A 57,671-nucleotide genomic window follows, 5' to 3' on the forward strand; every position below is an offset into this window, starting at 1 on the left:
CAAGTGAGCTATGGCGGGAATATTGATCAAGCGCGCTCTACCCAACTGTTAAACAACACCACAAACACTTTGGCTAAAGTTGCCGCTTTGAATAACGAGCTTAAAGCTAACCCATGGCTTGGGAATTTCGCTGCCGGTAACAGCTCTCAAGTGAATGCGTTTAACGGGTTTATCACTAAAATCGGTTATAAGCAATTCTTTGGGGAAAACAAGAATGTGGGCTTACGCTACTACGGCTTCTTCAGCTATAATGGTGCTGGCGTGGGTAATGGCCCTACTTACAATCAAGTCAATTTGCTCACTTATGGGGTGGGGACTGACGTGCTTTACAATGTGTTTAGCCGCTCTTTTGGCAGTAGGAGTCTTAATGCAGGCTTCTTTGGGGGGATCCAACTCGCAGGGGACACTTACATCAGCACGCTAAGAAACAGCCCTCAGCTTGCGAGCAGACCTACAGCGACGAAATTCCAATTTTTGTTTGATGTGGGGTTACGCATGAACTTTGGTATCTTGAAAAAAGACCTAAAAAGCCATAACCAGCATTCTATAGAAATCGGTGTGCAAATCCCTACGATTTACAACACTTACTATAAAGCTGGCGGTGCTGAAGTGAAATACTTCCGCCCTTATAGCGTGTATTGGGTCTATGGCTACGCCTTCTAAAAAAGCTCAAGGCCTTTTATAGGCTTTGATTGAACCCTTTAACCCCCACGCTTTAAAAACAACCCCAAAACCCTTATCCAATAGTCAAATAATGGAATTGACCCCCTAAGAACGCTTTAATGGTAAAGGTGATCAAACGCTAAAGATATTTAGGATTTCTGTGGTTTAAAAACTTTGTTTTGTGGTTCTAAATTTTATGGTAAAACCCATTTTTTAAGGGGATAGGAAGTATTTTCCCCCACAACACCAAAACTAAATCCCCCCTAACCCAAGAAAACCGTTTTTAAAACCCCCAAGCAGAAATCCTAAACATCTTTAGTGTTTGGGGTGAATGCCGCTAATTTGCAGTATAACACCCCCATACATTTGCATCTAGCGTAGGAAGCGCGCAAAGTTACGCCTTTATAGATATGATGCGTGAGAGCTGTAAGGAATGCGTTGGAGCTCAAACTCTGTAAAATCCATTAGGCACACAGAACAAGAACCAAACTCTCCCCCAACATCAGGAAGCCCAATCGTCTTTAGCGTTTGATCACTTCACAAAACTAGCTTTGCACAAAGTCTTTTATACTCAGATTTTAAAAAATACCTTGGAGTGTTTTTAACTTGCTGCGATTGGAAATCAAAACTTCAGCGTGAGGTTGGTCATCATGTAACTTCTGTCTTGGTAATTAGCGCTAAAATCGCCATCAGGGTTATTGAACTTGGGCGCTCCAAAATACCCTGCTTGATACCCTTTATTGATCCTAGCCCCATAATAAGTGATCCTAAAGTTAAGAAGAACCGATTCAGTGAACGCATAGCTCGCGTTGAATTGCACGGAATATTCATTAGCCCTCCCCACTTGCCCTAACGCATTCTTATTCGCATGAGAGACGCGCCCAAAAACATGCCATGCAAAACGCTTATGAATCCCTCCAACCGAAGTGTAAAAAGTGAAAGTGTTAGCGTTAGTGATCGCATCAGCCAGCCCATCATAAGCCGTATTATCCCAAAAATCATAGCCAATCATTCCGGCATGCTTAGTCGTTATGGAGATTTCACTACCGATATAGGAAGTGTTATTCCCCCTTGGCATCGTGTGAGAGCCTAAAAAAGCGTCCGAATTGCCAAAGGTGTTATAAAAGCCAATGGACCAGTTGAAATTATCCCACCAAAAAACCTGGCGGATATTTAAAGTAACGCCATTCCTCCCCAACAACGAGCCATGGGGCGTGCTGTCTTCTAAACTATAAGTGTTTGTCTCTGGGTTATACCACCCCCTATAGTATAAAGGAAAGGTTGTCATGATCATGCTTTGAGAGCGAAAGCCCACATTTTCAAAATTCCTATTCGTGTCATAGACTAGCTTAAAACCGGGAGCGTTATAAGTCTTAGGCGCAAAATAATAAAAAAATTGAGCGTCTAAACCTTTATAAGAATAGGTTGTGGTGATCCCATGCCAGCCGTAATTGATGAAATCGTTGCTGTTATTAGGATTGCCTCCCTTTTTCAAATAGGGCACCGTCGCAAAAAACTCATAAATCCAAGAGTTAAACGCTAAACCTCTCCCAAAAGAACTCCACCACCAAAACCTTAACCTTTGTGTCTCAGTCTTATAGGGCTGATAATACACTTCCCACCCCTGATTCGAACCGCTCATAAAATCAATATTCGCTTCATAACGCCCCGCCTTAAACCCAAAAACATCTTTGTAATCGTATCGTAAAAAAGCGGTATCCACCACATAAGGCCTTGCATGATAGCTCGCTGATTGGGAAGTCCCCGCATAAGCAGGGCCAAGATATTTATTGAAAAAGTATCCATGATAGCCCCCAATGAAATTCTCTACAATTGAGCCAAAAACTTTCCCGTTAGCCTGGTTAATATCATACTTAGTCTTATCATAAGGAATGGCTGCAATCGCCCCACCCAAAGAGACAGAGAGCCTGTGGTTTTCGATGCCTTTAGGGAGTAAATTGACTTTGACTTGCGCTAAAGTTACAATATCTATAAAACTTTCAGTAGGATAAATCCCTTTTTTAGTATTGATTTGAGAATTGTTAAAACCAATCTTAGAAAAGTTCTCCACACGACCACTAAACCGATAATCAAAAGCTTCTACAGGACACAATAAAAACGATAAAAGCGATAAAGAAGAAGTCAGAAAATACTTCTCTTGTCTCATTAAATTCTCCCTAATCTTAATGGTATGATCTTTTTTGTTGAGATTATAATTATAATCAAAAAAAAAAAAAAACAGCATAAAGTTAAAATGTTAATTAAAATCCACAACCTTATTTTACAAAAAATAACCATTTATTGTAAATTGGTTTAAAATTAAAGGATTAAAATCATATATTTGTTACTTTTAAAGAATGCGTTATTTTTGATTGGGCTTATTACGCATGAAATTCTCGCTTCTTTTAACCCTCCTTTTTTGTTTTTGCGCGGGCGTTTTTATTTCTTCACTTTTTTAACCGCTTCAAAGAAAAATAGCCCCCACGCGCTCAAATTTTAAAACTTATAAGAAATTTCAAATCTAGCGTTAAAGCCAGGCTCTGCCATGCCCCTTGCGTATTTGTCTTGATTGGGCTCATCAGGGCTCATCACCGGGCTTGCTTGATCAATATATTGTTGGTTAAAAACATTGTTAAACACCGCATTCAGGCTCAACCCTTTGAGTTTTTTATAAGTGGGCTTGTAAGTGATAAAAAAACTGCTCACCCCATAACCCGGCTTATGCACATGAAAAATCCCGGGCGTTTTAGGGCAATCGCTAGGCCGTCTGTCAATATCCGTAGGGCCGTTACGATAAGGGCTATAAGAGCAATAACTCAAATCCGTAACAAAGCGTGAAAGCCAAGTGATGCTAAGACCGGTGCGTGGGATTGTATAGCTTGCCGTTAAAATAAACACATTGCCTGTCGTGGCCGCCAATTCATACACATCAGCGATCAAACGCCCTTTTAAAGAAGGCCATGATCGCGCCACGCTCAAGCCTAAAGAAAAACCCTTGTATTTAGCTGTCCCTGAAACTTCATAACCCGGCACATAAATAATATCTTGTGCGGGCAAGTTGGTTACAAAAAGCGTTGAAGAAAATTGATTGATGTAATTAGAAATCAATTGGACAAAACCGGCAGCTCTGAAATCAAAATACTGACTGCTGTATTCGGTGTTAAATTCCACATTTTGCCCGATTTCTGGCTTTAAATTGCGGTTATAGCGCAAATTATCTTGACGCATCCACACCAAACCTCCAGGCATAGGGCCTCTAGTTACATACGCGTAAGAAAGCCTGAAATTCAAATTTTCTAAAGGCGAGACGTTTAAAGCCGCGCTAGGGCTAAACCCTTGAGTTACGTGCAATTGCCAGTCTTTATCCACTAAAGTATAGACATCATAACGAGTCCCTGCCCCCAAAGTTACCATAGGATGCAAGGTGTAATTCGCTTGCGCATACACCCCAACCACATTCGCGGTAGCGCCATTTCGTTGGCAACGCCCGTTCATGTTGGAATCATTAGGGCTTGTAACCCTTAAGCATGCATCAGGGGCATCGCCGGGTCTAACTAATTCGCTATTGGGGATCGCTTTATCAAAAGTGGTTAAGTTTTGGTAATTCAACCCATATTCCAAAAGATTGTCATTTTTATGATCTATGGTGTGGATCACGTTCGCATTAAACCCAGAATTGATGATGAATAAATTTTTATTAGCCACCACAGATCCCCCTCCAAGGCTTTTAAAAGTGATGGAGCAAGTTTGTTTAGTAGCGTCATAAATGCCCCCTTGCGCCACGCATTGATTTTCTTCATTTTGAGAGAGTTGTGGGTTTGGGGTGAAAGGAATGATAGCCGCTATATCGTTAGGCTTAAAAAGCGGATCAATTTGGACATTCCTGATGCTCGTATAACCATTGATTTTTAATTTAGGATCGCCAAAGCGACTCCCCCCTTCCCTTTCATAATTCAAGCTCACGTTATGCACTAAATTGACGCTATAAGTTTTAAACAAACTAGCGTCATTTTCAAACAAACAATCGCTAGGGTTTTTCTCGTTAGGGAAAGCGTTGAAATCACCACAAGAATAGGGTAAAAAAGTGCCGGTAAAATTCGCTCTTAAAGGGCGATTGGCGTTATCTCTAGTCATGTTATAACTGAGCGTTAAAATATCCCTTTCGCTCAAATAACCATTGATCTTAGCCATCACATTGTTTTGCTCGCTAGGGCTTGCTGTAACTTTATTATCCGCTTTAGGGTCAAAAAGATTTTTCATCGCATTATCCCCATCACGATAATAAAAAATATTTTGGTGCGTGTAATACAAAAGCGCATCAAAATGATGGTTACGATAAGCGCCCATCACGGTTTCTCGATCCCCAAAGTTGGTTAAAAAAGTTGCAGCCCCACTTATGGCGTAGTCTTTACCTTTAGGGATAAAATCGCTCGCACTCCTAGTCTCCATTTTGATCGCGCCAATCAAAGCCATAGGCCCCGCACTCGCTTGAGCCGCCCCCTTAGTAACCACCACGCTTTTGAGCATTCCAGGATCAATAATCGTATTGCCTTGATGCCCATAGCTTGCACCCATTTGCGCCGCGCCATCCACCGTAACCCGAGCCAATCTGTCTTCAATACCGCGCACATAAATTTTTTGTGCTATCACTGCGCCACCGCCCACATTGATATTAGGGTTTCTTCTAAACATGTCGCTGATCTGGTTGGCTTGCCTTCTTTCTAATTCCTTACTTGAAATGGTTGTCTGGTTGTTGTAATTAAAGATTTTAGCCGCTTGAGTGGTAACCTTACCTAGAGTGTGTTGGGCGTTCTTTTCTTTTTTCCTTTCTGTCTTTTTTTCTTCTTTTTGTTCTTCTTTAGCCTCTAATTCAAACATGCCTAATAAGGACAAAAAAATAGAAAAACTCCAATACTTCCTAAAACGCTTGTCATTCATTCTTAAAATCCTAAATATAGCAATTATTGTTTTTGAAAAATAAGATTGTTATTATAACTAAAAAAGTATTATTTTTAGAGAAAGATTTTTCTCGGTTACTTTATTTTATGATATAAAAACTCATTTCCTTAAGGGGATAGGGGGGCATTTTGCGATAATGTCCCCCTTAACCCCCTTAAGAAACCTCCTAACCCAAGAAGACCGCTTTTTTCAAGAGATTATCGCTTGATTAAAATCAAGCTCTTTTATTGATCTTTTTTATCTTATTCTCACTTTTTTATCTTTATAGAGTTTGAATATTTTAGAACTAGCGCTTTCAAACAAACCCCTTTCATCGCTCACAATGACATCAGCGAGATTGGAAGCGATTTCTTCATCATAGGCGCATTGGGTGAGGTTGGCTGAGGTGCTATAGAGCGTTTTAAAACGCTTTAAAAAATCCCCATGCCTGCCCCTAACCACACGAACGGCCTTAGAGTTAGGATAAATAAAAGTGGTTTTAGCGCTTCTTCTGATGAGGTTTTTAAAAGCGTTGGGCGCGCGCACTAGGCTTTTTAAGGTGGTAAAATCAGCGCTTTCTATTAAAACGCTTTGGTTTTTAGGGCGCTTTTTTAAAGCGTTGAGTTTTTCGCTGTCTTTAGAAAGCAGTCCTATAGTGGTATCGCTTTGAACGAGATACACTAACGCCATCAAATTACTTCAAATAATCTTGTAAGGCTAACAACTCGTCTTTTTGAGAACTTTCTTCTAACGCTAAAAGTAAGACTTCTATCGCACTTAAAGTCGTGAAATAACTCACATGGTTTTTAAGCACAGAAGCGCGGATGAGTTTGGCGTCATCTTGAGATTTGTGATCGCTGGTGTTGATAGCCATGCTGATTTCCCCATTCATCATCAAATCCATGATATTGGGACGGCCCTCAGAGATTTTAAGCACTTTTAAAGACTTCACCCCGGCTTTTTCCAAAGCCTTATGCGTGCCCTCTGTGGCGCACAATTCAAAACCTAACTGAACCAAGCGTTTCATTAAAACGCACGCTTCTTCTTTATCCTTATCTTTAATAGAAACAAAAATAAGCCCCTTGTTTTTAATGGGGTTAAAGCAAGCCGTTTGAGCCTTGAAAAATGCAAGCCCTAAAGATCTAGCAATCCCCATCACTTCGCCGGTGCTTTTCATCTCAGGCCCTAAAATCAAATCCGATCCATAAAGTTTATTAAAAGGGAAAACCGCTTCTTTTAAAGCCACAAAATGGGGCATTTTAGGCTTATAAACGCCTTTAGAATATTCTACGATATTTTTTTTATCATAAAACTTCAAGGCTTCTTTTAAATCTTCTAACACCATAACCCTAGTCGCCACTTTGGCTAAAGGAACGCCTAAAGCCTTGCTTAAAAAAGGCACGGTTCGGCTGGCTCTGGGATTGACTTCAATCAAATACAGCGAATTTTCATAAACAGCAAATTGGATATTCAATAGCCCCACTACGCCTAAATGCAGAGCGATTTTCGCGCTCACTCGCTCAATTTCATCTAAAATTTCAGGGTTTAAATTGGAAGGGATAAAGCATGCCGAATCGCCTGAATGGATACCCGCCTCTTCAATATGCTGTAAAATGCCGGCAATATAAACCTCTTTTTTATCGCAAATAACATCCACATCTAATTCCACCGCTTTTTCTAAAAACTTATCAATGAGGAGCGGGTTTTTAGGGCTAATTTCTAAAGAATGCGTAACGCTTTCTAAATAATGGTGCAGTTCTTCAATGTTTTCTAAAATTTGCATGTGTTGGCCGCCTAGCACATAACTAGGGCGCACGATAATAGGGAAACCAATCACATTAGCAATACTATAAGCTTCATCAACGCTCTTAGCCATGCCGTTTTTGGGCTGCTTGATGTCAAGCTCTTTTAAAAAGAGGGAAAATTTCTCCCTGTCTTCTGCAATATCAATCACCTTAAAAGGCGTGCCAATAATGGGGGCTTGCATTTTAGCTAAATCTTTAGCGAGTTTTAAGGGGGTTTGTCCCCCAAAATGCACGATAATGCCATCCACTCGCTCCCTTTGAATGATGCTCTTCACGCACTCAAAATGAATGGGTTCAAAATAGAGCGTGTCGCTCGTGTCATAATCCGTGCTAACCGTTTCTGGATTGCAATTGAGCATGACGCTTTTAATGTTTAAATCTTTCAAAGCAAAGCTCGCATGCACGCAACAATAATCAAATTCAATGCCTTGACCGATGCGGTTAGGCCCAGAGCCTATGATTAGGATTTTCTTTTCTTGTTTTTCTTGTTTGTTTCCAATAGGGGGCAAAGGATTGGGGGCATAGGTGGAATACAAATACGGCGTGAGCGATAAAAACTCCGCCGCGCAAGTGTCCACTTCTTCAAAATGGGGCGCGATTTGTAAATTAGATCTAGCTAATTCCACTTCAAAAGGACTGACCTCTAAATTTTCATTTTCTTTGATTTTAGCGGCAATCCTAGCATCGCTAAAGCCTAAATTCTTAAGCCCTCTTAATTTTTTGGCGTCCGTTAAAACGCTAGAATTGATGCCTTCTTCTGCTTTGACTAGCTTTTGAATTTGAAATAAAAACCACCTGTCAATCTGGCATAATTCAAACACTTCATCTACAGAAACGCCGAGCCTGAACGCATCAGCGATATAGAGCAAGCGCTTGGGATTGGGCCGGCGGATTTCCTTTTTTATCGCTTCTAAATCTTTGCTTAACGATTCAAACCCTAGCCAATTGTTTTCCAAAGAGCATAGCGCTTTTTGTAAGGCTTCTAAGAAATTCCCCCCTATCGCCATCACTTCGCCAATGCTTTTCATGGAAGTCCCTAGAGTGCTAGAAACACCGGCAAATTTTTCAAACGCAAAGCGAGGGATTTTCACCACGATATAATCCAAACTAGGCTCAAAACTCGCCGGGGTGTTGGTAATATCGTTTTTAATTTCATCTAAGCTAAAACCCACCGCAAGCATGGTAGCCACTTTTGCAATAGGAAACCCGGTCGCTTTTGAAGCTAATGCGGAGCTACGGCTCACTCGTGGGTTCATTTCAATCACAACCATTCTTAAAGTCTCGGGGTGGATCGCAAATTGCACATTGCTTCCGCCCGTATCCACGCCAATTTCTCTCAAAATCGCAAAGCTCGCATCGCGCATGCGTTGGTATTCTTTATCGGTTAAGGTGAGGCTTGGAGCGATGGTGATGCTATCGCCGGTATGAACGCCCATGGGGTCAATGTTTTCAATACAGCACACAATGATGCAATTGTCCTTGCTGTCTCGTATGACCTCCATTTCGTATTCTTTCCACCCCAATAAGGACTCTTCAATCAAAATTTCATTAATGGGCGAAGCGTCTAGGGCGTTTTTAGCCAATTCTTGAAACTCTTCAATATTGTAAGCGACCCCACTCCCTCCCCCAGCCAGAGTGAAACTCGCTCTAATAATGGCTGGAAAGCCAATTTCATTAATGGCTTCTAGGGCTTCTAACTCGTTATAAGCGTAACGCCCTTTAGGCAAATCCATCCCGATTTTTAACATCGCTTCTTTGAAAGCCTGCCTGTCTTCGCCTTTTTTAATCGCTTCAATCTTAGCCCCTAAAAGCTCCACGCCTTCTAACATGCCCTTTTGATGCATCTGCATGACCGCATTCAAAGCGGTTTGCCCGCCCATTGTGGGTAAAATAGCGTCAATTTTTTCTTTTTTGATGATAGCGGCGATATTTTCTCCAGTGATGGGTTGGATATAAGTTTGATGAGAAAATTCAGGGTCAGTCATCACGGTGGCCGGATTAGAATTGATTAAAATCACTCTATAACCTAAAGATTTTAAGGTTTTACAACTTTGAGTCCCTGAATAGTCAAACTCACAAGCTTGACCGATCACAATAGGGCCTGATCCTATCAGTAGAATGTTGGAAATATCGGTGCGTTTAGGCATAACTAATCCTTAAAGAAAGAATATCAACGAAGCGTTATCAATACTTTAAAGTATTTTTTATTAGGTTTTTGCGTGGTATCCCCCCCTATTTTTTCAAACTATTTGTCTCTGTCTGAAAAAATACCAATGATTTGCAAGATAGAAATAAAGACATTCAAAAAGTCTAAATACAAGCTCACCGCCGCATCAATGGGGCTATCATACATGCCTTTAACGATGTTTTGGGTGTCATAAGCGATATAAAGACTGAATAAAATCGCGCTCGCTCCCGCAATGACAACCTGGAACATGGGGCTACCCAAAAACAAGTTAATGAGCGAACAGACCACCACCACAATCAAAGCGATAAAGAGCATTTTACCCATGTTCGCTAAGTCGTTTTTAGTCTTAAGGGCATACACGCTCATCAAACCAAAAACAATGGTTGTCATGCCCAAAGCCTGCCAAATCGCTCCTAAACCAGCTTTTGCAATCACCATACCCAACAAAGGCACTAGAGTAACCCCTGATAATGAAGTGAAAGCAAACAGCATGAATAGATTCAATCCGGGTTTGGATTTAGAAAACATCAAACCAAAAAACGCCGCAATTTCAGCGATAAAAAACACCCATTTATACTGCACTACGGCTTGAAAATTCATTAAACCTAGTAACGCCCCGATAGTCGCTAATAACAAACTGCCTGCAAAGAACTTGTAAGTCGTTTTAACAAAACTTACCAGCTCGCTTTCATGCAATAAAGAATCTTCTGCATACGCATTACGAGAATTAGCTCTGTCATACAATGCCATGTTTTACTCCTTGATTTCAACTCAATAAATAATTTTAATTAACCTACAGCTAGGTCCAATATAATAGCGCAAAATGTAGTAAAATACCAAACAAAACCCCCTAAAATTGAAATTAAAGTCTGAAAATAGGATAATAGTTACGATGAAAATTTTTATCAATGGATTTGGCCGCATTGGGAGATGCGTTTTAAGAGCGATTTTAGAGCGCAATGATACAAACCCTCAACTAGAAGTGGTAGGCATCAATGACCCCGCTAATTGGGAAATTCTCGCTTATCTTTTAGAGCATGACAGCGCACATGGGTTGCTTTTTAAAGAGGCACGTTACTCTAATCATAAGCTTATTATCGGCTCATTAGAAATCCCTGTTTTTAATAGCATCAAAGACTTGAAAGGCGTGGGTGTTATCCTAGAGTGTTCAGGGAAGTTTTTAGAGCCTAAAACGCTAGAAAATTACCTTTTGCTTGGGGCTAAAAAGGTGTTGTTATCCGCTCCCTTTATGGGCGAATACGATGAAAAACAATACCCTACTTTAGTGTATGGGGTCAATCATTTTTGCTATCAAAACCAAGCCATTGTTTCTAACGCCTCTTGCACGACTAACGCTATCGCGCCCATTTGCGCGATTTTAGATAAAGCTTTTAACATTAAAGAGGGCATGCTAACGACCATTCATAGTTATACAAGCGATCAAAAACTCATTGATTTAGCCCACCCTTTGGATAAACGGCGCTCCAGAGCGGCCGCAAGCAACATTATCCCTACCACCACTAAAGCCGCTCTGGCCTTGCATAAAGTGTTACCCAATCTCAAAAATAAAATGCATGGGCATAGCGTGAGGGTGCCTAGCCTTGATGTGTCCATGATAGATTTGAGTTTGTTTTTAGAAAGAAAGGCCTTTAAAGAGCCGATCAACGATTTATTGATTACAGCTTCCAAAGGGACTTTAAAAGGCGTGTTAGAGATAGATTTGAAAGAAAGGGTGAGTTCTGATTTCATTTCTAATCCGCATAGCGTTATCATCGCACCTGATTTGACTTTCACGCTAGAGAATATGGTCAAAATCATGGGGTGGTATGATAATGAATGGGGGTATTCTAATCGTTTGGTGGATATGGCGCAGTTTATGTATCATTATTAAGTCATTTTGCGAATCTTTTTGAGTTTGTTTAACATCAAATTGTATAATGTGGGATTTAATAAAAACGATTGGAGTTTTAAATGGCGTTTAAAAAGGCCAGATTGATTTCTAAGTTTATTTCAAAGGGATCTTTCAAATTAAATAAGATCTCAAAGAAAATTTTCAAATTGAATCAAATCTTAAAATGTGAAAAGCCCTTAAAATGCCATAAAAAAGCTTTAAAACCTATTAAAAAGCTCTCTAATCGCAACAAATCTTTTTTAAAAGCTTCGGTTTTATTGATAGGAGCGTTAGGGGGATTATCCCACCTAAGGGCTAACGAATGCCGTTATTGGTCATGGTCGTCTTGGAGTTATCAAGATAATATTGAAAGCGGTCCTAATTCACCCACGCACAACTCTTATTGCCTTTTTAGCAGCACTCAAGGCTCTGGGACTTATTATTTGAACACCCTTACCACTTATAGCGCTGGTGGGGCTAGTTTCACGCAAAAATTCAATGGTGGCACGCTTAATGTGGGAGGGAATATCCGCTTTGGAGGCACAGGTATTAATGGAGGTGATGTAGGCTATATCACAGGCACTTATGATGCGGCTAACATTTACTTGACCAGCCATTTAAAAACCGGAAACTCATACGCTGATGGCGGTGGGGCCACGCTCAATTTTAACGCGACCAACAATATCACTATCAATCAAGCGAGTTTTGATAACAGCCATGCAGGGACACAAAAATCTTACATGAATTTTAAAGGCTCTAACATCAAGGTCAGTGGCTCTAGCTTTACAGACGACACCAATGGAGGTTTTAGTTTCAGCGGTAATAGTAATAACAGCACCATCTCCTTCAATCAAACGAACTTCAATCAAGGCACTTATAATTTTAGTAACAGCGCCACTTTAAGCTTTAATAACAGCAATTTCAATCAAGGCGCTTATGATTTTAATGACAACGCTAGCTTTAATAACGACACCTTCAATCAAGGCGCTTATAATTTTAATGACAGCGTAAGCTTTAATAATAACACCTTCAATCAAGGCGCTTATAATTTTAATGACAGCGTAAGCTTTAATAATAACACCTTCAATCAAGGCGCTTATCACTTTAATACGAGCAAGGTGAGTTTTTCAGGCATCAACACTTTAAATTCAAGTTCGCCTTTTGCCAGCCTTAAAGGCAGTGTGTCTTTTAATTCTAATGCGATCTTTAACCTCAATCAAACCCTTAATAATAATCAAACCTATGACATTCTCACTACAAACGGAGCGATCCAGTATGGGGTTTATCAAAGCTATTTGTGGGATTTAATCAACTATAAGGGCGATAAAGCCATTAGCCATGTTGGAGTGGGTAATAACACTTATGATGTAACCTTTGACATTAACGGGCAAGATGAAACCTTACAAGAAACCTTTAACAACCAGTCCATTACCACCCAATTTTTAGGGGATGATTTACAACAACAAGCCCAACAAACCTATCAAGAGGATGTAGCTCACTCCCGAAACGCTTTGAATAATGTTACTAGCGACAACACGATCGCAAGCAATGATACAAGCTACACTCAAAGCAAAAATACTACTGTCGCTACAGACGCTCAGAATTTAGAAAACACTAACCAACAAATCGCTCAAGATGAACAAGCGTTAGAAAAAGATTTAGCTCAAATCAAACAATTAGCCAACTCTAAAACAGGCTTTAACGAACAAGCTTTCACTCAAGCGCAAAAACGAGAGCAACAAGATGAACAAACCTTACAAAACGAAGAAAACGCTTTTAATACTGAACAAGATAGTTTAAATAAAGCGATACAACAAGCGCAAGCCCAACAACAAAAACAAGAACAACAACAAGCCCAACAAACCTATCAAGAGGATGTAACCAACTCCCAAACTGCTTTAAATAACGCTACTAGTGATAATAAGATCGCAAGCAATGATACAAGCTACACTCAAAGCAAAAATACTACTGTCGCTAAAGACGCTCAAGGTTTAGAAAGCACTAACCAACAAATCGCTCAAGATGAACAAGCGTTACAAGGAGATTTAGACAAGCTCAAACAATTAGCCAACTCCACCACAGGCTTTAGTGAACAAGCTTTCAATCAAGCGCAAAGTACAGAACAACAAGATGAACAAACCTTACAAAACGAAGAAAAGACTTTTAACGCTGAACAAGAGGGATTAAAGCAAGCGTTAGCTAACGCTAAGCCTGCAAGCCCCACACCCACTCCTACAAAACACACAGCGCCAAACACTCCCCCTAATAAGGTTTCACCAACGCCCACACCCCCTACTCAAAATTTACCCACAACGAATGTATGGAATGGAGTTTATAACCTCCAAAATCAAACTTACTCACAAAAAGGTATTTATTATATTGATCCCAATCTTTCAGGACAGAGCGGTCAAAGCGGCAACACGCTCAGCACTTATACAGCCAATTTGTTTGGAAGAAGTTTTGGCGTGAATATCCAAAATGGCACTTTGATCATAGGGAACAACACAGAGAGCGTGAATGATAATGGGTTGATTTGGATAGGGCATGGAGGTTTTGGCTATATTACGGGAACTTTTAATGCGGCTAACATCTATTTGACCAATAATTTTAAAACCGGTGAAGGCGTTTCAAATTCAGATGGTGGGGGAGCGAACATTACCTTTAAAGCAAGCGATAATATCACTATGGATGGCTTGAATTATAATGACGCTGAAACCGTTACTAAAATGATTCAAACAGGGGCTAGCCAGCATTCCTATGCCGCTTTTGACGCTCTAAATAATATCAGCGTAACCAATTCCAGTTTTAGCGATATGACTTGGGGGAAATTCAGTTTTAGTGCTAAAAATATTTCGTTTTCTAACGCTTCGTTTAGCGGCTTTACAAACCCTGGAGGATCAAGCACTATCAGCGCTAACGCTTCTAATTCTTTAAGCTTTATCAATTCTCGTTTGAATGGGGGAGCGATCTATAATTTGCAGGCTAATAGCCTTATTTTCAATAACACGCAAGCGGTTTTTAATGTCTTGTATTCTAGGGGGACAAGCAATTTTAACGCTACCACACAGCTTTTAGGCAACACGAATTTTACGCTCAGTTCTCAAAGTTTGCTGAACTTTAATGGCGATACAACCTTGCAAAACAACGCCAATATCACGCTTGGCAATAAAAGTCAAGCCGCTTTTAAAAATTCTTTAACGCTTGATAATAATTCTAATTTAAGTTTAGACAATCAAAGCGTTTTGAATGCGAGTGGCACGAGCGCTTTTAACAATCAAGCGAGTCTCAATATTTATAACGGGAGTCAAGCGACCTTTAATAGCCTCTTTTTTAATGGCGGGACACTCAGTCTTAACGCTAGCAGCAAGCTCAACGCTTCTAGCGCTAGTTTTTCAAACAACACCACTATTAATTTAGACGATAGCGTTTTATCAGCCAATAACACAAGCTCTTTAAACGCTAATATCAATTTTCAAGGCGCAAGCCAGGCTGATTTTGGAGGCAACACGACTATTGATACAGCGAGCTTTAATTTTGATAGCGCAAGCTCATTGAGTTTCAATAACCTCACGGCTAATGGGGCATTGAATTTTAATGGTTATACGCCCTCTTTAACTAAGGCTTTGATGAGCGTTAGCGGGCAGTTTGTTTTAGGGAGTAATGGGGATATTAATTTATCTGACATCAATATTTTTGACAACATCACAAAATCTGTAACCTACAACATCCTAAACGCTCAAAAAGGGATCACTGGCATTAGTGGGGCTAATGGCTATGAAAAAATCCTTTTTTATGGCATGAAAATCCAAAACGCTACCTATAGCGATAATAACAACATTCAAACTTGGTCGTTTATAAACCCTCTCAATTCTTCTCAAATCATTCAAGAGAGCATTAAAAATGGGGATTTAACCATAGAAGTTTTAAATAACCCTAACTCGGCTTCTAACACTATTTTTAATATCGCTCCTGAGCTTTATAATTACCAAGCTTCTAAGCAAAATCCTACCGGCTATAGCTATGATTATAGCGACAATCAAGTAGGCACTTATTACTTGACAAGCAACATTAAAGGTCTTTTCACCCCTAAAGGCTCTCAAACGCCTCAAACCCCAGGCACTTATAGCCCGTTCAACCAGCCTTTGAATAGTTTAAATATCTACAATAAGGGTTTTTCTAGCGAGAATTTAAAAACGCTTTTAGGGATCCTTTCTCAAAATTCCGCTGCCTTAAAAGAAATGATTGAATCCAACCAATTAGACAATATCACTAATATTAATGAAGTGTTGCAGCTCTTGGATAAGATTAAGATCACCCAAGCGCAAAAGCAAGCGCTCCTAGAAACGATCAACCATTTGACTAACGACATCAATCAAACCTTTAGTAATGGGAATCTCGTTATAGGCGCTACTCAAGATAATGTTACAAACTCTACTAGCTCTATATGGTTTGGGGGCAATGGCTATAGCAGTCCTTGCGCGCTAGATAGCGCCACTTGTTCTTCTTTTAGAAACACTTACTTAGGGCAATTATTAGGCTCAACTTCCCCTTATTTAGGCTACATTAACGCTGATTTTAAAGCTAAAAGCATTTATATCACTGGAACAATTGGAAGTGGTAACGCTTTTGAAAGCGGAGGGAGCGCGGATGTAACCTTTCAAAGCGCTAATAACTTAGTGTTGAATAAAGCTAACATAGAAGCTCAGGCTACAGACAATATCTTTAATCTTTTGGGTCAAGAAGGGATTGATAAAATCTTTAATCAAGGGAATTTAGCGAATGTTCTCAGTCAAGTGGCTATGGAAAAAATCAAGCAAGCCGGCGGTTTAGGAAACTTTATAGAAAACGCTCTAAGCCCTTTGAGTAAGGAATTACCCGCTAGCTTGCAAAATGAAACCTTGGGCCAACTTATAGGTCAAAATAACTTAGATGATTTATTGAATAATAGCGGAGTCATGAATGAAATCCAAAATATTATCAGTAAAAAACTAAGCATTTTTGGCAATTTTGTTACCCCATCCATCATAGAAAACTACCTTGCTAAGCAGTCTTTAAAAAGCATGCTAGACGATAAAGGGCTTTTGAATTTTATCGGTGGGTATATAGACGCTTCTGAATTAAGCTCTATTTTAAGCGTGGTTTTAAAAGATATTACTAACCCCCCTACAAGCCTGCAAAAAGACATTGGTGTGGTGGCGAACGACTTGTTGAACGAGTTTTTAGGACAAGATGTCGTTAAAAAGCTAGAAAGTCAAGGTTTAGTGAGCAATATCATCAATAATGTTATTTCTCAAGGCGGGTTAAGCGGCGTTTATAATCAAGGTTTAGGGAGCGTGTTGCCACCCTCTTTACAAAACGCACTCAAAGAAAACGATTTAGGCGCTCTTTTATCGCCTAGAGACTTGCATGATTTTTGGCAAAAAGGGTATTTTAACTTTTTAAGCAATAGTTATGTTTTTGTCAATAACAGCTCTTTTAGCAACGCTACAGGGGGCAGTTTGAATTTTGTCGCCAACAAGTCTATTATCTTTAATGGCGATAATACGATTGACTTTAGCAAGTATCAAGGCACATTGATTTTTGCTTCTAATGATGTTTCCAATATCAATATCACCACCCTAAACGCTACGAATGGCTTAAGCCTTAATGCGGGTTTGAATAACGTGAGCGTTCAAAAAGGGGAAATTTGTGTCAATTTAGCCAATTGCCCTACAACCAAAAACAGCTCTTCTACAAACTCTAGCGTAACCCCCACTAATGAGTCTTTAAGCGTGCGCGCTAACAACTTCACTTTCTTAGGTGCAATCGCTTCTAATGGGGCTATTAATTTGTCTCAAGTAACAAATAATAGCGTCATAGGCACGCTCAATCTCAATGAAAACGCGACCTTGCAAGCCAATAATTTGACGATCACTAACGCTTTTAACAACGCCTCTAACTCTACAGCCAACATTAATGGTAATTTCACCTTAAACCAACAAGCGACTTTAAGCACTAACGCTAGCGGTTTGAATGTCATGGGGAATTTTAATAGCTATGGCGATTTGGTGTTTAATATCAGTCATTCAGCTAGCCATGCTATTATCAACGCTCAAGGCAATGCGACAATCATGGCTAATGACAATAACCCCTTAATCCAATTCAACACTTCTTCAAAAGAAGTAGGCACTTACACGCTGATTGATAGCGCTAAAGCCATTTATTACGGGTATAACAACCAAATCACAGGAGGCAGCAGCCTAGATAATTACCTTAAGCTTTATGCACTCATTGATATTAATGGCAAGCACATGGTGATGACTGACAACGGCTTAACTTATAACGGGCAAGCCGTGAGTGTTAAAGATGGCGGTTTAGTTGTAGGCTTTAAGGACTCTCAAAATCAATACATTTACACTTCCATTCTTTATAATAAAGTGAAAATCGCTGTTTCTAATGATCCTATCAATAACCTACAAGCCCCCACTTTAAAACAATATATCGCTCAAATTCAGGGCGTTCAAAGTGTGGATAGCATTGATCAAGCTGGAGGCAATCAAGCGATTGATTGGCTCAATAAAATCTTTGAAACTAAGGGAAGCCCTTTATTCGCTCCCTATTATTTAGAAAACCATTCCACAAAAGATTTAACCACGATCGCTGGAGACATTGCTAACACTTTAGAAGTCATCGCTAACCCTGATTTTAAAAATGATGCCACTAATATTTTACAGATCAACACCTACACGCAACAAATGAGCCGTTTAGCCAAACTCTCTGACACTTCAACTTTCGCTCGTTCTGATTTCTTGGAACGCTTAGAAGCCCTTAAAAACAAGCGATTCGCTGATGCGATCCCTAACGCTATGGATGTGATTTTAAAATATTCTCAAAGAAACAGAGTCAAAAATAATGTGTGGGCGACAGGAGTTGGAGGGGCTAGTTTTATTAATGGAGGCACTGGGACTTTATATGGTATCAATGTAGGGTATGATAGGTTCATTAAGGGCGTGATTGTGGGAGGTTATGCCGCTTATGGGTATAGCGGGTTTCATGGAAATATCACTCAATCAGGCTCTAGCAATGTCAATATGGGCGTTTATAGCCGAGCGTTTATCAAAAGAAGCGAGCTAACCATGAGCTTGAATGAGACTTGGGGATACAATAAGACTTTCATCAACTCCTATGACCCCCTACTCTCAATCATCAATCAGTCTTACAGATACGACACTTGGACGACTGACGCTAAAATCAATTATGGCTATGATTTCATGTTTAAAGATAAAAGCGTTATTTTTAAACCCCAAGTAGGCTTAGCCTATTATTACATTGGTTTGTCTGGTTTAAGGGGTATTATGGATGATCCTATTTACAATCAATTCAGAGCCAATGCTGACCCTAATAAAAAATCCGTTCTAACGATCAATTTTGCCCTAGAAAGTCGGCATTATTTCAATAAAAACTCTTATTATTTTGTGATTGCGGATGTGGGCAGAGATTTATTCATTAATTCTATGGGGGATAAAATGGTGCGTTTTATTGGTAATAACACCCTAAGCTATAGAGATGGTGGCAGATACAACACTTTTGCTAGCATTATCACAGGCGGGGAGATAAGGTTATTCAAAACCTTTTATGTGAATGCGGGCATTGGGGCTAGGTTTGGACTTGATTATAAAGATATTAATATTACCGGAAATATTGGTATGCGCTATGCTTTTTAATGGTATCATTAAACTTATTTTTAACAAGCCCAATTCATAGCAGGATCACCCATGCAATTTCAAAAAATCTTATTTCCTTTATCTTTATCTTTATTATTTTTATCTTTTTGTATCGCTGAAGAAAATGGGGCGTATGCGAGCGTGGGGTTTGAATATTCCATCAGTCATGCCGTTGAACACAATAACCCCTTTTTAAATCAAGAACGCATCCAAATCATTTCTAACGCTCAAAATAAAATCTACAAACTCAATCAAGTCAAAAATGAAATCACAAACATGCAAAACACCTTTAATTACATCAACAACGCTTTGAAAAACGATGCTAAATTAACCCCCACTGAAATGCAAGCCGAACAATACTACCTCCAATCCACCCTTCAAAACATTGAAAAAATAGTCATGCTTAGTGGGGGCGTTGCATCTAACCCACAATTAGTCCAAGCGTTGGAAAAAATGCAAGAACCCATTACTAACCCTTTAGAATTTGAAGAAAACTTAAGAAATTTAGAATTGCAATTTGCTCAATCTCAAAACCGCATGCTTTCTTCTTTATCTTCTCAAATCGCTCAAATTTCAAATTCCTTAAACGCGCTTGATCCAACCTCTTATTCTAAAAACATTTCAAGCATGTATGGGGTAGGTTTGAATGTGGGCTATAAGCATTTCTTTACTAAGAAAAAAAATCAAGGGTTGCGCTATTATTTATTCTATGACTATGGTTATAGTAATTTTGGTTTTGTGGGTAACGGCTTTGATGGTTTAGGCAAAATGAATAACCATCTCTATGGGCTTGGAATAGATTATCTTTATAATTTCATTGATAATGCAAAAAAACATTCGAGCGTGGGTTTTTATGTGGGTTTTGCTTTAGCGGGGAGTTCGTGGGTAGGGAGTGGTTTAGGCATGTGGGTGAGCCAAAGGGGTTTTATCAACAATTACTTGACCAATTATCAAGCTAAAATGCACACGAGTTTTTTCCAGATCCCTTTGAATTTTGGGGTTCGTGTGAATGTCAATAGGCACAATGGCTTTGAAATGGGCTTAAAGATCCCTTTAGCGGTGAATTCTTTTTATGAAACGCATGGCAAAGGGTTAAACACTTCCCTCTTTTTCAAACGCCTTGTCATGTTTAATGTGAGTTATGTTTATAGTTTTTAGGGGGGTAGAGGACAAGCACCCCCCTTACATGTTTTAGCGTATCGCAATCTTTGAATTTCAAAAACTCTTCAGTTTTTTTGCCTCAAATGATGAACACTCTCGCCCCCAAGACCATAATTATTAGAATCGACCTCATCTATAATAACCACAATAGAAGCCTTATTTTTGTTTAACACCTTCACCATCAAATCTGAAACCCCTTCAATCAATTGTTGTTTTTGCTCGTTTGTTGGCCCTCCATTTTCTGGCACAAGTTTGATATTGATAAACGGCATGTTATTCCTTAAAATTGAGATAGCGTATTATAACGCTTTTATTTAAACGCTTCATTAAGCGCTTTTTCATATTGTATTAATTAAACCCCCTTTTAAAAACAATAAAAGCCCTTTTAGTGGCTTTCAAGTCAAGTTAAGTTTGATATACTAACAGAATGAATACTTATAAAAACAGCTTGAACCACTTTTTAAATTTAGTGGATTGTTTAGAAAAGATCCCCAATGTGGGTAAAAAGTCTGCCTTTAAAATGGCGTATCATTTGGGTTTGGAAAACCCCTATCTGGCGCTCAAAATCACGCACGCTTTAGAGAACGCCCTAGAAAACCTTAAAACATGTTCATCTTGTAACGCGCTCAGTGAGAGTGAGGTTTGTGAGATTTGCTCTGATGAGAGCCGACAAAATTCTCAGCTTTGCATGGTTTTACACCCAAGAGATGTGTTTATTTTAGAAGACTTAAAGGACTTTTTAGGGCGCTATTATGTGTTAAATTCTATAGAAGAAGTGGATTTTAACGCCCTAGAAAAACGCCTGATTGAAGAAAACATTAAAGAAATCATTTTTGCTTTCCCTCCCACTTTGGCTAATGATTCTTTAATGCTCTATATTGAAGACAAATTACAGCATTTCCACCTCACTTTCACTAAAATCGCTCAAGGCGTGCCTACTGGAGTGAATTTTGAAAACATTGACTCCGTTTCGCTCTCAAGGGCGTTTAATTCAAGGATCAAAGCATGAATTTAAATTTTATGCCCCTATTGCATGCTTATAACCATGCGAGCATTGATTTTCATTTCAATTCTAGCGCTAGGGATTTTTGCGTGCATGAAGTGCCTTTGTATGAATTTAGCAACACAGGCGAACATGCCGTTATTCAAGTGAGAAAAAGCGGTTTAAGCACTTTAGAAATGCTTCAAGTTTTTTCTCAAATTTTAGGGGTAAAAATCGCCGAATTGGGTTATGCGGGCTTGAAAGATAAAAACGCGCTGACGACTCAATTCATCTCACTCCCTAAAAAATACGCCCCTTTATTAGAAAAAAATACGAGCAACTTTCAAGAAAAAAACCTTAAAATCCTGTCTTTGAATTACCATCACAATAAAATCAAATTAGGGCATTTGAAAGGGAATTGCTTTTTTATGCGTTTTAAAAAAATGACCCCTCTAAACGCTCAAAAAACAAAGCAGGTTTTAGAACAAATCGTGCAGTTTGGCATGCCTAATTATTTTGGCCCACAACGCTTTGGGAAGTTCAATGACAACCATAAAGAAGGGTTAAAAATCTTGCAAAATCAAACGAAATTCGCCCATCAAAAATTAAACGCTTTTTTAATTTCAAGCTATCAAAGTTATTTGTTTAATGCGCTTTTAAGCAAACGATTAGAAATCAGCAAAATCATTAGCGCTTTTAGCCTAAAAGAAAATTTAGAATTTTTTAAACAAAAAAATTTAAGCGTTAATTCAAACACTCTAAAAGCCCTTAAAAACCAAGCCCACCCCTTTAAAATCTTAGAAGGCGATGTGATGCGCCATTACCCTTATGGGAAGTTTTTTGACGCTTTAGAATTAGAAAAAGAGGGCGAAAGGTTTTTGAAAAAAGAAGCTGTGCCTACGGGGTTACTAGATGGCAAAAAAGCTCTTTATGCAAAAAATTTGAGTTTAGAAATTGAAAAAGAATTCCAGCATAACCTTTTAAGTAGCCATGCTAAAACGCTAGGCTCTAGGCGGTTTTTTTGGGTGTTTGTAGAAAATGTAATCTCTCAATATGTGAAAGAAAAAGCGCAATTTGAATTGGGATTTTACTTGCCTAAAGGGAGTTATGCGAGCGCGTTGCTCAAAGAAATCAAGCATGAGAAAGGAGAAAATAATGACGAATTTTGAAAAGATTATCGCGCAAAACAGGATCAAAACGAACGCGGTTTTAACCACTTATTGCACGATTTTCGCTTTTATCGGGTTGTTGGTGGATGCTATTAGAATCAACGCTAATGATTTAGGCATAGCCCTTTTTAAACTCATCACTTTTCAAATTTTTCCTACGATCACCATTATCATGTTTTTAGCGGCTTTTGTCGTTATTGTTATTTGTATCCAAAATTTTAGCTCTATCATGTTGAGCGGTGATGAATACAAGCTTATTGACACAAGCAAGGTTTTAAGCTCTAAAGAAAATCAAATCCATCGCCTTTTATTAGAGCTTTTAGAAGAGGCTAAGCTTCATTTTGAGCCTAAGCTTTATATCATTAACGCCCCTTACATGAACGCTTTTGCGAGCGGGTGGGATGAATCCAATTCTCTTATCGCTCTTACAAGCGCTTTAATAGAGAGGTTGGATAGAGATGAATTAAAAGCCGTGATCGCTCATGAGCTCAGCCACATACGGCACAACGACATCCGCTTGACCATGTGCGTGGGGATTTTAAGCAATATCATGCTATTAGTGGCTAATTTTAGCGTGTATTTTTTCATGGGGAATCGCAAGAATAGTGGGGCGAATTTAGCCCGAATGATTTTATGGGTTTTACAGATCATTTTGCCTTTTTTAACACTCCTTTTGCAAATGTATTTGAGCCGCACACGAGAATACATGGCCGATAGCGGGGCGGCGTTTTTAATGCATGACAATAAGCCCATGATTAGAGCCTTACAAAAAATTTCTAACGACTATGCAAACAACGATTACAAGGGTATAGATCAGAACTCCACCCGATCAGCGGCCTATCTTTTTAACGCTGAAATGTTTAGCACCCACCCTAGCATTAAAAATCGTATCCAATCCTTAAGAAAGCGTGTGATCTAAATGGAAAATTTTTTCAACCAATTTTTTGAAAATATCGGCGAAGACAAGAATAGAGAAGGTCTAAAAAAGACGCCTAAAAGGGTTCAAGAATTATGGAAATTCTTGTATAAAGGCTATAAAGAAGACCCTAGAGTGGCTTTAAAAAGCGCGTATTTTCAAGGCGTTTGCGATGAAATGATAGTGGCTCAAAACATTGAATTTTACTCCACTTGCGAGCACCATTTGCTCCCTTTTTTGGGGAATATCAGTTTAGGATACATTCCTAAAGAAAAGATTGTAGGCATTAGCGCGATCGCCAAACTCATTGAAATTTATAGCAAACGCTTGCAGATCCAAGAAAGACTGACCACTCAAATTGCAGAAACTTTTGATGAAATCATAGAGCCAAGAGGCGTGATCGTGGTTTGTGAAGCCAAACATTTGTGCATGAGCATGCAAGGGGTGCAAAAGCAAAATGCGATCATTAAAACAAGCGTGTTGAGAGGCCTCTTTAAAAAAGACCCTAAAACCAGAGCTGAATTTATGCAACTCTTAAAATCTTAGGTTATAATTCTATGCATGAGTAGCCCTAATTTATCCTTTTACTATAATGAGTGCGAGCGTTTTGAAAGCTTTTTAAAAAACCATCATTTACACCTTGAAAGCTTCCACCCTTATTTGGAAAAAGCCTTTTTTGAAATGGTGCTTAATGGGGGTAAAAGGTTCCGCCCTAAGCTTTTTTTAGCCGTGCTTTGTGCTTTAGTGGGTAAAAAAGATTATTCTAACCAGCAAACAGAATATTTTAAAATCGCTTTAAGCATTGAATGCTTGCACACTTATTCGCTCATCCATGACGATTTGCCTTGCATGGATAACGCCGCTTTAAGGAGAAACCACCCCACTTTACACGCTAAATACGATGAAACCACAGCCGTTTTAATCGGCGATGCGCTCAACACTTATTCTTTTGAATTGCTCTCAAACTCTTTACTAGAAAGCCATATCATTGTGGAATTAGTCAAAATCTTAAGTGCTAATGGGGGGATTAAAGGCATGATCTTAGGGCAGGCCTTGGATTGCTATTTTGAGAACACGCCCTTAAATTTAGAGCAGCTCACTTTCTTACACGAGCATAAAACCGCTAAATTGATTAGCGCAAGCCTGATGATGGGGCTTGTTGCAAGCGGTATTAAAGATGAAAAGCTTTTTAAATGGCTTCAGGCTTTTGGGTTAAAAACGGGTCTTTGTTTTCAAGTGCTAGATGATATTATAGATGTTACGCAAGATGAAAAAGAAAGCGGTAAAACCACTCATTTAGACAGCGCTAAAAACAGCTTTGTGAATTTATTGGGGCTAGAGAAGGCGAATGATTACGCTCAAACTTTAAAAACAGAGGTTTTAAACGATTTAAACCTATTAAAACCCGCTTATCCTTTATTGCAAGAAAATTTAAACGCATTATTGAACACTCTATTTAAAGGCAAAACATGAAAAAAATTCTACTCACCAACGATGATGGCTACCATGCAAAAGGCATTAAAGCTTTAGAACAAGCTTTAGAAGAAATGGCAGAAATTTATGTGGTCGCCCCCAAGCATGAAAAAAGCGCATGCTCGCAATGCATCACGATCACCGCGCCTTTGAGAGCGGAGAAAATTAAGGGCAAAGAAGGCCGGCATTATAGGATTGATGATGGCACGCCAAGCGATTGCGTGTATCTGGCGATCAATGAGCTTTTTAAACATGTCTGTTTTGATTTGGTGATTTCAGGGATCAATCTTGGATCTAACATGGGCGAAGACACGATTTATTCGGGAACGGTGGCCGGAGCGATTGAAGGCACCATTCAGGGCGTGCCTTCCATTGCGATTTCTCAAATCCTTTCTAACAAAAACAAAAACACTCCCTTAAGTTTTGATTTGGCTCAAAAGATCATCCAGGATTTAGTCCAAAGCGTTTTCACCAAAGGCTACCCTTTAAAGGGGCGCAAACTCCTAAATGTGAATGTCCCTAATTGCTCCTTACAAGAATATAAGGGCGAACGCATCACCCCTAAGGGCTATAGGCTGTATAAAAAAGAAGTGCATAAACGAACAGACCCCAAAAATGAAAGCTATTTTTGGTTAGGGTTGCACCCTTTAGAATGGCAAAAGCGCGAAAATGAAGACAGGCTCTCTGATTTTGACGCTATCGCTTCAAACCATGCCTCTATCACGCCTTTAAATTTAGACTTAACCAGTTATGATGATTTGAAAAGCTTGGAATCTTGGCATGAGGGAATGTTAAAGTGATTAAAAAGCACCGCTTGGCTTTTTTAGGGCTAATTGTTGGGGTGTTTTTTTTCTTTAATGCATGCCAGCACCGCTTGCACATGGGGTATTATTCAGAAGTTACAGGGGATTATTTGTTCAACTATAATTCCACTATCGTGGTAGCTTATGACAGAAGCGATGCGATGACTTCTTATTATATCAATGTGATTGTTTATGAATTGCAAAAATTAGGCTTTTACAATGTCTTCACGCAAGCGGAATTCCCATTAGATAAAGCCAAAAATGTGATCTATGCGCGCATTGTCCGTAATATCTCAGCTGTGCCGTTCTACCAATACAATTACCAACTGATCGATCAAGTCAATAAGCCTTGTTATTTTCTTGGGGGGCAGTTTTATTGCTCCCAAACCCCTACGGATTATTACGCTATCAATGGCTTTAGCGAGCAAATTTTAATGAGCGCTAATTCGCATTTTATTTTGGATTGGTATGATGTGGTGCTGCAAAAACGGGTTTTATATGTAGATGGGAGCGTGAGCGGAAGGACTTGCGGCTATCAGATGCTTTATAGGGATTTGATTAAAAGCACGATCAAACGCATTGATTTTAACCGCCCTGAACGCTACTACTATAATTTAAGACTGCCCCTTTATCAGCCATGTTATAGGCAATGAAATGGTTATCAGGCGATTGTATAAATTTTGCGCTAGCCATGTGGTGCGCAATTGTTCTTCTTTAAAATGCGCTCAAAACATCCATGGGCATAATTATGAAGTGGAAGTCTTTATTGAAACCAACCGCTTGGATAGCGCGAACATGGCATTAGATTTTGGGCTGATGCAACAAGAGATGCAAGTTTTCATTGAGTCGTTTGATCATGCCCATCATTTTTGGGATAAAGAAAGCCTTGAGTTTCAGCGTTTTATAGAAAATCATTGCGTTCGTTATGTGAAATGCTCGTTTAATTTGAGCGCGGAAAGTTACGCTCTTATGTTTTTATACTACTTGACAAGGATTTTACAAAAAAGCGTTTTTTCTAATAATGAAGGGGAGTTAAAGGTTTCTAGCGTGCGCGTGCATGAGACTAAAAACGGCTACGCGGAAAGCTTTTTAAAAGATTTAGAAAACCCTCATTTTAAATCTTTAGTGCATAATCATTGCGTCTCTTTCTCGCAAGGCATTCAAAATTTGTGGCATGATAAGGATTTTTTCAATAAAATCATTAGCGATGAAGAAAAATGCTTTTTTCACGCTAAGCCCTTACACCAGATCCCTTAAAAAATGAAACTCCCGGTCGTTGAGAGCTTTTTTTCCTTACAAGGTGAAGGAAAAAACATAGGCAAACCCAGTCTTTTTTTGCGCTTAGGGGGGTGTAACCTTTCATGCAAGGGCTTTAATTGTAAAACCCCATTCAATGATGAAATCCTAACAGGTTGCGATAGCTTGTATGCGGTGCATCCTAAATTCCAAACATCTTGGGATTATTACAATGAGCCTAAGCCCTTGATTGAACGATTAGTTAATTTAGCCCCTAATTATAAGGATTTTGATTTCATTCTTACAGGCGGGGAGCCAAGCTTGTATTTTAATAACCCTATTTTATTGAGCGTTTTAGAGCATTTCCACCATAAAAAAATCCCTTTATTTGTAGAGAGCAATGGCTCTATTTTTTTTGAATTTAGCCCTATTTTAAAAGAATTGCATTTCACTCTAAGCGTCAAACTCTCTTTTTCTTTGGAGCAAGAAAGCAAGCGGATCAACCTTAAAGCCTTACAAAACATCTTAAATAACGCTAAAAGCGCGCATTTTAAATTCGTATTGGAGAGTCAAAACGCCGCTCAATCTATCGCAGAAATCCAAAGCCTTTTGAAACAACTCTCCTTAAAAAATAATGAAATCTTTTTAATGCCCTTAGGCACAAATAACAACGAGCTAGATAAAAATCTAAAAACTCTAGCCCCCCTAGCCATAAAGCATGGTTTCAGGCTGAGCGATAGGCTCCATATCCGCTTGTGGGATAATAAGAAAGGGTTTTAAAAGACTCATAATAGCGTTATTATTTTAAGCTAAAAATTGTTATCATTACGCTCATTGAAAGATTTAGTTATTTTTGGAAGTTAGAAAATCATGACCATCAAAGTTTTTTCGCCCAAATACCCCACTGAATTAGAAGAATTTTACGCTGAGCGCATCGCTGACAACCCTTTAGGGTTTATCCAACGCTTGGATCTTTTGCCCAGCATTAGCGGGTTTGTTCAAAAATTGCGCGAGCATGGCGGGGAATTTTTTGGAATGAGAGAGGATAAAAAACTCATTGGGATCTGCGGGCTTAATCATGTTGATAAAACAGAAGCAGAGCTGTGTAAATTCCACATTGATACCGCTTATCAATCTCAAGGGTTGGGTCAAAAACTCTATGAGAGCGTGGAGCGATACGCTTTTATTAAAGGCTATACTAAAATCTCTCTGCATGTGAGCAAGAGTCAAATCAAGGCATGCAACCTCTATCAAAAGCTGGGTTTTGTGCGCATCAAAGAAGAGGATTGCGTGGTGGAGTTGGGCGAAGAGGCTTTGATTTTCCCCACTCTTTTTATGGAAAAGATTTTGTCTTGATTGGTGCATCCATTTGACACACGCCTTTTCCCCATCAAACTTTCATTAACACAGCCTAATTAATGCTAAATAAACTATAAAACGAACGCTTGTTTTTAAAAATTTGTTTTAATATGAAACACTAATCCCTTGTAAAAACTTTAAATTTCAAAAAACAAACAAACAACCCCCTTAAATTGTATAATAAAGGCACTATAAACTAAAAAGAGATAACCATGAGAAAACTATTCATCCCACTTTTATTATTCAGCGCTTTAGAATCGAACGAGAAAAATGGCTTTTTCATAGAAGCCGGCTTTGAAACCGGGCTATTAGAAGGCACGCAAACGCAAGAAAAAAGACACACCACCACAAAAAACACTTACGCAACTTACAATTATTTACCCACAGACACGATTTTAAAAAGAGCGGCTAATTTATTTACCAATACTGAAGCGATTTCAAAATTGAAATTCTCATCTTTATCCCCCATTAGAGTGTTGTATATGTATAATGGTCAATTAACTATAGAAAACTTCCTACCTTATAATCTAAGCAATGTGAAGCTTAGCTTTACAGACGCTCAAGGCAATGTGATCGATCTAGGCGTGATAGAAACTATCCCCAAACACTCTAAGATTATTTTGCCCGGAGAGGCATTTGATAGTCTAAAAATTGACCCTTATACTTTATTTCTTCCAAAGATTGAAGCCACTAGCACTTCTGTTTCTGACGCTAACACGCAAAGGGTGTTTGAAACGCTCAATAAGATTAAGACAAATTTGGTCGTAAATTATAGGAATGAAAACAAATTTAAAGATCACGAGAACCACTGGGAAGCTTTCACCCCACAAACCGCAGAAGAATTCACCAATTTAATGTTGAACATGATCGCTGTCTTAGACTCCCAATCTTGGGGCGATGCGATCTTAAACGCTCCTTTTGAATTCACTAATAAAGGCGGAGGAGGGGAATGCGATACCAGCAAAGAGAATGAATGCGTAAATCCCGGAACAAATGGGCTTGTCAATTCTCAAAATAAAAGTTATGTGTTAAACAAACAAGACATTGTCAATAAATTTAGAAACAAAGCGGATCTTGATGTCGTTGTTTTAAAGGATTCAGGGGTTGTAGGGCTTGGGAGTGATATTACCCCTAGCAACAATGATGATGGTAAGCATTATGGCCAATTAGGGGTAGTGGCTTCTGCCTTAGATCCTAAAAAACTCTTTGGTAATGACCTTAAGACTATCAATTTAGAGGATTTAAGAACCATTTTGCATGAATTCAGCCACACTAAAGGCTATGGGCATAACGGGAACATGACTTATCAAAGAGTGCCAACCGGTCAAAACGAAAATGGCAAGCCAAAAGATTCTGATGGTCTCCCCTATAATGTGTGTTCGCTTTATGGGGGTCAAGGTCAGAGCGCTTTCCCTAGCAACTACCCTAATTCCATCTATCACAATTGCGCAGATGTCCCAGCTGGCTTTTTAGGGGTAACAGCAGCGGTTTGGCAGCAGCTTATTAATCAAAACGCTTTACCTATAGATTACGCGAATTTGAGCGCTCAAACAAACTACAATCTAAACGCTAGTTTGAACACGCAAGATTTAGCCAATTCCATGCTTGGCACCATTCAAAAGACCTTTTTGACTTCTAGCGTCACTAACCATTACACTTCAAGTGCGTCGCAAAGTTTTAGAAGTCCTATTTTAGGGGTTAACGCTAAAATAGGCTATCAAAACTACTTTAATGATTTCATAGGGTTGGCTTATTATGGCATCATCAAATACAATTACGCTAAAGCTATTAACCAAAAAGTCCAGCAATTGAGCTATGGTGGGGGGTTAGATTTGTTATTGGATTTCATCACCACTTACTCTAATAAAAATAGCCCTATAGATATTCAAACCAGAAGAAACTTTTCTTCATCTTTTGGTATCTTTGGGGGGTTAAGGGGCTTGTATAACAGCTATTATGTGCTCAATAAAGTCAAAGGGAGCGGTAATTTAGATGTGGCTACCGGGTTGAACTACCGCTATAAGCATTCTAAGTATTCTGTAGGGATTAGCATTCCCTTAATCCAAAGAAAAGCTAGCGTCGTTTCTAGTGGTAGCGATTACACGAACTCTTTTGTTTTCAATGAAGGGGCTAGCCATTTTAAGGTGTTTTTCAATTATGGGTGGGTGTTTTAGAGTGTGAAAATATTGAAAAGCTCAATCAAGCGATAATCTCATTGTGATGCACTCCATAGGGGCTATGGGGTTTTAATGAGGTTGCAGAGAGGAATTATAATATCCCCCCACCCCCTTAAGAGTTTTACAACAAAATGAAATCTAAAACGATAAGTTTAAAAATCTTTGAATGTTAAGAATTTCATTACCACCAAAATCCACCAACGCCAAGCGTTAAACCCTTACAACAAATGGTGCTAAAACACCCTATTAAAACTTAAATAATAACGCTTCATTTTTTAGCTTTTTCTCTCTTTCTCCACGAAATTCCTCTATATTTTCCCATTCTAATTTTAGGTTCAATATAGTTTCTTTTTTTAAATATGGTCTGATGAAAATCGGCTCAATCTTGGTTGAATGATTCAAAGGTTTGCACATCCTTCATGCTGTGGGCGACACTTCGGTATCACTGGATTTGCGGTAAATTGGTGCCATTAAAAGCGATGTAATAAAAGCAATTAAAGAAACTATGAGGATATAAAAGCTCAAACCATAACTTTGCAAACTTTCAGGCGCTGCTATGGCTTTTGCGTTTAACCAGCTTGAAAGTTGAGGGGTAAAGCCAGCGGTTATAGCATAGGCTATGTTATAAGCAAAGGAAATCCCACTAAAACGGATTCTAGCACTAAACACATCGCTCATGAAAATGGGACAAAAATTCATAATGCCCGCACAAAAGCAAGCTAAAAAGTATAAAACTATGGTATTGATTAAACTTGGCGCGTTAGAATAAAATTCTTTGAAGAATAAAAAGCCAAAAAACCCAAAGGCCGCACTAAAAGCCATACAAACTTTGTGCGGTTTGATTTTATCGGCCAAAAACCCGGTGAAAATAATAGAACTTACAATACCAACAAGCCCTAAAATTTGAAAATAGGTTTTTTCAAAAGGAGTGAAATTAAAATTGGGATGCTTGAGAGTAAAATTGGGAATAAAAAGGATAAAAATCAAAATACAAGCGGTTAAAACCCAAGTGATAAGCATGGAGATTGATATACCAAAGAGGGAGTTTTTAAACACCTCTTTAAGCGGGAATTTGACTAATGCATCGTCTTGCTTCATTTGCTGAAAAACAGGAGTTTCCTCTAAAAAGCGCCTCAAATACACAGAAATGATACCAAAAATCCCTCCAAGCCCAAAGGCAACCCTCCAAGCCCAATCTTCAACAACAGGCTTGTCAAAAACCATATAAATCCCTATATAAACCAAACTCCCAAGCAAAATCCCAGAAACTACAGAAGCGGTTAAAAAACCAATATAAGTGTTTTTTTGGCCTTGCGGGGCATGCTCATGGACAAAAACCCAAGCACCAGGCAATTCACCACCCACAGCAACGCCTTGACAAATCCTAACAAACACCAAAAAAACAGGAGCTATGTAACCAAGATAATGAGCGTTTTTTAGGCTAAGTCCCATGCTATCAACGCCAAAACCCACCAAATGATTAAAAGTTGGCATCAAAGCTAGCGCAAAGGTTGGGATCACCATTAGTAAAATAGAGAGCATGAACATGTTTTTACGACCGAATTTATCCCCAAAGTGGGCCATCACTATGCCGCCAAGCGGGCGCGCCAGATAACCTGCAGCAAAGATACCATAAGTGTTGATTTCAGACCAAATAGGGCTGAGCGTGTTCGGGAAAAAGTGTTTGGCAATGATACTCGTAAAAAATACAAAGATGATAAAATCGTAAAATTCTAAAGTCCCCCCAAGCGAAGATAACCCCAAGGTTCTTACCTCTTTTTTGCCTAAATGTTTTATTGATTATCCTTTCACTAAGGCTATCGCCCTTTTAATTTTTCATTTTGAAACTAAGATTGATAAAATTAATATAGATACCTTACACCTTAACGGCATTTTTAGATAACAAGCATTAAATGAAATTTGATTAGCGTTCAAAAAGCGAATCATTCTACCTTTTTTATCATTAAGCATCACTTAAACGAGTTTATATTTTGTTTCACCCGTTTTAAACGCTTACTTGATTGTATCAGCCACGAAAACACTCCTATTAAGACTTAGGCAATAACACTTCTTTTAATTTGGTAATGATAGCTTCTTCTCTTTTTTCACGAAATTCCTTTATATTTTCCCATTCTAATTCTAGGGTAGGGTCAATATAATTTTTTCTTTTATACTCTTCTATGGCTCGCTCATTTTTAGATTCTTCTTTGAGCCACACCTCAGGGTCTTTATCCTTTTTGGCTTGGTTCTCTGCACCTTCTAAAAGTTGGAGGTTGAATAAATAATCCTTCCACCCATAGAAATCTTTATTTAATTTTTTATTTTCCTTTTTAAACTTGGACTTTGGATAAATATGGTCTATATGAAAAGTGGTGGTCTTATAGTTCAGGTTTGGGTATAAGATTTGCAAGATAGGAAAGACTAAAGCATGGCTACTAGAACACATCATTTCTTCTATAGCATCGTTAGTGATTTTTAAAGGGCATGTTTGGTGTTTGGCTAAATTGTGGTTGAATGCTTCAAAGGTTTGCGCATCTTTCATGCTATTGGCTATGTTGTTTAATTTTGTATCCGTTGAAGGAGTGAAATAACTCGTGATTTGAGCGTTACGGACAAATTTTAGGGCTTGTTCTTTATCGTTTTTATCCATTTTTAAAAAATATTTTGGATTTAAAAAATCAAAATAGGCTAAACTGGATAGGATATAAGCTGAACCTAGATAGCCCGCATAACCAAAAGTTTCTAATAGTTTTGCAGCATTATAAATGCTTTCTGTAATTTTCTCCCAATTGTCTTCAATCTCTTTGATATTTTTTTTATTAAAATTTTTTAATTCAAAAGTAGTGTCTTTACCAATGAGAAGCAAGCAAGTTTTTAACACCTGGTCTTTCCCCACATTTGGAAAACCTTTGTCTTTTAAGGTATCTACTAGCTCATTCATTTTTTCTCTAATATCGCTTGAAAAACTTGCTGTCAAAATAGACATCAATAAATCAGAATAGCTTAACTTAACCCCGCCGCTATTGACACGGATAAAGATATTTAAAAACTTTATTAAGATTTTTTTCTGTTTCTTCAAAAAATGAAATGAGTTGTTTGTCGTGAAAAGCTTTGTTTAGTGTTTCTAATAATTTCAATCTTTCACCTTTTAAATTATGTTCTTGCACATAATCCCAAACACTTTCCAACTCTAAAATATCCCCCACCTTAAACCACCAATGTTTTTCATCATTCTCAGGCTTTTTGGCATGAAATTCAAACTTATAATTGTCTTCTGGGTTGTCCATGTTTGGCTGGTACTTCAAGTTCAAATACAAACGCCTCTCTTCGTAAGCGTTAGGGTTATTGTTTTTAGCCCACTTTTTTTTAAGCGTTCTAGTACCTTTAAGCCCGATATAAAGCGAGGTTAAACGCTGTTGGCCATCTAGGACGATATACAAATCATCACACTTGATTTGTTCAATACGGATTTTTTCATTGTGAGGCTTTCGCTCATCGTAGTTTGTAATGAATTGATAAAGTTGGAAATTGAGTTTATCGCTATCTTGTTCGTCGCTCTTGGCTATATCCTCTTTTTGTAATTTCCAAAATAAAAAAGAGCCGATAGGGTAGCCCCTAAGAATGGAGTCAAAAAGTTGCTCTATCTTTTTTTCATCGGCTTTTTTGAGCCACACGTATTCACGCTGAATGTCAGGCAAAAAATAACGAACATTCAATTCATCTACCACTTCTTTAATGCTCTTATCCAAAAACATACTCATGAGAATCTCCTTATCTTGTATTATTCAGGCTGTATTATAATCAAATATTAAAGAGATTAGATTAAGCCAATTTAATTTAAGATTTTTTCCACGCGCTTTTGGACCGCTTCTAAAACCAAGCAAAAAAGCCAGTAAATCAAAGCGGCTTCCAAGTAAATAGGCAAAAAGTCATAGCTGGCGTTCGCTTTTTGCTGCGCGATTCTAAAAACCTCTGCGATGGTTACCACAGAAGCTAAAGAAGTTTCTTTAAAAAGGCTGATGAAAGTGTTACTCAGGCTTGGCGTGGCGACTTTGAGCGCTTGAAAAAAGATGACATGCCAAAAGGTTTGCAAGTAATTCAAACCCAAACTCAGGCTTGAATCCCATTGATCTTTAGGGACAGAAAGAAAGCTCGCCCTTAAAGTCTCTGAAGCGTATGCCCCCACATTAAAAGAAAACGCAATGATGCCTGCTGGGATTGGATCCATATAAACCCCAAGGGCGGGCAAACCATAAAACACCACCACGATTTGGACCAATAAAGGCGTGCCTCTAATGATTGACACATAGAAATTCACGCCCGCTAATAAAGCCTTATGAATGAAATGTTTAGGGGGCGCGATTTTAATGAGAGCCACCACAATGGCAATCAATAAGCCTAAAATAAAAGAGATTATCGCCAAAGGCAAAGAAATAGAAAAAGCGGCTTTTAGCATGGGGTAGAAAGCCTCTAATAATAGTTCCAAACGCTCCTTGCTCAAATCTAAAGATTCAAAAAACAAAGACAGATTAGGGCTGGCTGACATCTTTTCCAAAAAATTGTTCGCCTAAGCGTTTTAAAACCCCTTTATTGATCAATCTTTGCATCGCCTGGTTGATAAGCTCTAAGGCTTTTTCTTGGTGCTTGTTAATAACAAAGGAAGCGCCCCCATCCTTTTCTTTGGACTCCCATGCGATTTTAAAGGGGCTGTTTTTATGGGTGTTTAGGTAGTTTAAGATCGCTAAAGAACTATTTAAGGTCAAATCGGCTCGTTTTTGCGCCACCAACAACAAGGCTTGCGCCATAGAATCCACCGAAACGATTTGAGCGTCGTATTTAAAAGCGATTTCCCCATAAGTGGAGCTTAAAGTGTTAGCCGCCTTTAAGCCCCTAATGTCTTTAATATCTTTAATGCGGTTTTCATCTTTCCTGACCAGCATGATGGTGCCTGAATAGCTATAAGGCAAGCTTTTGTCAAAAGCCGCTTGGCGTTTTTTAGTCGTCAAACTCACCTGGTTAGCGACCATATCAAAACGCCCTGATTTCAAGCCTGTAAGCATGATATCCCATGAAGTTTCGTGGAATTTGATTTTCACGCCAAGCTCTTTAGCCAACTCCCTAGCCACTTCCACATCATAGCCGGTGAGCTTGCCCTCTTTATTGTGGTAAGTGAAAGGGGGGTAAATGCCCTCTGTGCCAACGCTGATCGTTTCTTTATTAATCAGTTTTTCATACAAGCTAGAAGCGTTCAAAAAACTCCCCAAAAAACTTATTACTAACAAAAATAAAACTTTTTTCATTTTATATTTTAATCCTGAATTTTTTCAAGCATTCTAACACAAAATAAAGTTTTGCATGATTTGATTTTAGATATAGACGCGCTCCAAGCGTTTGGACAAAGTGCTGATAGTTTCATAAGGAATGGTGTTTAAAAGTGCAGCGATCTCGCTTGCGTCATTAGCTTTAGCGCTTTTATCCCCAAACAAAATAATCTCATCGCCCTCTTTGGCTTGAATATCATTGAGTTTGACAAAGCACTGATCCATGCACACCTTGCCAATCAAAGGGGCTAGTTGGTTATTGATTACTACTTGAATGCGATTGCCTAAAGCGCGCGCTAACCCGTCCGCATACCCTAGCGCTAAAACGCCCACTAAAGTTTCTTCATTGGTGTAAAAATGCTCGCCATAGCCAATAAATTCGCCTTTTTTAACGCTTCTGATTTGAACGATTTGGGCTTTTAAACTGATAACATTTTTCAAGATGGTTGGGCATGATTGCTTAACTTCATTAGAGGGGTAAAAACCATAGAGCATGATGCCTGGGCGATAGAGGTTTAACAAACGATTTTCATTCCCATTACACAAAGAAAGGATGCCGGCAGAATTGTAGGCATGGCGGTATTGAAATTCTATTTTTTGATCCAAAAGCTGCTCTAAAAAAGCGTTAAAGGCTTTCATTTGGTTTTTAGCATGGGTTTTAATCTTAGCATCAGCGTTGCTTAAATGCGTGAATATCCCCTCTATTTCCAAACCTTTTAAAGCGCGGATTTTTTTAATGATTTCTATGCTTTTAAAATTAGGCTCTAAACCCAAGCGGTGCATGCCAGTATCAATTTTAAGATGCACTTTTAAGCGTTTTTTGGCTTTTAAAGCCATTTGAGAAAAAACTTCCGCTTGTTCAAGGCTAAAAACCATAGCGCTCAAATCGTTATCAATCAGCATGGAAGCGTTAGCATTAGGGCTATAGCCTAAAATCAAAATGGGGGTTTTAGGGAAATGAGAGCGCAATTCTAAAGCTTCATCTAAAGTCGCTACCCCTAAATAATTAGCCCCTTCTTGCAAGAAAATTTCGCTTGCCTTAATCGCACCCACCCCATAAGCGTTCGCCTTGACAACCGCCATGACACAAGCGTCTTTAGGGACAATGCTTTTGACTGCACTAAAATTATGCCTTAAAGAAGCGGTATTTACTTCTACAAAACTCGCCCTTTTTAACATGCCATTTTACTTGTTAGAATGCTTGCTAAAATACCAACGAGTTTCAGAATAAACCACTTTATGCAATAAAATCAAAGCGATTAAATTAGGGATAGCCATAAGCCCGTTAGAAAGATCCGCTAAATTCCACACAAAATCAATTTTAGCCATAGCCCCCACCATCACGCTCGCTAAAAAGATCAAGCGGTAATATTTCACTTTTTTTTCACCAAAGGCGTATTCCGTGCATTTTTCCCCATAATAAGCCCAACCAATGATCGTAGAGTAGGCAAAAAAGATCATGGTCAAAAAAATCACCACTGCCCCTAATGAGCCTAAAAAATACTCCGTGCTTTTTAGAGTGAGCAAATTAGCGCTTAATTTTTCCCCATTAGGGAGCAAGGTGTTGTATTCTGGCGCCATTAAAATCACGCTCGCTGTTGCCGAACACACCACTAAGGTTACAATAAAAGTTTGGAGCATGGACACTAAGGCTTGGCGCACCGGGTGGCGTGTTTGAGCGCTTGCAGCAATAATGGCTGAGCTCCCTAACCCCGCTTCATTAGAATACAACCCCCTAGCCACGCCCGTTTTTATCATCGTCGCTACCAACGCGCCGCTCGCTCCGCCCACAACGGGTTTAGGGTTAAAGGCTTCTTCAAAAATGAGTTTGATCGCTTGAAGGGTTAAATCAAAATGGCTGACAATAATATAAATGATAGCGATCAAATATAAAAGCACCATAATAGGAGCTAAGTAAGAAGTGAATTTACCAATGGATTTAATCCCCCCTATGACAATAACAGCGGTTAAAAGAGTGAGCAATAAGCCTGAAACCCAAGTAGGCAGGTTCGCTTGTTCGCTTAAAATGGAAGAAACCGCATTGGATTGCGTCATGTTACCGGTGCCAATGCTCGCAATAATCGTAAAAATCGCAAACGCCATGGCGAGTTTGGGCATGTTAAGGCCGTTTTTGATGTAATACATGGGCCCTCCGTTGTATCCAAACGCCCCTTTTTCCCTGTATTTCACCGCTAAAATCCCCTCAGAATACTTAGTCGCCATGCCAACAAGCCCAGTAACCCACATCCAAAACACCGCTCCTGGCCCTGCGATGCTGATAGCAGTCGCTACGCCTACGATACTCCCAATGCCTACGGTTGCTCCTAAAGAAAGCATGAGAGCGGAAAATTGCGAAATGTCGCCCTTAGATTGGGACTCTTTGTCAAAAAGGATTTTGATCGCATAAAAGATCTTACTGAATTGCAAACCCCTAAGATAGAAGGTTAAAAACAAGCCGGTGCCTACTAATAAAATTTGCATGGGAATCCCCCACACAAAATTGGATAACAAACGCACCACCGAATCAATCGTTTCCATAAAAACTCCTTAACAAACTAGGGTTTAAAAGAAATTCCTTAATCCCTAAAAAATGCAGAAAAAAGCATAATATCGGCATTTTTTTCATTCGCTCCGTCTTGGCTTAAATTGGCGATGATTTTACCAATAGCCGGGCCAAAAGTGATACCAAGCCACCCCAATCCTGTCGCATGGATTAAGTTTTTATAGCGTTTGTCATAGCCCAAATAAGGAATATCATTAGGGGTTAAAGGCCTAAAACCGCACCATTCTATGGCGTCTTTCATTTCAAAAGGCTGCGTGAAAGCGGCTAAATTCTTTTTCATGTTAGCGATTTGCTCTTTATCAATGAGGGCGTTGTTGGTGTTTAATTCTAATTTAGAGGTGATCCTAACGGTGTCTCTTCGTGGGGTCATTGCCATGAAAATATCCGCAAATAAGGAAGAGGTTTTGGGCTTTAATTCTTCAGGCATTTTAAAGGTGATGCTATAGCCTTTAGCCCCCATCATTAAAAAATCGTTCTTGGTTTTTTTAATAAGGGTAGGGTTAGCTCCGGTGGCTAGAATGATTGTTTCTGCTTGGATTTTTTCCTTGTGCGTGATGACGCCATCAATGAGATTATTTTTAAACTCAAAATCAACCACTTCTTCGTTATAAAGAAACTCCACGCCAACATTTTGTAGATATTCTTGTAAAGAGCGCATCACTTCGCCCGGATCCACATGCGCGTTTTCGGTTAAAAGCACGCTCCCGCAGATATTGTCATTAACAATGGGCATGTATTCTTTGGTCTCTTTGGCGCTAAGGATTTTATAAGCGCCGCTGTTATCGCAAGTTTTAAGCTTTTTTTCAAAACTTTCTTCTAGAGTGTAGATCATTAAAAGCCCGTCTTCTTTATACCAAAAATCCATGCCGTCTTCTAGCATTTGATGATAAATATCAACACTCAGCCACCCGTAGCGTTCAAACAACGCCATGGTGCGGTGCGTGGATTTGGCGTTCGCGCTTGTCATAAACTTTAAAATCCATTGATAGAGCTTTAAATTAAGCCCAAAATGGAATTTTAAAGGGGCTTGGTTTTTGAGCATGAGTTTTAGGGTGTCTAACACCACACCAGGGCATGAGAGCGGGGCTTTTTTAAACGCAGAAATAAGCCCGGCATTCCCAAAAGAAGTGCCGTTTGCGCCATCGCTTTTTTCAATCACGCAAACCTTATGCCCTAACTTGTGCATAGAATACGCACAAGAAAGCCCTACAATCCCACCGCCTATGACCACGACTTCTTTTTTCATGCTGATAGTCCCTTAAATAGAATCACTTAATGGCTATCGCTTCAATTTCTACTAAAGCGTCTTTAGGCAGTTTAGCCACTTGAAAGGTCGCTCTGGCCGGATAAGGCTCTGTAAAATAACTCCCATAGATTCCATTCACCACCGCAAAATCGTCTAAACTTTTCAATAAAATAGTCGTTTTAACCACGCTATCCATCCCTAACCCTGCTTCTTTTAAAATCGCTTTGATATTTTCCATGGACTGCGTGGTTTGAGAATGAATGTCTGTGCCTTTAAACTCGCCGGTGCTCGCATCAATGCCTAATTGCCCAGAGACAAAAACAAGATCGTTAGTAGCGATAGCTTGAGAGTAAGGGCCTATAGCCTTTGGGGCTAGCGTTGAATGGATGACTTCTTTCATGATTGAAACTCCTATGATGATGTGTTATGTCAGCTATTATTATGCAATCAAATTAATAAAGAAATAAAAAATGAGTACAAAAACGCCATGAATTTTCATCTTATTATTAAGGTATTGTATATTTTTTACCCATATTTAGAAATTCTTAAACGGGTTTTATTTGAATTTTAGGCTTTGTTATCATCAATTTTAAAAGCTACCACTCGCTTGCAAGCCCTTTTATTATGACTTTATTGTAAAAAATGCTTTTGAGCATTTTTATAGACACTCATTGCCACTAAAAGAGGGCAAAGCCACAATCTGTTTTTAAAATAGAATTAGAAATTTGGACAAAACCTTGACTTTTATTATTGAGTTTAGATACAATAACAATCGTCTTTTTGAATAAAGAGCGCGGGAATAGCTCAGTGGTAGAGCACGACCTTGCCAAGGTCGGGGCCGCGGGTTCGATCCCCGTTTCCCGCTCCATATTTTGATTTAACTTCTAGAGCATGGTTTCTATTTAGTTTGCCCAGGTGGTGGAATTGGTAGACACAAGGGACTTAAAATCCCTCGGTAGCAATACCGTGCCGGTTCAAGTCCGGCTTTGGGCACCATTTTTGAGTGCGATTTGATTTTATTTTTTAATATGCTAGTGTTAAAATTTAAGGCGACATAGCCAAGTGGTAAGGCATGGGTCTGCAAAACCTTGATTCCCCGGTTCGAATCCGGGTGTCGCCTCCATATTGTAGTCATTTAGGGACTTTTGTAAGGGACTTTTATGAAAATAGCGGGAGATGGCTGAGTGGTTGAAAGCGGCGGTCTTGAAAACCGTTGAGGGTCATACCTCCGGGGGTTCGAATCCCTCTCTCCCGGCCACTTGATTAAAATCTTTTAAGCGATTTGTTTTGGCAAATTCATCTCTTCTTTTAATTAATAAAGAATTTTGTGAATATTGATTGTCTCTTTTAATTGAAATTTAAAGATTAGTTTAAAGGATTTTATTCGGTGGGATTGTCAGCATCAAGCCTTATTGTTCCTTTTAGCGTTATTTTAATGGTGGTTTTCACTAAAAGAGTCGCGCTCTCGTTGTTTGTGGGCATTTTAGTGAGCGCTGTTTTAATGCATTCGTTACACCTTTCTTACATCGTAGAATATGCCTATACTAAAATCACTTCCGTTTTTTACACTTACGAGCCAGAAAAAGGGCTTCATTTCAATCTTTCCAACCTCTATGTTTTTGGGTTTTTAATCTTTTTAGGCGTCTTAAGCCAGGTGATTTTAAAATCCGGTAGCGTGCAGAACTTTGTCAAAAAAGCCAAACAATACTCCAAAAACGCCAAAACCCCTGAATTTATCGCCTTTTTTTCAGGCATCATTATTTTTGTAGATGATTATTTTAACGCCTTAACCGTGGGGCAAATCTCAAAATCTTTAAACGACGCTCATAACTCCACACGAGAACGCCTAGCTTATATTATAGACTCCACTTCAGCGCCGGTATGCTTATTAGTCCCTATTTCTAGCTGGGGGGCATATATCATGGGGATCATGAATAACGACAGCTCGCCCTTATTAAAAGATAGTTTTTCGGTGCTTGTGCAAAGCTTGAGCAGTAATTATTATGCGATTTTTGCGCTCATTGCAGTCTTTCTCACTATTTTATGGCAAATCAACCTCCCTAGCATGAGGAAGTATCAAAACATAGGCGTGAAGGATTTTTATAGCGAACAAGAAGAAAGCTCTTCAAAACTAGCCCCCTTAAGCCTGTTACCCCTTTCTATTTTATTATTGATCGTGTCCATTTCATCATTGATTTTTTATACAGGAGTGGTCTTAAAAAACACTGATGCGAGTTTTTCGCTCTTTTATGGGGGGCTGTTTTCGCTCATTATCACCTATCTTTTAGCTTATAAGTTTTTAGAAAAAGGGAGTTTTTTTAAACTCATGTTGGATGGCTTTAAGAGTGTGGGGCCGGCGATACTAGTCTTAACGCTCGCTTGGGCTATCGGGCCTGTGATCAGAGATGACGCTCAAACGGGGATTTACTTGGCCCACATCAGCAAGGGATTTTTAAATAGTGGGGGAGGCGCGTATATGCCTTTAATCTTTTTTTTAATCTCTGGGTTTATCGCCTTTTCTACTGGAACAAGCTGGGGGGCGTTTGCGATCATGCTGCCCATTGGAGCGGGCATGGCTAATGAAAGCGATATTATTTTGATCGTTTCAGCGATCCTTTCAGGCGCGGTTTATGGCGATCACACAAGCCCCATTTCTGACACGACTATACTATCGGCTACGGGGGCAGGGTGTTCGGTGCAAAGCCATTTTATCACACAACTCCCTTATGCGACTATTGCGATGCTTTGCAGCGCGGTGAGTTTGGGGGTGGCAAGTTTTATGCATTCGCACTCGCTCGCTCTTTTAATCGGTGTGGTTTTGCTTGTGGGGGTGTTTTATCTTTTAAAAAAATTTTATGGTGAAAATCTAAAAACTTAAATTGGGCATTGACCTAAAAATTTAAAAATCCCATTTTTTAAAATTAAAATAAGGTTTTGGCGATCCATGTTGGATTAAAAAAGAGTCTTATCTCATTATCAATCAATTTAAAAAAGTTGTTCAAAAATAACCATACAATTATAAAAATCTTCACAAACCTCTAAATCGTAACGCTTTTTTTAAAAATACATTTTTTTTAATTTTTTAATCAACCATTAAGGTGTTTTAAGTTAAATTTCCTTATCTGTTAAACATACGGATAATGTTATATCTTAAGGAAAGAAAATGGGGTTAGGACACTAATAAGTTTAGGGATTTTGTTAAGCGTTTTGAATGGCGATGATCTGAGATTGTATTCAAAACCTTTGGTCTATTCGGCTGGAAGTGGGATTATTGGGATTGATATTGACAAACGGACATTCTATAAACGAGCGTTCGCTTTCACGATGAAATCGTTGTTTGGTGAAAACTTGCTTTTGTTTGTCAAATTGAAGCGTTCTGCGTTGATGAGCAAACACATGAAAGGGCCTTTGGAAAACCGCCACCACCATTCTTTCGCTAAAAATTATGAAAAAGCGGTTAATGGTTGTCAAAAATATGTCCATATCAAATTGCCTGAAGGCGCTCCTAGCAACTTCCAATCAGGTTCATACATGGCGACTATGGTGATGCGTTTTTAAAGCGTTATTTGGGGTATTCTTTAATACCCTTTTGTCTTTTAAAATATCATCTTTTAAAAGACACAAATTTGTTCCTTTAGCCCTTTTTTAAATCTTCTTAAAACTCTTTTCATCGTGTTGATTGAGCAAAGTATTTTCAAAACATGGATAAAATCCATAGAAAATTTATAAACTTAAAAAGGTTCTGTTTTCATCAAAATGGGTTACTAAAACTTTTTATGGTGGGTTATAGCGTATTTTGGCTTTAGTTGTTTCTTTTTAAAGGATTAGTCTCATCAGGGTTTAAAGGATTAATCTCTTTCCTCTTATCATTTGGCGCTAAAAGCGACTCCATTAGCCCATTCCTTGAATTTTTTGTGATCATCTATTTTTATCCGCCCTAAAAATATGAAGTAAAACAAACCCCCTACAAAAACGCTTCCAACTTATAGGCTTTTTTATGCTCTTGTTTCAAATCCATATAAGCGTTTAAAAGCATGTATTCTTCAAAAGATAAAACCGCTAGATGCTCCCTAGCGAGATCGTTCATTTCTAATTCTAACAACACGAATAAAAAGGCTTTTTGCGCCTTATCGTCTTCTTGGCTTAAAATCTCAAAAAACTGGAACCATTGATCGGGGATGAGAAATTTTTGCGCTTTTTGCGCGAGCTGTAAATAATCGTTCTTGTCATAACCCACCCTTTTGCAAAGCTCTGAAATCTTTAAAGTGTCTGTGTTTAAAGATTTTTCAAAAAAGGCTTTTAAAAAAGACTTCACGCACTCTTTGTCCAAGTTCTCTTGCATCGCATTCAAAGCCTTCAAAACCTCTTTTTTGCTGCCTTTTTGGGCGATTTCTATAAAAGCGTAGTGGCGTAATTCCAAAGGGATTTGCGCATTTGTTAAAACTTCAAAGGCGTTTTTCAAATCGTTATGAATGAAAGCCTTCAAGCGTTTAGAAAAATAAGCATGCTCATAAGCTAGGGAATGCTTAGCGTGATCTTTAGGCTCAAGGGTGTTGTTTTCTATATTGTGGTAATGTTTAAAAAGGTTATCCACTTTTTCGCACCCGCTATTTGGCGTGTTTAAATCAGCTTTTAAATCATAGCGGGCTAAGATTTGGGAGAGGTTTTTAGCGAGATCGCTTTTAAATTTCGTTTTTAAAAAAGTCTTTTGAGTGTCTTGGGACAGGATTTGTTTGAGCAATTTGTCAAAATCCCTTTTTTCATGGTATAAGCGGATTTTATGGCTGAGATTGTGTTTGAATAAAAAAACCCATGAAAAAAAAGCGAACATGCCTAAAACGCCCATAAGCCATACCGCAATGGGAAGATTAAAGCTGTAGCTCCCTAAATTGAAGGCATAAGCTTGCGGATCAATACTATAAACAAACACACCAAAACCCACAATAAACAAAAATGTAAAGATAATGTAAAAACGCATGTGCACCTCCTATTTATGGTATGGATGCTTAAAAATAATGCTTAAAGCCCTATAGATTTGCTCGCATAAGACAATTTTAGCCACTTCATGGCTAAAAGTCATCTCGCTCAAACTCCAAGCTTGACAATCCTTCAAAAAATTTTCTTCAAACCCATACGCTCCAGCGATAAAAAAATTAATATTAAGATGATTTTCTAACATTTTACTAAACGCAAAGCTATCGCCCCTTTGAGCTTTAGGGTGTAAGGCAATATTTTTTGCCTTAGGGTTTAAATACGGCTCAAAGGCTAGAGAGTAGCTTTTTTGAGCGAGTTCTTTAGAAACTTTTTGAGCGTTGGCGGTATTTTTAGGGAATAAATCCACTAATTCCAGCTCGCAATCAAATCGCTTGCATTGCTTTTGATAGACTTTCACTAACTCTAGGGGCGAACTTTTAGCGATAGAATACACCACGCAACGCATCAATCTTAAAACTTTAAAAAATCTTTGAAGTCTTATGCGTCATCATAGCGATGAGATCGCTCAAAGTTTTCTTCAAATCCTTCCTGTGCACAATCATATCAATCAAGCCATGTTCTAATAAAAATTCCGCCGTTTGAAAGCCCTCAGGCAAATCCGCCCCTATGGTTTGTTTAATCACCCTAGGCCCTGCAAAACCTATCATCGCCCCTGGCTCTGCGATAATGAGATCCCCTAAAAAAGCAAAAGACGCGCTAACGCCCCCATAAGTGGGATCGCTTAAGAGCGAAATAAAAGGGAGTTTGGCCTCACTCAATCGGTTCAAAGCCGCGCTCGTTTTAGCCATTTGCATGAGCGAATAAGTGGATTCTTGCATCCTAGCCCCCCCACTCGCTGAAACAATCAGTAACGCTTCTTTTTTGGCTACCGCGCGATTGATCGCTCTTACGATCTTTTCGCCTTCCACAGAGCCTAAACTCCCCCCCATAAAACTGAAATCAAACACCACGATCTGCAAAGGCATGCGGTTGATTTTAGCCTCACCGCTGATCACGGAGCTTGGGCGGTTAGTCCTTTTTTCGTATTTTTTAATGCGTTGCTTATAGCTCTCTTTATCTACGAAATTTAAAGGATCATTAGGCCGTAAGTGCTTGTCAAACTCTTCAAAACTCCCCACATCGCATAAAAATTCAATCCTTTCAGTTGCGTTCATGCGGAAATGGTAATGGCATTTCAAACACACGCTGTATTTACTAAACACTTCTTTATGATACATTAACGCATAACATTTAGGGCATTTCACCCAATGGCTTGGCTGTTCTTCCTTACTTGGTGTTGTCCGCAATTTATTGATCTTAAAATTTTTAAAGAAATCTGCAAATCCCATGTTTTTCCTTAATTTTGCAGTTTTATTAGGATTGTATCCAAGTTTTGCTTATAATAAAACAAAATTAGTTTAAGAGTAGCGATGCAAGGGTTTCTTTTACAAACACAAAGCATAAGAGATGAAGATTTGATCGTGCGCGTTTTAACCAAAAACCAGCTCAAAACTCTCTATCGTTTCTATGGCAAACGCCACAGCGTGCTGAATGTGGGGCGTAAAATTGATTTTGAAGAAGAAAATGATGATAAGTTTTTACCCAAGTTAAGGAATATTTTGCATTTAGGCTACATTTGGGAAAGAGAAATGGAGCGCTTGTTTTTTTGGCAACGCTTTTGCGCTCTCTTGTTTAGGCATTTAGAAGGCGTGCATTCTTTGGATAGTGTCTATTTTGACACTTTAGATGATGGGGCTAACAAACTCTCCAAACAGCACCCCTTAAGAGTGATTTTAGAAATGTATGCAACGCTTTTGAATTTTGAAGGGCGCTTGCAAAGTTACAATTCTTGTTTTTTATGCGATGCAAAATTAGAGCGTTCTGTCGCTTTAGCGCAAGGGTTTGTTTTAGCGCACCCCTCTTGCTTGAAAGCTAAAAGCCTGGATTTAGAAAAAATCCAGGCTTTTTTTCGCACTCAAAGCACGATTGATTTAGAATTAGAAGAAGTGGAAGAATTGTGGCGCACGCTGAATTTAGGGTTTTAAAAGGTTAAAGATGAAATTTAAATTTTTGAATATGGATAATGAAAGCGGTTTTATTTTGATTGAAAAGGAATTGAAACGATTGAAAATCACCGCTCAAGTCAAAGAAGATTGCATTGAATTAAAAGGCGAGAATATCAAACAAGCGAGAATTTATCTTAAAACGCTTTTTAACTCCAATATTGTGGAATTAGACGATCATCAAAAAAGCGTAAACGCTTTAATAGAGCGCTTGAAATCTTTAGATTTAAAAATTGCGGTGGCTGAAAGCTGCTCTGGGGGGTTATTATCGCATGCATTCACTTCCATTAGCGGGGCTTCAGCGGTTTTTATGGGGGGTGTTGTGTGTTATAGTGAAGAGGTTAAGTGCGAATTATTGAAAGTCAATGCCACGACTTTAAAAGTCTTTGGGGTTTATAGCGAAGAATGCGTGAAAGAAATGCTATCAGGCGTGTTTTTCAATTTTAAAGTGGATTTAGCGCTTGCGATTAGCGGGGTGGCTGGCCCTAATGGAGGGAGTAAGGCTAATCCTGTAGGCACGATTTATATTGGCGCACAAAAATTAGGATCTCAAGCTTTAATTGATCGCTGTTTTTTTGAAGGCAATAGAGAAAGCATTCAAAATAAAAGCGTAGAGCATGCCTTAAACATGCTCGCTAGAATGCTATAAAACTACCTTAAAGCGCAAACGCTACCGAATTCTTTTTGAGCGACCTTAGCGATGTAGGCGATTTCATTATCGTTAAGGTTTTCAACGCTCGCTTTTAAATACCTTTTGATTTGCTCAATCTGGCAACCCACTAGCTTGATTTTCACCACAGCCACCTCCGATTTTAAATTCGTGTAAGTGTAGGCTACTTGAATCTTAGTCGCTAAATAATTATAGATAGCGTAGCTGATATTCGTAGCCGTTTGCTCGGACTCATGGAATTGCTCCATGAAGCGTTTTTTATACTTCAACATGATTTCATGAAAAACCACGATCAGGCTCAATTTAGCGTTTAAAGTCGCTTGCTCAATCCCTAAATACTTGTTATTAACAGGGATATACGCCACGCCCATTTCTTCGTAGGGGACTTTAGGGTCTTCAAAAACCCAAGCAGGAGCATCAGATAATTCTGATTTCATGCCCTTTAAATCAGAGACTAAAATCCCATCATCTCTCAAAAGACTCTTAGCGCTTAATGAAACGCTTGAAAACACCCCTAAAAGAGCGATTAAAACCATTCTTTTAAACAAAATGCCACTCCTTAAACTTTAATTTAGGTTTGATTATAGTTAAAAAGTTTTTGATTTTGTTTAATCACAACCAAGTAATTGCATCAACTTTTGATTTTCTTGATTTTTGGCTCGCTTCTGCCACCCTCTTACCCAAAGCGATCAAGCATGCGATTTTAGGCTTATTGATACGCTCTTCTAAAACTTCGCCCACTTTTAAAGGATCAAAGCCTCCAATAATGCAACTATCCAATCCCATTAAGCTCACGCCCATGCAAATTTGCCCCACAGCGATATAGCATTGCTCTAAAATATAGCTTTCTAATCTTTGCATGCTGTGGTTGAATCTCACGCCAAGCATTTGAGTAAAAGAGGGAATCACTCTAACCTTATAAGACTCCGGATAGAGGTTTTGCATGTAATGGCCAGTGGGTAACAACTCGCTGGGTTTTAAAGAGCATACCACCATTAACGCTGAAGCGCTTTTAATCATTTCTTCATTAAAATAGCTGTGCGCTGCAATTTGTTTTTTTAAATCCTTATTGGTAACCATCACAAAATGCCATGGCTGCGTGTTGTAAGAGCTTGGCGATAGCCTGGCGATTTCAGCGATTTCTTCTAATTCTGTGCTAGAAAACTCATAATGGCTGTCAAACATCTTGCAAGAATGGCGCTCGTTCAGTAATTGTCTTCTTTTTTCGTGATCCAAAAATTTCATTGATTTTCCTTTATTTTTTTAGAATTTCTTGTAGCATACAATAAAATCCCTAATGAAACAATTACCATAAGTAAGCTTAAAATCTGCCCCATGCTCAAATTTAAAAAATAAACCCCCATTTGGCTATCCGGCTCTCTGTAAAATTCCGCAATAAAGCGCATCAGGGAATACCCCAAGCCATAAACCACAATGAGCAACCCATGCGTTTTGGTGTGTTTTTTAGCCCACATTACCATTAAAAACACGATAACCCCCTCTAAAAACGCTTCAATCAATTGGCTGGGATAACGCAATTGATTATCCACCATAATGCCTATGATTTGCCCTAAATGGCTGTCTTTGGGGACAATCCTCCCCACAAGCTCCTGATTTAAAAAATTCCCAATCCTCCCAAAAACATACCCTAAAGGCAGGCTGATCGCAATCAAATCCAAATAAATCAAAAGCTTTTTCAAATCCTTACGGCTATAAAGATACGAAGCGATCAAAAACCCCACCAACCCCCCATGATAGCTCATCCCACGAATGCCTACAAAATTCCCATGGCTATCAAAAGGGTTAAAGATTTGCCAAAAATGCGTCAAATAATAGCCAGAATTAGGCTCATAAATAAGAATGTATCCTATCCTTGCCCCTAGCACAATGCCAAGCTCCGCCCATAGAAAATAACTCTCAAATTCTTTCCTTTCAATGGGGAATCGCTCGGGGTCTTTTTGAATCATTCTTAACGCCATGTAAAATGCGATAACAATCGCGCACGCATACGCCAAACCATACCAATGCACATCAATGCTGCCAAGACTAAAAGCGATGGGGTTAAATCGTTCATAAATCGTATTCCAAGCGTTCATAATCAATCCTTAAATTTCAAATTCTTTAGGAGGGATCGCTTCAAATTCATACCCTAACAGCGCGATTTTATGCGCATGGAGCATCAACCTTTTAGCGGAGTGTTGGCTATCGCCATAGATTGTATCGCCTATAATGGGGTGGTTGATATGCTTTAAATGGACTCTGATCTGGTGGGTTCTTCCGGTTTTGATCCCCACTTTTAAAAGGGTTTTTTTGTTGATGATTTTTAAGGGCGTGATGATCGTAACCGCTTCTTGCCCTTTTTTAGAGATTTTACTGAAAGCTTTAGTAGTCTTAATCGTAAGAATGGGAGCGTTAATTTCTCGCTCTTCTTCTATGATGCCTTGAACGATCGCTAAATACTCTTTTTTAACCGCCCTGTCTTTAAAAGCTTTTTTAGCTTTTAAGTGGAATTCTGAATTTTCTTTCACCAATAAAATCACCCCGCTTGTTTCTTTATCCAAGCGGTGCAACAAAACCCAACCTTTGAAAAAAGAGACTAGATCATAGCTCTCTATAAAAGGGGGTTTAAAAAGGGCTAGAATGTTTTCATCTTCAAAAATCACGCTGGGTTTTTCAATTTTTTGGACGCTAAAGCGCGTGTTTTTAGACAATTCTTTTCTGGCGACCATCAATTTCTTCCCCCCTATACTCACTAACCCCAAATCAATCAAAGCCTTAGCTTTTTTATGCGAAATGTTTTCTTGAACGCTCAATAATTTGTAGGCTTTTTCCATGTTTATCCTTTTTAATTTTTAATAAATGCGAGCAATTCGTTTAAATCATGCCCATTGTCTAAAAAACGCGCCACGCCTAAATTTTTGTAATCTAAAAGAGCGTCTAACAGATCCTCTTTTTGAACGATTTTATAAGGCTTGACTAGTTCAAACAACGCTACTTGGTTGAAAAGATACTCCCCTGTGATCAAGCGCGCATTAAAAAACGCCGGCTCTAAAGGGTTATGCCCCCCCATTTTGACAAACGAACCCCCTAAAATGACAATGTCTGCGATCGCATAGAAGTTATTCAATTCCCCCAAGCTATCCACTAACAAAATATCGCATTCCACAAAACCCTTTGAAGAAAAACACTCCAAACTAAAAGGCGTCGTTTTTAAAGCATCTTGCAATAAATTTTGCACGCTTTTAAAACGCTCCGGGTGGCGCGGCACAACAATCAATCTTGCGTTTTTAAAAGTCTTTTTCAATTCTAAAAACGCTTCTAACCCTAATTCCTCTTCGCCCTCATGCGTGCTGGCTAAAACAATGTTTAAAGCGCTTGGGTTTTTAGGGTAAAACGAAGTGATCACAGGCTTTGAAAAACGCTTGATATTCAAAAAATCCACCACTTTTTTAGCCCCTAGATTCAACAAGCGCTTTTGATCGTCCTTGCTTTGCGCCAAAATCAAATCAATGCGTTTGAATAAAAGCGCATAAAAAAAAGAAAAACGCTGATACTTGGGGTAAGAGCGAACGCTGATACGAGCGTTAATGAGCATGGTTTTTGCCCCTAATTTTTGAGCCGTATCAAACGCGTTAAACCACAATTCCGCTTCTGTAACCACCAAAGTTTTTAAGCGTTTTAAGTTTTTTTCCCATGCAAACAATAGGGTTTCAAAAGGCAGGTAACGCACCTCTATATGTTGGGAATGCTGATAAGTTTGAGCGGCTAATTCAAAGCCGGTATTAGTGGTAACGCTGATTAAAATCGGCTCTTTTAAAGCTTGAACGATCGGCTCTAAGGATTTGACCTCCCCATAAGAGCATGCATGAAACCAAAAAACCGGCTCGCTTTTTAAAAGATTGTCTTTGAGAAAAAAACGAGCTTTCAAAGAATGGCGGTATTTTTCTTTAAAACTCAAAAAGAAGATGAAAGGCGCACCAAAAAGATGCCCCAAAGTTAACAATAAAAGGTAGAAAAACTTAAACAATCAAACGGATTCTTGGCTTTCTTTTTGTTGGCTTTCTTCTTGGCTTTCTTTTGGAGGTTGAACGCTGTTTTCATATGCGCCCTCAGCGTATAAAATACGCCCGCAATACGGGCAAGTGATCATATCCCCACTCGTTAGCACTTCGGTATAAATCTTATCGTTTAGTCTAATAAAACAACCCCCACAAGCCTGTTTTTTGATCGTTACAATGCTCGTGTTTTTCGCCCATCTTCTGATCCTTTCATAAAAGCTATAGATTTTAGGCTCGGTTTTTTCCACGAGTTCTTCTTTCTTTTTGAAGATAACTTGTTGGGTTTCTTTGATGTTTTTAACTTCGTTTTCCACTAAGCTTTCTAATTCCAACGCTAATTTTTCAAGCTCTAGCATTTCTTTTTTCAAATCCTCTTGTTTTTCGCTTTTGTGCTTGATTTCATTTTGCAAATTTTCAATTTCTCTGTTGGCTTGGTTGGAGCGCTCTTTAGCAATATCTTCTTCAATGTTTAAAGAACGCAATTCCCTTTCGGATTTGATCTCGCTCATTTTCTTTTGAATGCTAGCGATTTTAGCGTTCGTGTCTTGTAGGGTTTGCTCGTTTTTAGAAACCTGTAATTTTAGGGCTAATTTTTCTTCTTCTAAATTCAAAATCGCTTTATTTTTAGCTTCTTTATCATTCAAGGCTTTATCCAAGTCTTTTCGTTTTTCTCTGATCAATGGCTCTAAGGAGTCAATTTCTTTATCCAAATGCGAAATTTCAATCAATTGTTTGAGGTGGGTGTTCATCGCTTTCCTTTAAATGATTTGCAAGGGGTTTTTAAAATTCTCTATTGTAACCAAATAATTAAAAGAATGCAAAATTTCAGCCACAATGAGTGCGAAACCCCTTTCGCTATAATAATGCGTGGCGTCAATCAAACTTATCCCTAAAGATTGAGCGATCATAGCGTCATGGTATTTCACATCGCCTGTAATTAAACAGCTTTGCGCTTTTAAAGAAGAGAACATGGACGCTCCCGATCCGCACACAAACGCTAAATCTTTAACGATTGGAGAACTTTTGACGCATGCTAAGGATCCCACCCCTAAAGAAGATTTAATCCTTTCTAACAGCGCATCAAATTCTATATTAGCGTTTTCTTTCACTAACATAAGGCCTTTTTCCATCAAGCCATCAAACCCTAAAAGCGCGTGCGCGAAATGCTTGTTTAAATGCGTTTTGTCAAAATTCGTGTGCATGCTGATGACTGAAATGTTTTTTTGGATTAAGATTTTTAAAATATTCCCCGGATAAGCCTCATAATTTAGCGTTTTTAAGGGCTTGAAAATTAAAGGGTGGTGCGTGATAATTAGGGCGTTTTGTGGGGCGTTTAGAGCGATTTGAAGCGTGATTTCTAAGCATGCGATAATCTCGCTAAACTCGCTATTTCCACTCCCCACATTCAACCCGCTATTATCCCATGATTCTTGGAGTTCAAAAGGCGAAAGGCGACTCAAGACTTCCAACACTTCCCTAACTAACGCCATTTTAAGCCTTTGTTAAAGCGTTTTTTAGGCGCTCTTCTCTTTCTTCTTCTTGCTCTTTATAAAGAATGGCGCACCCCTTAGCTAAATCCCTGATTTGTAAAATATAATTTTGCCTTTCAGCCACCGAAATCGCCTTTCTGGCGTCTAAAATATTGAAAAAATGTGAGCATAGCATCACGAAATCATAAGCCGGTAAGGGGAGTTTGTTTTCCAAGCAATGCAAGGCTTCGGCTTGGGCGTTTTTAAACATTTCTAATAGCCTTGTTACGCTCGCTATTTCAAAATGATACTTGCTGAATTGATATTCGCTTTCTAAATGCACTTGTGCGTAACGCACGCTGTCATGATTTTTTTTAGCCCATTCAATCTCTAGGATATTTTCCACTTTTTGGACATACATCGCTAATCTTTCTAAGCCGTAAGTGATTTCTACCGGAATAGGGCTGCAAGGAATGCCTCCCACTTGCTGGAAATAAGTGAATTGCGTAACCTCCATGCCATCAAGCCACACTTCCCAGCCAAGCCCCCATGCCCCTAAAGTCGGACTCTCCCAATTGTCTTCTACAAATCGTATGTCATGCTCATTAAGGTTTATCCCTAACACTTCCAAGCTTTTTAAATACATCTCTTGGATATTAGAAGGGCTTGGCTTGATAACGACTTGGAATTGGTAATAACTCCCCAAGCGGTTAGGGTTTTCCCCATAGCGCCCATCAGTGGGCCTTCTAGAGGGCGCGACATACGCCACATTCCACGGCTTTTTATCCAAACTCCTTAAAAGCGTGGCCGGATGGAATGTCCCAGCTCCTGCAGGAATATCATAAGGCTGGATCACCAAACAGCCTTGATTCTTCCAATACTCTTGTAATTTCAATAATAAACTTGAAAAATCTTGCATGTTCTCTTTCCTTTTAAGCGCGTCTGATCAAATCGTTCATGCTCTCTAGCACACTCTTACCCTTTAAAAGCAAGGCTAATTCGCTCGCAATGGGCGTGTAAATGCCGTATTTTCTAGCGATTTCCACAATGGCGTTGGTCGTTTTCACCCCTTCAGCCACTTCGCCCAATTCTTCTAAAACCACCTCTAAAGGCTTGTTTTGGGCTAGTCCCAAACCCACACGATAATTCCTGGATAAAATAGAATTAGCGGTTAAAAACAAATCCCCAGCCCCAGAAAGCCCTAAAAAAGTCTCTGTCTTGCCCCCAAAGAACGCCCCAAAGCGTTGCATTTCCACCAAACCTCTAGATAATAAACTCGCTTTAGCGCTATTGCCTAATTTCAAGCCATCGCAAACCCCCCCCGCAATGGCTATCACGTTTTTATACGCCCCAGCGATTTCACCCCCTATGATGTCTTGTTGGGCGTAGGCTCTGATAAAAGAGGGGGTTTTATTGGCAAATTCTAGTGCTAAAGCCTGATTATTGGAATGGATGACTAACGCACAAGGCAGGCCTTGAATGATTTCAGCCGCAAAACTAGGGCCCGCTAAAAAACACAAAGCGTTAGGATCGATAAAATCCTTTGCGATCTCGCTCACAAACGCCTTGTTTAACACCTCTATCCCTTTAGAAGCGATTAAAACTTTAGCGTTTTTGGGTAAAGAAGCGTTTTGAAACCATTCTCTTAAGTGCTGCACGCTAATAGCGATGACATAGAGCGTTGCTTTTAAGCCTCTTTGTAAATCCACTTGCTCTATGGGGGCAGAACCTTTAGAAATCAAAGTGTCATTGAGCTTTTTTAACGGCTCGTTTAAATCCCGCCTTGAAATGATTTTGACTTCATTCTTTTCTCCAAAAGCAAAGGCTAAAGCCCTCCCCCACGCCCCGCCACCAAATACTGCAATTTCCATTAAATTCCTAATCTCATTGATTGTAAAACTCACCATTTTACAATAATAAGTTTAAAATAGCCCTTACATTCAAAACGCTGTCTTTGATTAAAAATAGGGTAGTTTAAAAAATTTTTTAAATTTTAAAAAATGGGATTTTAATTGCTTTACTTTAAACTCATTCTCTTAAGGGGATAGGGGGGTATTTTGAAACCATTCCCCCCTACAACTAAAAACCCTTTCACGCTCCGATCCAAATCACCGCCGTTTTGACCTCCTCCACTCTCTCAAATCGTCTTGAAGATCCTCATCGTTTAAAGACTCTTGATAATTTTCATTATTGATTTCTTTAAATTCCCTAAGCGTCTGCAAGTTTTCTAAAGAGTAGTGCAGTTGGAGCAGTTCATTATGATAATCCACACTTTTTCTGTATCTTTTGGTTTCTTTTTTGCTCAATTCATACCAATCTAAACCAAACATCCACCAATCCCTAAAATACAACACCATTTTTTTGATTTCTTCAAATTCCCTGTAGTTTGCCTCATCGTTCTCTTCGTCGTCGTTTTCTTCTTTGTATTTTTCCCAAGTGAAAGCGCTCACACGATCAAAAACCTTATCAATACTTTCTTTAAACAAGTCAATCACCTCGTTCAATCGCGCTAAACCCTCTTCTTTAGATCGCTCTCGCTCAGAAAATTCTTTGTTGAGCGAATAAATTTTATTAAAGGTAGCATCGTTGAAGTCATCAAAGCCTTTTTGCATCAAATCCAATTTGACAGAATGCAAAGCCTTTTGGTAGCGTTTGAATCGGTTAGCGTCTTGATTAATAGCCTTTTCATACATCCCATGCACCTCGTATAAATATTCTAAAATTTCGTTTTGTTTCTCGCTCCTTTGATTCAACTTCATTAAAAATTCCTCAAGCGAGTCAAAAACATGGCTTTTTTCGCTGAACTCTTTAATCTCTTGATACCTTGTAGCGCTATAAGCGCAAATCCCTAAAAATTCAATGCCATTATTCTCTAAAGTCTCTTTAATTTGTTTAGCGACTACTTCTAATTGGCTTTTGGTGCGCCTATCAGCCCTACTCAATACGATAAAAACCTGCTTGCCTTCTTCGTATAATTCTTGCAAAAACTCTAAATCATCGCTTTCAATGCCCCCACGCTCGCAACTAATAAGCCATAAAATGTGTTTGGCGTGCTTTAGGGATTCTTTAGAGGCTTCTTTGTCCCCACCCGTATAGCCTTGATTACCGGGGTTATAGCCAGGCGTGTCTATGAAGCATAAAAATTCAAAAGGTACGCTAGGAGCGCTCAAAAGCATGAAAGGCATGATTTCTTTCAAATTAAAGCCAAGGGATTTTAAAAACTGATGATCAAAAGCGAGATGGGGTAATTCCACCATGCCTCCATTTTGAGAAAACCCCATTAAAACTTCTTTTTTACCCTTTAAGCAATAAGTGGGGATAACTGTGGTGGGATTCATGTCTTCAGGGAGTTTTAATTTCAAGCCCAACAAGTTATTTAAAAAAGTGGATTTGCCCGCGCTAAACCCTCCCCCCACCGCAACCATGGTTTTTTGGAACAAACTAGGGTAGCTCGCCACCAATTGCAATTCTTTTTGGATTTCTTGGAGCATCAGTAACGCTATTTCCTTTTCTTTGAGCGAATCCACGCCGCTAGCGAAGTCTAAAAACTCATTGTCTAAAATCTGCTGGTATTCTTCTAACCCTTCATTGTTTGTTTTGGCGTTTAAAATACGAGCGATTAGATCGTAGCGTTCTTTTAAACCCTCTGTATTGTGGTGGTTTTCAGCTGCACTAAATTTGTCATTAAAAAAATTAACGCTCATTAGATCTCCTTTAAAGCTTGGATTTTTGCGTCTAATTGAGCGATGGATTGTTCTTTGTTTTGCACTTGATTGTGTAAGTTTTGCATGTCTTTTTGGAGTTTTTTAAGCGTATCGCTGGCGAAGTTTTGCCTTTCTAAAGCCTCTCTTAAACCTTGGATATAGCCTTTCACATCTTTTTTAGTCTCAGCTTCAAAATCCCTCACATAATTCCCCACGCTTTGTATGAAAGCATTAGCTTCATCGCCTTTTAAAAAACCCGTTTTACCCCTTATCTCGCCAGGAAGCTTATCAGCATAATCAAACTCTTTAAATTCAATGCGATCCAAGACAGCTATCACGCTTTTTTTGAAAGCCACCTCATCAATCAAATCATCATCACGGATTATTTGACGCAATTGAGAAAAGACTTCAGCGTAGAGTTCTTTTTTAAAAACGACTTTAAAAGAATTAGCGCTGTTATTCAAAGCCCTTTCGCAGCTTTCATGCATCTCTATCAAATAATCAAGCACCGCTCCGGCTTTAATCACTGCTCTTGTGCGTTCTACTTCATCATAGCCCCAATCTTTTTCACCAACAACGCTACCAAAAAATCTTGCCCAACCTCCCAAACCGCCTTGCTTCACTCTCTCAGTGTAACGCTCTACTCCCTCTTCTTCTTTAGTGCCCACCTTAGCCGTTTGGATAGCTTTCTTCAACGTTTCTTCCAAGCCACCTCTAATATTGTTGATGAAATGCAAGATAAATTCTTCATACGCTTCCCTAAACTTCATTTCAATGTTACCAGAGAGTTTTTCATAAGCCTTTATTTGCTTTTTGATAGTGCTAATGTCAGCGTTTTTAACCCTCTTTTTTTCTTCTTCCAAATCTTGCAACAACTGCGTTATGAATTTATGGAGGTTGTTTGCTTGGCTCTCTGCGTAATTTTGCAATTTTTGAGACATGATTTTTTCTTTCTCTTGGGCGGCTTTTTTTAAACGCTCTTCAATCGCACTCATATTGCTTAAAAAGAGTAAGCTTTCTTTAGACTTATCATCGCTACTAAAAGCGTCAGGGTAAGAATCTCCTAAATTCTGTAAGGCATTGTGATACTCTTCTGTTTTTTGGTTTCTTCCCCAAGAAGCTTGGTTGTTAAAGTCTTT

The 57,671-nt window shown here is 38.9% G+C and carries 46 protein-coding genes, 4 tRNA genes and 1 pseudogene (2 of these 51 running past the window's edge); 23 read left to right on the top strand and 28 right to left on the bottom strand.

Going from position 1 to position 57,671, the window contains the following annotated elements; translation table 11 throughout:
• A protein-coding gene (alpB, locus tag HPB14_RS04445; RefSeq protein ID WP_000812532.1) for a Hop family adhesin AlpB crosses the window boundary here: on the top strand, positions 1-663 show its end. The gene continues 927 nt to the left of window position 1, outside the view; 663 of the gene's 1,590 nt are visible here — the last part of the coding sequence; its start codon lies off the left edge, out of view; the stop codon is at positions 661-663.
• 622 nt (positions 664-1,285) lie between these two features.
• Here the strand turns inward: alpB and hofG are convergent.
• The 5 genes from hofG to HPB14_RS04470 form a co-directional block, all read right to left on the bottom strand.
• Positions 1,286-2,830, bottom strand: coding sequence for an outer membrane beta-barrel protein HofG (gene hofG / locus HPB14_RS04450; protein ID WP_014658491.1), 1,545 nt, complete (start codon positions 2,828-2,830; stop codon positions 1,286-1,288).
• A 329-nt stretch (positions 2,831-3,159) separates the two neighbouring features.
• On the bottom strand, positions 3,160-5,601 hold the full coding sequence (locus HPB14_RS04455) for a TonB-dependent receptor domain-containing protein (RefSeq protein WP_000998475.1): 2,442 nt from the start codon (positions 5,599-5,601) through the stop codon (positions 3,160-3,162).
• A 258-nt stretch (positions 5,602-5,859) separates the two neighbouring features.
• Positions 5,860-6,291 (bottom strand): L-threonylcarbamoyladenylate synthase, encoded by a 432-nt coding sequence (locus tag HPB14_RS04460; RefSeq protein WP_001230015.1) that lies wholly within the window; start codon positions 6,289-6,291, stop codon positions 5,860-5,862.
• Positions 6,292-6,295: 4 nt separating this feature from the next.
• On the bottom strand, positions 6,296-9,553 hold the full coding sequence (carB, locus tag HPB14_RS04465) for a carbamoyl-phosphate synthase large subunit (protein WP_001126485.1): 3,258 nt from the start codon (positions 9,551-9,553) through the stop codon (positions 6,296-6,298).
• Between the two features lie 98 nt (positions 9,554-9,651).
• Positions 9,652-10,344, bottom strand: coding sequence for a Bax inhibitor-1/YccA family protein (locus HPB14_RS04470; protein ID WP_001240272.1), 693 nt, complete (start codon positions 10,342-10,344; stop codon positions 9,652-9,654).
• A gap of 142 nt (positions 10,345-10,486) precedes the next feature.
• On the opposite strand from HPB14_RS04470, the gene gap reads away from it, so the two are divergent.
• The 3 genes from gap to hopJ all read left to right on the top strand — a co-directional run bounded on the left by gap (position 10,487) and on the right by hopJ (position 20,346).
• Positions 10,487-11,485, top strand: a complete 999-nt coding sequence (gene gap / locus HPB14_RS04475; protein ID WP_000688607.1) for a type I glyceraldehyde-3-phosphate dehydrogenase — start codon at positions 10,487-10,489, stop codon at positions 11,483-11,485.
• A gap of 80 nt (positions 11,486-11,565) precedes the next feature.
• Complete coding sequence (locus HPB14_RS04480) at positions 11,566-19,188, top strand: vacuolating cytotoxin domain-containing protein (RefSeq protein ID WP_000874565.1); 7,623 nt, start codon at positions 11,566-11,568, stop codon at positions 19,186-19,188.
• A 51-nt stretch (positions 19,189-19,239) separates the two neighbouring features.
• Entirely contained in the window at positions 19,240-20,346 is a 1,107-nt protein-coding gene (gene hopJ / locus HPB14_RS04485) for a Hop family outer membrane protein HopJ/HopK (RefSeq protein ID WP_001160360.1), read from the top strand.
• A 68-nt stretch (positions 20,347-20,414) separates the two neighbouring features.
• On the opposite strand, the gene HPB14_RS04490 is transcribed toward hopJ, so the two are convergent.
• Positions 20,415-20,621 (bottom strand): 2-hydroxymuconate tautomerase family protein, encoded by a 207-nt coding sequence (locus HPB14_RS04490; RefSeq protein WP_001115881.1) that lies wholly within the window; start codon positions 20,619-20,621, stop codon positions 20,415-20,417.
• Between the two features lie 155 nt (positions 20,622-20,776).
• Here HPB14_RS04490 and recR point away from each other — a divergent pair, with 155 nt between their 5' ends.
• From recR to HPB14_RS04545, 11 genes are all read left to right on the top strand, one after another.
• On the top strand, positions 20,777-21,358 hold the full coding sequence (gene recR, locus HPB14_RS04495) for a recombination mediator RecR (RefSeq protein ID WP_001099619.1): 582 nt from the start codon (positions 20,777-20,779) through the stop codon (positions 21,356-21,358).
• Positions 21,355-22,500: a tRNA pseudouridine(13) synthase TruD gene (gene truD, locus HPB14_RS04500; protein WP_001052422.1), complete on the top strand. Its 1,146-nt coding sequence runs from the start codon at positions 21,355-21,357 to the stop codon at positions 22,498-22,500. The genes recR and truD overlap by 4 nt, the downstream gene beginning before the upstream one ends.
• The gene (gene htpX, locus HPB14_RS04505; RefSeq protein WP_000180879.1) at positions 22,487-23,419 is read left to right on the top strand and encodes a zinc metalloprotease HtpX; all 933 of its coding nucleotides are present in this window, start codon (positions 22,487-22,489) and stop codon (positions 23,417-23,419) included. Before truD ends, htpX begins: the two co-directional genes overlap by 14 nt.
• The gene (folE, locus tag HPB14_RS04510) at positions 23,420-23,962 is read left to right on the top strand and encodes a GTP cyclohydrolase I FolE (RefSeq protein ID WP_000426991.1); all 543 of its coding nucleotides are present in this window, start codon (positions 23,420-23,422) and stop codon (positions 23,960-23,962) included.
• 15 nt (positions 23,963-23,977) lie between these two features.
• Positions 23,978-24,889, top strand: coding sequence for a polyprenyl synthetase family protein (locus HPB14_RS04515; protein ID WP_000098050.1), 912 nt, complete (start codon positions 23,978-23,980; stop codon positions 24,887-24,889).
• Positions 24,886-25,689: a 5'/3'-nucleotidase SurE gene (gene surE / locus HPB14_RS04520; RefSeq protein ID WP_000722463.1), complete on the top strand. Its 804-nt coding sequence runs from the start codon at positions 24,886-24,888 to the stop codon at positions 25,687-25,689. The genes HPB14_RS04515 and surE overlap by 4 nt, the downstream gene beginning before the upstream one ends.
• A complete protein-coding gene (locus tag HPB14_RS04525) occupies positions 25,686-26,345 on the top strand; it encodes a hypothetical protein (RefSeq protein WP_000591722.1) in 660 nt (219 codons plus the stop codon). Before surE ends, HPB14_RS04525 begins: the two co-directional genes overlap by 4 nt.
• A gap of 1 nt (position 26,346) precedes the next feature.
• Positions 26,347-26,949, top strand: coding sequence for a 6-pyruvoyl trahydropterin synthase family protein (locus tag HPB14_RS04530; protein WP_000236831.1), 603 nt, complete (start codon positions 26,347-26,349; stop codon positions 26,947-26,949).
• 3 nt (positions 26,950-26,952) lie between these two features.
• A complete protein-coding gene (locus HPB14_RS04535) occupies positions 26,953-27,708 on the top strand; it encodes a 7-carboxy-7-deazaguanine synthase QueE (protein ID WP_000775583.1) in 756 nt (251 codons plus the stop codon).
• 90 nt (positions 27,709-27,798) lie between these two features.
• Entirely contained in the window at positions 27,799-28,284 is a 486-nt protein-coding gene (locus tag HPB14_RS04540) for a GNAT family N-acetyltransferase (RefSeq protein ID WP_000153382.1), read from the top strand.
• Positions 28,285-28,499: 215 nt separating this feature from the next.
• Positions 28,500-30,461, top strand: coding sequence for a porin family protein (locus tag HPB14_RS04545; RefSeq protein ID WP_001228468.1), 1,962 nt, complete (start codon positions 28,500-28,502; stop codon positions 30,459-30,461).
• A gap of 420 nt (positions 30,462-30,881) precedes the next feature.
• On the opposite strand, the gene HPB14_RS04550 is transcribed toward HPB14_RS04545, so the two are convergent.
• From HPB14_RS04550 to HPB14_RS04590, 8 genes and pseudogenes are all read right to left on the bottom strand, one after another.
• Entirely contained in the window at positions 30,882-32,261 is a 1,380-nt protein-coding gene (locus tag HPB14_RS04550) for an MFS transporter (protein WP_041199436.1), read from the bottom strand.
• Positions 32,262-32,511: 250 nt separating this feature from the next.
• A pseudogene (locus tag HPB14_RS07965) lies at positions 32,512-34,225 on the bottom strand (DUF262 domain-containing protein).
• A 71-nt stretch (positions 34,226-34,296) separates the two neighbouring features.
• Positions 34,297-35,010, bottom strand: coding sequence for an amino acid ABC transporter permease (locus HPB14_RS04565; protein ID WP_014658494.1), 714 nt, complete (start codon positions 35,008-35,010; stop codon positions 34,297-34,299).
• Complete coding sequence (locus HPB14_RS04570) at positions 34,994-35,764, bottom strand: amino acid ABC transporter substrate-binding protein (RefSeq protein WP_000756493.1); 771 nt, start codon at positions 35,762-35,764, stop codon at positions 34,994-34,996. Before HPB14_RS04570 ends, HPB14_RS04565 begins: the two co-directional genes overlap by 17 nt.
• A 66-nt stretch (positions 35,765-35,830) precedes the next feature.
• Positions 35,831-36,964 carry an alanine racemase gene (alr, locus tag HPB14_RS04575; protein WP_000917989.1) on the bottom strand — a complete coding sequence of 378 codons (1,134 nt, stop codon included), beginning with the start codon at positions 36,962-36,964 and terminating at the stop codon, positions 35,831-35,833.
• A gap of 6 nt (positions 36,965-36,970) precedes the next feature.
• A complete protein-coding gene (locus HPB14_RS04580) occupies positions 36,971-38,323 on the bottom strand; it encodes an alanine/glycine:cation symporter family protein (RefSeq protein ID WP_000447588.1) in 1,353 nt (450 codons plus the stop codon).
• 38 nt (positions 38,324-38,361) lie between these two features.
• Entirely contained in the window at positions 38,362-39,594 is a 1,233-nt protein-coding gene (locus HPB14_RS04585) for an NAD(P)/FAD-dependent oxidoreductase (protein ID WP_000712522.1), read from the bottom strand.
• A gap of 22 nt (positions 39,595-39,616) precedes the next feature.
• Positions 39,617-39,994: a RidA family protein gene (locus tag HPB14_RS04590; RefSeq protein WP_000665807.1), complete on the bottom strand. Its 378-nt coding sequence runs from the start codon at positions 39,992-39,994 to the stop codon at positions 39,617-39,619.
• Positions 39,995-40,387: 393 nt separating this feature from the next.
• Between HPB14_RS04590 and HPB14_RS04595 the strand changes: the two genes are divergently transcribed.
• From HPB14_RS04595 to HPB14_RS04620, 6 genes are all read left to right on the top strand, one after another.
• Positions 40,388-40,462: transfer RNA gene (locus tag HPB14_RS04595), tRNA-Gly, on the top strand.
• Between the two features lie 41 nt (positions 40,463-40,503).
• Positions 40,504-40,590 (top strand) — tRNA-Leu (locus tag HPB14_RS04600).
• A 52-nt stretch (positions 40,591-40,642) separates the two neighbouring features.
• A tRNA-Cys gene (locus HPB14_RS04605) sits at positions 40,643-40,717 on the top strand.
• Positions 40,718-40,764: 47 nt separating this feature from the next.
• A tRNA-Ser gene (locus HPB14_RS04610) sits at positions 40,765-40,852 on the top strand.
• A gap of 129 nt (positions 40,853-40,981) precedes the next feature.
• Positions 40,982-42,472, top strand: coding sequence for a Na+/H+ antiporter NhaC family protein (locus HPB14_RS04615; protein ID WP_000524392.1), 1,491 nt, complete (start codon positions 40,982-40,984; stop codon positions 42,470-42,472).
• A gap of 317 nt (positions 42,473-42,789) precedes the next feature.
• Positions 42,790-43,152, top strand: a complete 363-nt coding sequence (locus HPB14_RS04620; protein ID WP_000953804.1) for a hypothetical protein — start codon at positions 42,790-42,792, stop codon at positions 43,150-43,152.
• A 406-nt stretch (positions 43,153-43,558) separates the two neighbouring features.
• On the opposite strand, the gene HPB14_RS04625 is transcribed toward HPB14_RS04620, so the two are convergent.
• The 3 genes from HPB14_RS04625 to accD are packed head-to-tail and all read right to left on the bottom strand — an operon-like array spanning position 43,559 to position 45,917.
• Entirely contained in the window at positions 43,559-44,572 is a 1,014-nt protein-coding gene (locus HPB14_RS04625; protein WP_001213487.1) for a LapA family protein, read from the bottom strand.
• A gap of 9 nt (positions 44,573-44,581) precedes the next feature.
• Positions 44,582-45,034, bottom strand: a complete 453-nt coding sequence (gene rlmH, locus HPB14_RS04630) for a 23S rRNA (pseudouridine(1915)-N(3))-methyltransferase RlmH (RefSeq protein ID WP_001203908.1) — start codon at positions 45,032-45,034, stop codon at positions 44,582-44,584.
• 13 nt (positions 45,035-45,047) lie between these two features.
• Positions 45,048-45,917, bottom strand: coding sequence for an acetyl-CoA carboxylase, carboxyltransferase subunit beta (accD, locus tag HPB14_RS04635; RefSeq protein WP_000505078.1), 870 nt, complete (start codon positions 45,915-45,917; stop codon positions 45,048-45,050).
• An 81-nt stretch (positions 45,918-45,998) separates the two neighbouring features.
• On the opposite strand from accD, the gene recO reads away from it, so the two are divergent.
• Positions 45,999-46,613 carry a recombination protein RecO gene (recO, locus tag HPB14_RS04640; RefSeq protein WP_001161266.1) on the top strand — a complete coding sequence of 205 codons (615 nt, stop codon included), beginning with the start codon at positions 45,999-46,001 and terminating at the stop codon, positions 46,611-46,613.
• 10 nt (positions 46,614-46,623) lie between these two features.
• Complete coding sequence (locus HPB14_RS04645; RefSeq protein WP_000669216.1) at positions 46,624-47,280, top strand: nicotinamide-nucleotide amidohydrolase family protein; 657 nt, start codon at positions 46,624-46,626, stop codon at positions 47,278-47,280.
• Positions 47,281-47,282: 2 nt separating this feature from the next.
• Here the strand turns inward: HPB14_RS04645 and HPB14_RS04650 are convergent, their stop codons facing one another.
• The 11 genes from HPB14_RS04650 to HPB14_RS08275 all read right to left on the bottom strand — a co-directional run.
• Complete coding sequence (locus HPB14_RS04650) at positions 47,283-47,849, bottom strand: hypothetical protein (RefSeq protein WP_000476715.1); 567 nt, start codon at positions 47,847-47,849, stop codon at positions 47,283-47,285.
• Between the two features lie 64 nt (positions 47,850-47,913).
• Positions 47,914-48,546, bottom strand: a complete 633-nt coding sequence (gene rdxA, locus HPB14_RS04655) for an oxygen-insensitive NAD(P)H-dependent oxidoreductase RdxA (protein WP_000670013.1) — start codon at positions 48,544-48,546, stop codon at positions 47,914-47,916.
• Complete coding sequence (lgt, locus tag HPB14_RS04660; RefSeq protein ID WP_000995155.1) at positions 48,543-49,397, bottom strand: prolipoprotein diacylglyceryl transferase; 855 nt, start codon at positions 49,395-49,397, stop codon at positions 48,543-48,545. The genes rdxA and lgt overlap by 4 nt, the downstream gene beginning before the upstream one ends.
• Positions 49,398-49,406: 9 nt before the next feature.
• A complete protein-coding gene (locus tag HPB14_RS04665; protein ID WP_000409654.1) occupies positions 49,407-50,135 on the bottom strand; it encodes an RluA family pseudouridine synthase in 729 nt (242 codons plus the stop codon).
• 11 nt (positions 50,136-50,146) lie between these two features.
• Entirely contained in the window at positions 50,147-51,328 is a 1,182-nt protein-coding gene (waaA, locus tag HPB14_RS04670) for a lipid IV(A) 3-deoxy-D-manno-octulosonic acid transferase (RefSeq protein WP_000472204.1), read from the bottom strand.
• Positions 51,329-52,108: a zinc ribbon domain-containing protein gene (locus HPB14_RS04675; protein ID WP_001091788.1), complete on the bottom strand. Its 780-nt coding sequence runs from the start codon at positions 52,106-52,108 to the stop codon at positions 51,329-51,331.
• Between the two features lie 9 nt (positions 52,109-52,117).
• The gene (locus HPB14_RS04680; protein WP_001229894.1) at positions 52,118-52,849 is read right to left on the bottom strand and encodes a GTP cyclohydrolase I; all 732 of its coding nucleotides are present in this window, start codon (positions 52,847-52,849) and stop codon (positions 52,118-52,120) included.
• A 1-nt stretch (position 52,850) separates the two neighbouring features.
• Positions 52,851-53,747, bottom strand: coding sequence for a glycine--tRNA ligase subunit alpha (glyQ, locus tag HPB14_RS04685; RefSeq protein WP_001150955.1), 897 nt, complete (start codon positions 53,745-53,747; stop codon positions 52,851-52,853).
• 13 nt (positions 53,748-53,760) lie between these two features.
• Positions 53,761-54,699: an NAD(P)H-dependent glycerol-3-phosphate dehydrogenase gene (locus tag HPB14_RS04690; RefSeq protein WP_000401721.1), complete on the bottom strand. Its 939-nt coding sequence runs from the start codon at positions 54,697-54,699 to the stop codon at positions 53,761-53,763.
• 237 nt (positions 54,700-54,936) lie between these two features.
• Complete coding sequence (locus tag HPB14_RS04695) at positions 54,937-56,532, bottom strand: dynamin-like GTPase family protein (protein ID WP_000115606.1); 1,596 nt, start codon at positions 56,530-56,532, stop codon at positions 54,937-54,939.
• On the bottom strand, positions 56,532-57,671 hold the 3' end of the coding sequence (locus HPB14_RS08275) for a dynamin family protein (protein WP_000993634.1). Its footprint extends 1,197 nt past the window's final position; only the last 1,140 of its 2,337 coding nucleotides appear in the window; its start codon lies beyond the right edge, outside the window; its stop codon occupies positions 56,532-56,534. The genes HPB14_RS04695 and HPB14_RS08275 overlap by 1 nt, the downstream gene beginning before the upstream one ends.

The sequence above is a fragment of the Helicobacter pylori HUP-B14 genome (assembly GCF_000259235.1).
Taxonomy (GTDB): Bacteria; Campylobacterota; Campylobacteria; order Campylobacterales; family Helicobacteraceae; genus Helicobacter; species Helicobacter pylori_CU.

Coding starts and splice junctions, on each gene's coding strand:
- hofG (WP_014658491.1), bottom strand. CDS start 2,830: ATGAGACAAGAGAAGTATTTTCTGACTTCTTCTTTATCGCTTTTATCG.
- HPB14_RS04455 (WP_000998475.1), bottom strand. CDS start 5,601: ATGAATGACAAGCGTTTTAGGAAGTATTGGAGTTTTTCTATTTTTTTG.
- HPB14_RS04460 (WP_001230015.1), bottom strand. CDS start 6,291: ATGGCGTTAGTGTATCTCGTTCAAAGCGATACCACTATAGGACTGCTT.
- carB (WP_001126485.1), bottom strand. CDS start 9,553: ATGCCTAAACGCACCGATATTTCCAACATTCTACTGATAGGATCAGGC.
- HPB14_RS04470 (WP_001240272.1), bottom strand. CDS start 10,344: ATGGCATTGTATGACAGAGCTAATTCTCGTAATGCGTATGCAGAAGAT.
- gap (WP_000688607.1), top strand. CDS start 10,487: ATGAAAATTTTTATCAATGGATTTGGCCGCATTGGGAGATGCGTTTTA.
- HPB14_RS04480 (WP_000874565.1), top strand. CDS start 11,566: ATGGCGTTTAAAAAGGCCAGATTGATTTCTAAGTTTATTTCAAAGGGA.
- hopJ (WP_001160360.1), top strand. CDS start 19,240: ATGCAATTTCAAAAAATCTTATTTCCTTTATCTTTATCTTTATTATTT.
- HPB14_RS04490 (WP_001115881.1), bottom strand. CDS start 20,621: ATGCCGTTTATCAATATCAAACTTGTGCCAGAAAATGGAGGGCCAACA.
- recR (WP_001099619.1), top strand. CDS start 20,777: ATGAATACTTATAAAAACAGCTTGAACCACTTTTTAAATTTAGTGGAT.
- truD (WP_001052422.1), top strand. CDS start 21,355: ATGAATTTAAATTTTATGCCCCTATTGCATGCTTATAACCATGCGAGC.
- htpX (WP_000180879.1), top strand. CDS start 22,487: ATGACGAATTTTGAAAAGATTATCGCGCAAAACAGGATCAAAACGAAC.
- folE (WP_000426991.1), top strand. CDS start 23,420: ATGGAAAATTTTTTCAACCAATTTTTTGAAAATATCGGCGAAGACAAG.
- HPB14_RS04515 (WP_000098050.1), top strand. CDS start 23,978: ATGAGTAGCCCTAATTTATCCTTTTACTATAATGAGTGCGAGCGTTTT.
- surE (WP_000722463.1), top strand. CDS start 24,886: ATGAAAAAAATTCTACTCACCAACGATGATGGCTACCATGCAAAAGGC.
- HPB14_RS04530 (WP_000236831.1), top strand. CDS start 26,347: ATGGTTATCAGGCGATTGTATAAATTTTGCGCTAGCCATGTGGTGCGC.
- HPB14_RS04535 (WP_000775583.1), top strand. CDS start 26,953: ATGAAACTCCCGGTCGTTGAGAGCTTTTTTTCCTTACAAGGTGAAGGA.
- HPB14_RS04540 (WP_000153382.1), top strand. CDS start 27,799: ATGACCATCAAAGTTTTTTCGCCCAAATACCCCACTGAATTAGAAGAA.
- HPB14_RS04545 (WP_001228468.1), top strand. CDS start 28,500: ATGAGAAAACTATTCATCCCACTTTTATTATTCAGCGCTTTAGAATCG.
- HPB14_RS04565 (WP_014658494.1), bottom strand. CDS start 35,010: ATGTCAGCCAGCCCTAATCTGTCTTTGTTTTTTGAATCTTTAGATTTG.
- HPB14_RS04570 (WP_000756493.1), bottom strand. CDS start 35,764: ATGAAAAAAGTTTTATTTTTGTTAGTAATAAGTTTTTTGGGGAGTTTT.
- alr (WP_000917989.1), bottom strand. CDS start 36,964: ATGTTAAAAAGGGCGAGTTTTGTAGAAGTAAATACCGCTTCTTTAAGG.
- HPB14_RS04580 (WP_000447588.1), bottom strand. CDS start 38,323: ATGGAAACGATTGATTCGGTGGTGCGTTTGTTATCCAATTTTGTGTGG.
- HPB14_RS04585 (WP_000712522.1), bottom strand. CDS start 39,594: ATGAAAAAAGAAGTCGTGGTCATAGGCGGTGGGATTGTAGGGCTTTCT.
- HPB14_RS04590 (WP_000665807.1), bottom strand. CDS start 39,994: ATGAAAGAAGTCATCCATTCAACGCTAGCCCCAAAGGCTATAGGCCCT.
- HPB14_RS04625 (WP_001213487.1), bottom strand. CDS start 44,572: ATGCGTTTTTACATTATCTTTACATTTTTGTTTATTGTGGGTTTTGGT.
- rlmH (WP_001203908.1), bottom strand. CDS start 45,034: ATGCGTTGCGTGGTGTATTCTATCGCTAAAAGTTCGCCCCTAGAGTTA.
- accD (WP_000505078.1), bottom strand. CDS start 45,917: ATGGGATTTGCAGATTTCTTTAAAAATTTTAAGATCAATAAATTGCGG.
- recO (WP_001161266.1), top strand. CDS start 45,999: ATGCAAGGGTTTCTTTTACAAACACAAAGCATAAGAGATGAAGATTTG.
- HPB14_RS04645 (WP_000669216.1), top strand. CDS start 46,624: ATGAAATTTAAATTTTTGAATATGGATAATGAAAGCGGTTTTATTTTG.
- rdxA (WP_000670013.1), bottom strand. CDS start 48,546: ATGAAATTTTTGGATCACGAAAAAAGAAGACAATTACTGAACGAGCGC.
- lgt (WP_000995155.1), bottom strand. CDS start 49,397: ATGAACGCTTGGAATACGATTTATGAACGATTTAACCCCATCGCTTTT.
- HPB14_RS04665 (WP_000409654.1), bottom strand. CDS start 50,135: ATGGAAAAAGCCTACAAATTATTGAGCGTTCAAGAAAACATTTCGCAT.
- HPB14_RS04675 (WP_001091788.1), bottom strand. CDS start 52,108: ATGAACACCCACCTCAAACAATTGATTGAAATTTCGCATTTGGATAAA.
- HPB14_RS04680 (WP_001229894.1), bottom strand. CDS start 52,849: ATGGCGTTAGTTAGGGAAGTGTTGGAAGTCTTGAGTCGCCTTTCGCCT.
- glyQ (WP_001150955.1), bottom strand. CDS start 53,747: ATGCAAGATTTTTCAAGTTTATTATTGAAATTACAAGAGTATTGGAAG.
- HPB14_RS04690 (WP_000401721.1), bottom strand. CDS start 54,699: ATGGAAATTGCAGTATTTGGTGGCGGGGCGTGGGGGAGGGCTTTAGCC.
- HPB14_RS04695 (WP_000115606.1), bottom strand. CDS start 56,532: ATGAGCGTTAATTTTTTTAATGACAAATTTAGTGCAGCTGAAAACCAC.